54 protein-coding genes (1 of these 54 running past the window's edge) are annotated in these 57,671 nt (G+C 56.8%); 1 reads left to right on the top strand and 53 read right to left on the bottom strand.

The genetic code is table 11. From position 1 onward, the window contains the following. From flhF to KDX37_RS05035, 53 genes are all read right to left on the bottom strand, one after another. Nucleotides 1-64, bottom strand: partial view of a flagellar biosynthesis protein FlhF gene (gene flhF, locus KDX37_RS05295; protein WP_231651636.1) — the 5' portion only. Its footprint begins 1,265 nt before the window's first position; only the first 64 of its 1,329 coding nucleotides appear in the window; the start codon lies at nt 62-64; its stop codon lies beyond the left edge, outside the window. 11 nt (nt 65-75) lie between these two features. Beyond that, nucleotides 76-2,205: a flagellar biosynthesis protein FlhA gene (flhA, locus tag KDX37_RS05290; RefSeq protein ID WP_231651635.1), complete on the bottom strand. Its 2,130-nt coding sequence runs from the start codon at nt 2,203-2,205 to the stop codon at nt 76-78. A gap of 183 nt (nt 2,206-2,388) precedes the next feature. After that, the gene (gene flhB / locus KDX37_RS05285; RefSeq protein ID WP_231651634.1) at nt 2,389-3,525 is read right to left on the bottom strand and encodes a flagellar biosynthesis protein FlhB; all 1,137 of its coding nucleotides are present in this window, start codon (nt 3,523-3,525) and stop codon (nt 2,389-2,391) included. A 1-nt stretch (nt 3,526) separates the two neighbouring features. Continuing rightward, nucleotides 3,527-4,312 (bottom strand): flagellar biosynthetic protein FliR, encoded by a 786-nt coding sequence (gene fliR, locus KDX37_RS05280; protein WP_231651633.1) that lies wholly within the window; start codon nt 4,310-4,312, stop codon nt 3,527-3,529. Between the two features lie 6 nt (nt 4,313-4,318). Then, nucleotides 4,319-4,588 (bottom strand): flagellar biosynthesis protein FliQ, encoded by a 270-nt coding sequence (gene fliQ, locus KDX37_RS05275; RefSeq protein ID WP_231651632.1) that lies wholly within the window; start codon nt 4,586-4,588, stop codon nt 4,319-4,321. A gap of 25 nt (nt 4,589-4,613) precedes the next feature. Beyond that, nucleotides 4,614-5,366: a flagellar type III secretion system pore protein FliP gene (gene fliP / locus KDX37_RS05270; RefSeq protein WP_231651631.1), complete on the bottom strand. Its 753-nt coding sequence runs from the start codon at nt 5,364-5,366 to the stop codon at nt 4,614-4,616. After that, nucleotides 5,366-5,815 (bottom strand): flagellar biosynthetic protein FliO, encoded by a 450-nt coding sequence (gene fliO / locus KDX37_RS05265; RefSeq protein ID WP_231651630.1) that lies wholly within the window; start codon nt 5,813-5,815, stop codon nt 5,366-5,368. The genes fliP and fliO overlap by 1 nt, the downstream gene beginning before the upstream one ends. Beyond that, nucleotides 5,816-6,277 carry a flagellar motor switch protein FliN gene (fliN, locus tag KDX37_RS05260; protein WP_231651629.1) on the bottom strand — a complete coding sequence of 154 codons (462 nt, stop codon included), beginning with the start codon at nt 6,275-6,277 and terminating at the stop codon, nt 5,816-5,818. It lies immediately after the preceding gene. A gap of 61 nt (nt 6,278-6,338) precedes the next feature. Then, nucleotides 6,339-7,307, bottom strand: coding sequence for a flagellar motor switch protein FliM (gene fliM / locus KDX37_RS05255; protein WP_231651628.1), 969 nt, complete (start codon nt 7,305-7,307; stop codon nt 6,339-6,341). A gap of 9 nt (nt 7,308-7,316) precedes the next feature. Continuing rightward, the gene (gene fliL / locus KDX37_RS05250) at nt 7,317-7,817 is read right to left on the bottom strand and encodes a flagellar basal body-associated protein FliL (RefSeq protein ID WP_231651627.1); all 501 of its coding nucleotides are present in this window, start codon (nt 7,815-7,817) and stop codon (nt 7,317-7,319) included. Nucleotides 7,818-8,063: 246 nt separating this feature from the next. After that, nucleotides 8,064-9,536, bottom strand: a complete 1,473-nt coding sequence (locus tag KDX37_RS05245) for a flagellar hook-length control protein FliK (RefSeq protein ID WP_231651626.1) — start codon at nt 9,534-9,536, stop codon at nt 8,064-8,066. 90 nt (nt 9,537-9,626) lie between these two features. Continuing rightward, the gene (locus KDX37_RS05240; protein ID WP_231651625.1) at nt 9,627-9,983 is read right to left on the bottom strand and encodes an Hpt domain-containing protein; all 357 of its coding nucleotides are present in this window, start codon (nt 9,981-9,983) and stop codon (nt 9,627-9,629) included. 42 nt (nt 9,984-10,025) lie between these two features. Then, entirely contained in the window at nt 10,026-11,723 is a 1,698-nt protein-coding gene (locus KDX37_RS05235) for a SpoIIE family protein phosphatase (protein ID WP_231651624.1), read from the bottom strand. Between the two features lie 3 nt (nt 11,724-11,726). Continuing rightward, on the bottom strand, nt 11,727-12,029 hold the full coding sequence (locus KDX37_RS05230) for an STAS domain-containing protein (RefSeq protein WP_231651623.1): 303 nt from the start codon (nt 12,027-12,029) through the stop codon (nt 11,727-11,729). Nucleotides 12,030-12,099: 70 nt separating this feature from the next. Further along, complete coding sequence (gene fliJ, locus KDX37_RS05225; protein ID WP_231651622.1) at nt 12,100-12,549, bottom strand: flagellar export protein FliJ; 450 nt, start codon at nt 12,547-12,549, stop codon at nt 12,100-12,102. A gap of 6 nt (nt 12,550-12,555) precedes the next feature. Continuing rightward, nucleotides 12,556-13,914 carry a flagellar protein export ATPase FliI gene (gene fliI / locus KDX37_RS05220; protein WP_231651621.1) on the bottom strand — a complete coding sequence of 453 codons (1,359 nt, stop codon included), beginning with the start codon at nt 13,912-13,914 and terminating at the stop codon, nt 12,556-12,558. Further along, nucleotides 13,904-14,716, bottom strand: coding sequence for a flagellar assembly protein FliH (gene fliH, locus KDX37_RS05215; RefSeq protein WP_231651620.1), 813 nt, complete (start codon nt 14,714-14,716; stop codon nt 13,904-13,906). The genes fliI and fliH overlap by 11 nt, the downstream gene beginning before the upstream one ends. Before the next feature lie 15 nt (nt 14,717-14,731). Then, the gene (fliG, locus tag KDX37_RS05210; RefSeq protein WP_024689516.1) at nt 14,732-15,748 is read right to left on the bottom strand and encodes a flagellar motor switch protein FliG; all 1,017 of its coding nucleotides are present in this window, start codon (nt 15,746-15,748) and stop codon (nt 14,732-14,734) included. Then, nucleotides 15,741-17,519 (bottom strand): flagellar basal-body MS-ring/collar protein FliF, encoded by a 1,779-nt coding sequence (gene fliF, locus KDX37_RS05205; protein ID WP_231651619.1) that lies wholly within the window; start codon nt 17,517-17,519, stop codon nt 15,741-15,743. Before fliF ends, fliG begins: the two co-directional genes overlap by 8 nt. A gap of 15 nt (nt 17,520-17,534) precedes the next feature. Continuing rightward, nucleotides 17,535-17,864 carry a flagellar hook-basal body complex protein FliE gene (gene fliE, locus KDX37_RS05200; RefSeq protein ID WP_231651618.1) on the bottom strand — a complete coding sequence of 110 codons (330 nt, stop codon included), beginning with the start codon at nt 17,862-17,864 and terminating at the stop codon, nt 17,535-17,537. A gap of 237 nt (nt 17,865-18,101) precedes the next feature. Then, nucleotides 18,102-19,514 (bottom strand): sigma-54-dependent transcriptional regulator, encoded by a 1,413-nt coding sequence (locus tag KDX37_RS05195; protein WP_231651617.1) that lies wholly within the window; start codon nt 19,512-19,514, stop codon nt 18,102-18,104. Beyond that, the gene (locus KDX37_RS05190; RefSeq protein ID WP_406641293.1) at nt 19,514-20,728 is read right to left on the bottom strand and encodes a sensor histidine kinase; all 1,215 of its coding nucleotides are present in this window, start codon (nt 20,726-20,728) and stop codon (nt 19,514-19,516) included. Before KDX37_RS05190 ends, KDX37_RS05195 begins: the two co-directional genes overlap by 1 nt. 122 nt (nt 20,729-20,850) lie before the next feature. Next, entirely contained in the window at nt 20,851-22,326 is a 1,476-nt protein-coding gene (fleQ, locus tag KDX37_RS05185) for a transcriptional regulator FleQ (RefSeq protein ID WP_231651616.1), read from the bottom strand. A gap of 179 nt (nt 22,327-22,505) precedes the next feature. Then, a complete protein-coding gene (locus KDX37_RS05180) occupies nt 22,506-22,802 on the bottom strand; it encodes a flagellar protein FliT (protein ID WP_231651615.1) in 297 nt (98 codons plus the stop codon). A 26-nt stretch (nt 22,803-22,828) separates the two neighbouring features. Beyond that, nucleotides 22,829-23,248, bottom strand: coding sequence for a flagellar export chaperone FliS (gene fliS / locus KDX37_RS05175; protein WP_231651614.1), 420 nt, complete (start codon nt 23,246-23,248; stop codon nt 22,829-22,831). Between the two features lie 130 nt (nt 23,249-23,378). Then, nucleotides 23,379-24,791, bottom strand: a complete 1,413-nt coding sequence (gene fliD, locus KDX37_RS05170; protein ID WP_231651613.1) for a flagellar filament capping protein FliD — start codon at nt 24,789-24,791, stop codon at nt 23,379-23,381. A gap of 74 nt (nt 24,792-24,865) precedes the next feature. After that, nucleotides 24,866-25,261 (bottom strand): flagellar protein FlaG, encoded by a 396-nt coding sequence (locus tag KDX37_RS05165; RefSeq protein ID WP_231651612.1) that lies wholly within the window; start codon nt 25,259-25,261, stop codon nt 24,866-24,868. Nucleotides 25,262-25,335: 74 nt separating this feature from the next. After that, on the bottom strand, nt 25,336-26,187 hold the full coding sequence (locus KDX37_RS05160; protein WP_231651611.1) for a flagellin domain-containing protein: 852 nt from the start codon (nt 26,185-26,187) through the stop codon (nt 25,336-25,338). A 250-nt stretch (nt 26,188-26,437) separates the two neighbouring features. Beyond that, complete coding sequence (locus KDX37_RS05155) at nt 26,438-26,698, bottom strand: hypothetical protein (protein WP_231651610.1); 261 nt, start codon at nt 26,696-26,698, stop codon at nt 26,438-26,440. After that, complete coding sequence (locus KDX37_RS05150; protein WP_231651609.1) at nt 26,695-27,987, bottom strand: motility associated factor glycosyltransferase family protein; 1,293 nt, start codon at nt 27,985-27,987, stop codon at nt 26,695-26,697. Before KDX37_RS05150 ends, KDX37_RS05155 begins: the two co-directional genes overlap by 4 nt. Before the next feature lie 75 nt (nt 27,988-28,062). Then, the gene (locus KDX37_RS05145; RefSeq protein ID WP_231651608.1) at nt 28,063-28,989 is read right to left on the bottom strand and encodes a ketoacyl-ACP synthase III; all 927 of its coding nucleotides are present in this window, start codon (nt 28,987-28,989) and stop codon (nt 28,063-28,065) included. A gap of 330 nt (nt 28,990-29,319) precedes the next feature. Then, a complete protein-coding gene (gene pseI / locus KDX37_RS05140) occupies nt 29,320-30,372 on the bottom strand; it encodes a pseudaminic acid synthase (RefSeq protein ID WP_231651807.1) in 1,053 nt (350 codons plus the stop codon). Then, the gene (gene pseG / locus KDX37_RS05135) at nt 30,365-31,861 is read right to left on the bottom strand and encodes a UDP-2,4-diacetamido-2,4,6-trideoxy-beta-L-altropyranose hydrolase (RefSeq protein WP_231651607.1); all 1,497 of its coding nucleotides are present in this window, start codon (nt 31,859-31,861) and stop codon (nt 30,365-30,367) included. Before pseG ends, pseI begins: the two co-directional genes overlap by 8 nt. Next, nucleotides 31,861-32,568, bottom strand: coding sequence for a pseudaminic acid cytidylyltransferase (gene pseF / locus KDX37_RS05130; RefSeq protein ID WP_231651606.1), 708 nt, complete (start codon nt 32,566-32,568; stop codon nt 31,861-31,863). Before pseF ends, pseG begins: the two co-directional genes overlap by 1 nt. Next, on the bottom strand, nt 32,565-33,185 hold the full coding sequence (locus KDX37_RS05125; protein WP_231651605.1) for a pseudaminic acid biosynthesis-associated methylase: 621 nt from the start codon (nt 33,183-33,185) through the stop codon (nt 32,565-32,567). The genes pseF and KDX37_RS05125 overlap by 4 nt, the downstream gene beginning before the upstream one ends. A gap of 36 nt (nt 33,186-33,221) precedes the next feature. Beyond that, entirely contained in the window at nt 33,222-34,391 is a 1,170-nt protein-coding gene (gene pseC, locus KDX37_RS05120; RefSeq protein ID WP_231651604.1) for a UDP-4-amino-4,6-dideoxy-N-acetyl-beta-L-altrosamine transaminase, read from the bottom strand. After that, nucleotides 34,388-35,389: a UDP-N-acetylglucosamine 4,6-dehydratase (inverting) gene (pseB, locus tag KDX37_RS05115; RefSeq protein ID WP_231651603.1), complete on the bottom strand. Its 1,002-nt coding sequence runs from the start codon at nt 35,387-35,389 to the stop codon at nt 34,388-34,390. The genes pseC and pseB overlap by 4 nt, the downstream gene beginning before the upstream one ends. 19 nt (nt 35,390-35,408) lie before the next feature. Continuing rightward, nucleotides 35,409-38,333: a TIGR00180 family glycosyltransferase gene (locus KDX37_RS05110; RefSeq protein ID WP_231651602.1), complete on the bottom strand. Its 2,925-nt coding sequence runs from the start codon at nt 38,331-38,333 to the stop codon at nt 35,409-35,411. Nucleotides 38,334-38,392: 59 nt separating this feature from the next. After that, nucleotides 38,393-39,121: a cephalosporin hydroxylase family protein gene (locus KDX37_RS05105; protein WP_231651601.1), complete on the bottom strand. Its 729-nt coding sequence runs from the start codon at nt 39,119-39,121 to the stop codon at nt 38,393-38,395. Then, complete coding sequence (locus KDX37_RS05100; RefSeq protein WP_231651600.1) at nt 39,118-39,816, bottom strand: acetyltransferase; 699 nt, start codon at nt 39,814-39,816, stop codon at nt 39,118-39,120. Before KDX37_RS05100 ends, KDX37_RS05105 begins: the two co-directional genes overlap by 4 nt. Further along, complete coding sequence (locus tag KDX37_RS05095; protein ID WP_231651599.1) at nt 39,813-40,949, bottom strand: DegT/DnrJ/EryC1/StrS family aminotransferase; 1,137 nt, start codon at nt 40,947-40,949, stop codon at nt 39,813-39,815. Before KDX37_RS05095 ends, KDX37_RS05100 begins: the two co-directional genes overlap by 4 nt. Then, nucleotides 40,946-42,172, bottom strand: a complete 1,227-nt coding sequence (locus tag KDX37_RS05090) for a class I SAM-dependent methyltransferase (protein ID WP_231651598.1) — start codon at nt 42,170-42,172, stop codon at nt 40,946-40,948. The genes KDX37_RS05095 and KDX37_RS05090 overlap by 4 nt, the downstream gene beginning before the upstream one ends. Further along, entirely contained in the window at nt 42,169-42,729 is a 561-nt protein-coding gene (locus KDX37_RS05085) for a dTDP-4-dehydrorhamnose 3,5-epimerase family protein (protein WP_231651597.1), read from the bottom strand. The genes KDX37_RS05090 and KDX37_RS05085 overlap by 4 nt, the downstream gene beginning before the upstream one ends. Then, a complete protein-coding gene (gene rfbG, locus KDX37_RS05080; RefSeq protein ID WP_231651596.1) occupies nt 42,726-43,808 on the bottom strand; it encodes a CDP-glucose 4,6-dehydratase in 1,083 nt (360 codons plus the stop codon). Before rfbG ends, KDX37_RS05085 begins: the two co-directional genes overlap by 4 nt. Further along, on the bottom strand, nt 43,790-44,563 hold the full coding sequence (gene rfbF, locus KDX37_RS05075; protein ID WP_231651595.1) for a glucose-1-phosphate cytidylyltransferase: 774 nt from the start codon (nt 44,561-44,563) through the stop codon (nt 43,790-43,792). The genes rfbG and rfbF overlap by 19 nt, the downstream gene beginning before the upstream one ends. A gap of 200 nt (nt 44,564-44,763) precedes the next feature. Further along, nucleotides 44,764-48,360, bottom strand: a complete 3,597-nt coding sequence (locus tag KDX37_RS05070) for a glycosyltransferase (RefSeq protein WP_231651594.1) — start codon at nt 48,358-48,360, stop codon at nt 44,764-44,766. Nucleotides 48,361-48,469: 109 nt separating this feature from the next. Beyond that, a complete protein-coding gene (locus KDX37_RS05065; RefSeq protein WP_231651593.1) occupies nt 48,470-50,098 on the bottom strand; it encodes a flagellar hook-associated protein 3 in 1,629 nt (542 codons plus the stop codon). Nucleotides 50,099-50,111: 13 nt separating this feature from the next. Next, nucleotides 50,112-52,148, bottom strand: coding sequence for a flagellar hook-associated protein FlgK (gene flgK / locus KDX37_RS05060; protein ID WP_231651592.1), 2,037 nt, complete (start codon nt 52,146-52,148; stop codon nt 50,112-50,114). A gap of 10 nt (nt 52,149-52,158) precedes the next feature. Beyond that, the gene (gene flgJ, locus KDX37_RS05055; RefSeq protein WP_231651591.1) at nt 52,159-53,388 is read right to left on the bottom strand and encodes a flagellar assembly peptidoglycan hydrolase FlgJ; all 1,230 of its coding nucleotides are present in this window, start codon (nt 53,386-53,388) and stop codon (nt 52,159-52,161) included. A 10-nt stretch (nt 53,389-53,398) separates the two neighbouring features. Beyond that, nucleotides 53,399-54,508: a flagellar basal body P-ring protein FlgI gene (locus KDX37_RS05050; RefSeq protein ID WP_231651590.1), complete on the bottom strand. Its 1,110-nt coding sequence runs from the start codon at nt 54,506-54,508 to the stop codon at nt 53,399-53,401. Nucleotides 54,509-54,521: 13 nt separating this feature from the next. After that, on the bottom strand, nt 54,522-55,238 hold the full coding sequence (gene flgH, locus KDX37_RS05045; RefSeq protein WP_231651589.1) for a flagellar basal body L-ring protein FlgH: 717 nt from the start codon (nt 55,236-55,238) through the stop codon (nt 54,522-54,524). An 84-nt stretch (nt 55,239-55,322) separates the two neighbouring features. Further along, the gene (gene flgG / locus KDX37_RS05040; RefSeq protein WP_231651588.1) at nt 55,323-56,111 is read right to left on the bottom strand and encodes a flagellar basal-body rod protein FlgG; all 789 of its coding nucleotides are present in this window, start codon (nt 56,109-56,111) and stop codon (nt 55,323-55,325) included. Nucleotides 56,112-56,158: 47 nt separating this feature from the next. Further along, nucleotides 56,159-56,899 (bottom strand): flagellar basal body rod protein FlgF, encoded by a 741-nt coding sequence (locus tag KDX37_RS05035; protein ID WP_231651587.1) that lies wholly within the window; start codon nt 56,897-56,899, stop codon nt 56,159-56,161. 281 nt (nt 56,900-57,180) lie between these two features. On the opposite strand from KDX37_RS05035, the gene KDX37_RS05030 reads away from it, so the two are divergent. Further along, on the top strand, nt 57,181-57,372 hold the full coding sequence (locus KDX37_RS05030) for a hypothetical protein (protein ID WP_231651586.1): 192 nt from the start codon (nt 57,181-57,183) through the stop codon (nt 57,370-57,372). Nucleotides 57,373-57,671 lie beyond the last annotated feature (299 nt).

The following is a 57,671-nucleotide window of genomic DNA, read 5'->3' as shown; positions in this document are numbered from 1 at the left end:
GCTCATCGCGAACCAGCTTCATGGCTTGACGCATATCGGCGGCGAAAAATCGCTTAACTTGCATGACTCACTACCTCAGCCGTTCGGCCCGACAGTCGCTACGATGGTTACTTGCTTGTTGTCAGGAATTTCCTGATACGCCAGCACATGCATGTTCGGTACAGCCAATCGTCCAAATCGTGACAGCATCGCCCGAATCGGACCGGCCACCAGCAGTATCACCGGCGACCCTTGCATTTCCTGACGCTGAGCTGCCTCGATCAACGAACGCTGAAGCTTCTCAGCCATGCTTGGCTCGAGAAGAACGCCTTCTTCCTGACCCTGACCAGCCTTCTGCAAACTATTGAGCAATATCTGTTCCAACCTTGGTTCCAGAGTGATGACAGGCAGCTCCGGCTCAATGCCTACAATGCTTTGCACGATTGCGCGGCTCAAACCAACGCGAACCGCCGCTACCAAAGCGGCGGTATCTTGACTCTTGCTGGCATTGTTGGCGATGGCTTCTGCAATGCTGCGGATGTCACGCACCGGTACATGTTCGGCAAGCAGGGCTTGCAGCACGTTGAGCAACGCCGACAGCGAAAGAACACCCGGCACCAGCTCTTCAGCCAGCTTGGGCGAGCTCTTGGCCAACAATTGCATCAATTGCTGGACCTCCTCGTGGCCGATCAGTTCATGCGAGTGCTTGTAAAGAATCTGGTTGAGGTGAGTGGCCACTACCGTACTGGCGTCTACCACGGTGTAGCCAAGCGACTGCGCCTGGCTGCGCTGACTGATCTCGATCCAGACCGCCTCAAGGCCAAATGCCGGATCTCTGGCGGTAATACCATTGAGCGTACCGAACACCTGTCCAGGGTTGATAGCCAGCTCGCGGTCAGGGTAGATCTCTGCTTCCGCGAGAATCACGCCCATCAGCGTCAACCGATAGGCGCTGGGCGCCAGGTCAAGGTTGTCGCGGATGTGCACGGTCGGCATCAGGAAACCCAGTTCCTGGGACAGCTTCTTGCGCACGCCCTTGATACGCGCCAGCAACTGCCCACCCTGGTTGCGGTCTACCAGCGGAATCAGGCGGTAGCCCACCTCAAGGCCGATGATGTCGATCGGCGTAACGTCATCCCAGCCGAGCTCTTTGGAGTCCAGCACGCGGGTTGGCGATGGCAGCAGATCCTGCTGACGCTGAACTTCGGCCAGCGCCTCGACCTTTACCTGATGCTCTTTCTTCCACAGCAGGTATGCGGCACCGGCAGCCACCAGACCCAGGCTGATGAACGAGAAGTGCGGCATGCCCGGCACCAGCCCCATCACAATCATGATTGCAGCGGAAACTGCCAGTGCCTTGTGAGAGGTAAACATCTGACGGTTGATCAGCTTGCCCATTTCTTCCGAACCGGAAGCACGGGTCACCATGATCGCAGCAGCCGTGGACAGCAGCAGTGATGGCAATTGCGCCACCAAACCGTCACCGATGGTCAGCAGGGTGTAAACACGGCCTGCGTCGGCAAAGGTCATGTTGTGCTGCATGATACCGACGAGCATGCCGCCGATGAGGTTGATGAACAGAATCAGCAGGCCCGCGATGGCGTCGCCGCGCACAAATTTGCTGGCACCGTCCATGGAGCCGTAGAACTCAGCCTCTTGAGCCACTTCGGAACGGCGGCGCTTGGCTTCAGGCTGATCGATAAGGCCGGCGTTGAGGTCGGCATCGATTGCCATCTGCTTGCCGGGCATCGCATCAAGGGTAAAACGCGCACTCACTTCAGAGATACGGCCGGCACCCTTGGTGATTACAACGAAGTTGATGATCATCAGAATCGCGAACACTACGATACCGACTACATAGTTGCCGCCGATCACAACCTCACCGAAGGCCTGGATCACCTTGCCCGCAGCGGCGTGGCCGTCCTGACCGTGAAGCATGACCACGCGCGTCGATGCGACGTTCAGCGCCAGACGCAACAGCGTTGCCACCAGCAGAATGGTCGGGAACACCGAGAAATCCAGTGGCCGCAGCGCATAGACGCAGACCAGCAGAACGACGATAGACAGCGCAATGTTGAACGTGAAGAACACGTCCAGCAGGAAGGGCGGCATGGGCAACATCATCATTGCCAGCATGACCAGCAACAATACCGGTACACCCAACTGGCCACGGCCAAGGCCTGCCAGATTGCTGCGTGCGCTATTGAGTATCTGAGAGCGATCCACTGATTCTTTTACCTGCGCACTAGATCAAAACTTTGACGCCGTAGGCGACCTGTAATGACTTATTGCAAAAAGCTGTCCAACTTTTCAAAAGCCCGCAATTGCAGGCCTGAAACGCCGGTGCGCCAGGAAAATAACGATCAAGACCTCGCCTGAGTCTAAGGACAGTAGAACGTCGATGGGGCGTCAGGAATCGCGCTGCAAATCCGTCGGGATCGGCACGTCACCCAGCGGATCGGGACGCTTGCCGTGCCCCGAGTGAAACTGACGGATCTGGTAGACATAAGCCAGCACTTGCGCAACCGCCAGATAAAGCCCGGCCGGTATCTCCTGCTCAATCTCGGTGCTGTAGTAGATGGAGCGGGCCAGCGCGGCAGACTCCAGAATAAGGATCTGGTTGTGCGCGCCGATCTCGCGAATCTTCAACGCCATCAGATCAGTACCCTTGGCCAGCAACATTGGCGCCCCGCCCTGCTCGGGATCGTACTTCAAGGCCACGGCAAAGTGGGTCGGGTTGGTGATAATGACATCCGCCTCGGGAATGGACGCCATCATGCGACGCTGGGACATTTCGCGCTGCAACTGGCGAATCCGCTGCTTGACCTCGGGGCTGCCCTCGCTGTTCTTGTGCTCATCGCGCACTTCCTGCTTGGTCATCAGCAGTTTCTTATGGGCTTCCCACAGCACGAACGGAACATCGGCTGCAGCGATGAATATCAGCCCGCACGCCATCCAGAAGCTGCTCCAACCCACCACTTGCAGACTGTGAATAATCGCCTGTTCCAGGGGCTCATGAGCGATGGCAACCAGATCGTTGCGCTCCTTGCTGAGCACCACCAGTGCAACCGCAAGAATGATCAGAAACTTGGCGAACGACTTGAGCAACTCAATCAACGAATTGGGCGAAACCATCCGCTTGAGGCCCGCCGCAGGGTTCATTCGACTGAACTTGGGCGCCAGCGATTTGGTGGCGAACAACCAGCCGCCCAGCATGATAGGTCCTACCAGTGCTGCTACCAGCATGGCGACCAGAAAAGGCAGTACTACGACCAGCGCATGCCGACCCGAGCTGAGCAGCGCCTTGCCCATGTAGTCCTGGTCCATCAGCGTTTCACGGCTGATGGTAAAATTGTCGCGCATCAATTCGGACATCATCTGCGCGATGCCCCCGCCGAACCACAACAGCCCGCCAGCGCCCATCAGCATCACCACCAGCGTGGTCAGCTCCTTGGAGCGCGCGATCTGACCTTCGGCGCGTGAGTCCTTGACCTTTTTATCCGTGGGGTCTTCTGTCTTGTCCTGGCCATTCTCGTTTTCTGCCATCTCAACGAGCCCTCACCATGTCGCGCAACCCCTGCAAAGCTTCTACGGCCAAGGGTTGATACTGATTGAGGATATCGGCCATGGTCATCCACAGAATGACCATCCCGAGCACGAGCGTGAGCGGGAAACCGATGGAAAAGATATTGAGCTGCGGCGCGGCGCGCGTCATGACGCCAAACGCGATGTTGATGATCAGCAATGCGGTGATAGCAGGCAATACCAGTCGCAGGCCAGAACTCATCACCCAGCCGAGCCCGGTCGCCAGCCCCCAGAAATTGTTGATCAGCAGACCATTGCCTACCGGCATCGTTGTGAAGCTTTCGACAACCACTTCCAGCACCACCAGATGCCCATTCATGGCCAGGAACAGCAGCGTGACCAGCATTGTGAAAAACTGACCGATCGTGGCCGAAGAAACGCCATTGGTGGGGTCGACCATGGATGCGAAGCCCATACCCATCTGGGTCGAGATGATCTGGCCGGCGATAACAAATATCTGGAAGAACAGCTGCAGTGCCAGCCCCATACCAGCACCGATGATGATCTGCTCGCCGATCAGCAGCAGCGCACTCAGATCAAGCGCCTGAACGGAGGGCATGGCGGGCAGCACTGGCGCAACCACCACCGTGATCGCGACGGCAAAATACAGGCGAATACGCCGGGGAACCAGCGTCGTACCGATGATAGGCATGGTCATCAGGACAGCGACGATGCGAAACAACGGCAGCATGAAGCTGGCAACCCAGGTACTGATCTGGGCATCGGTCAACGCAAGCATCGGCTGCATGCAGCGCTAGCCGATCAGCGTCGGAATACTGCTGTACAACGACAGCATGTATTCCATGAAAATCTTCAACAGCCAAGGGCCTATCACGATCAAGGTGATCAGCATCACGATCAGACGCGGCAGAAAGCTCAGCGTTTGTTCGTTGATCTGGGTTGCCGCCTGGAACATGGCCACCAACAGACCACAGATCAGACTCGGCACCACAAGAATCGCAACCAGCACCGTGGTCAGCCATAACGCCTCACGAAACAGATCGACCGCGACTTCCGGCGTCATTGCACAGACTCCTCAGCAAAACGACTCATACGCCACCAAAACTGCCAGCCAGCGTCCCGACGATCAACGCCCAGCCATCCACCAGCACGAACAGCATGATCTTGAACGGCAAGGAAATGATCAGAGGCGACAGCATCATCATACCCATCGCCATCAAAACGCTGGCCACCACCAGGTCGATGATAAGAAATGGAATGAAGATCATGAAGCCGATCTGAAACGCCGTCTTGAGTTCAGAGATCACGAAAGCCGGTACCAGAATCGTCAACGGCGCGGCGTCCGGCGTTGCGATATCGGTACGCTTGGACAAACGCATGAACAACTCAAGGTCGCTGGTACGTGTCTGCGCCAGCATGAAATCCTTGATCGGCACCTGAGCCTTGGCCACCGCATCCTGGGCCGTCAACTGTTCGGCCAGATAGGGCTGCAATGCATCCTGATTCACCCTATCGAACACCGGCGCCATGATGAACATGGTCAGAAACAGCGCCATGCCAGTGAGGATCTGATTGGACGGCGTCTGCTGCAGACCCAACGCCTGGCGAAGGATGGAAAACACGATGATGATGCGGGTGAAGCTCGTCATCAGCATGACGAACGCCGGGATAAAGCTCAGCGCCGTCATGATCAGCAGGATCTGCAGGCTGACCGAGTACTCCTGCTGACCATCCGCGCCGTTGGACAGCGTGATCGCGGGGATTGAAAGTGGATCGGCTGCCAGCGCCAACGGCGCCGCCATCACTAACAGCAGCAGAATCAGGAAACGCGAGGCGCCCATTACTTCTTGTCCTTATCCTTGCCCATCAGCTCCAGCAGACGCTGAGCGAATTCAGGGGTCGTCTGCTCGCGCACCGGCACTTGCACAGGCTCCTTGAGCACATGCAAAGGCGTGATGCTGCCCGGTGAGATACCCAGTAGAACCTGCTCATTGCCAACCTGAACCAGCACCAGTCGATCACGCGGACCGATGGCCCGCGAACTCACCAGTTCGATCACCTGACTATTGTTCGGCCCGGCACGCTGTACCCGACGCATGACCCACGCCAGGACGAAGATCAGACCGACTACCAGCAACAGACCGAACAGCAGCTGCGCCACTTGCCCGCCCATACCGCTGGAGACACTGCCGGCTACTTGCGCAGGGGCTGTCGGTGCGGCCTGCGCAGTGGGCTCAGCAGCCCATACCAAGGCAGGCAGCATCAGCAGAACGCTCAGCAAGCGCCTCACTTAGCGCAACTTCTTGATGCGTTCACTTGGGCTGATCACGTCAGTCAGACGGATACCGAACTTCTCGTTGACCACAACCACTTCGCCATGGGCAATCAGTGTGCCGTTGACCAACACGTCCAGCGGCTCACCGGCAAGACGATCCAGCTCGATCACCGAACCCTGGTTGAGCTGCAGCAGGTTGCGGATGTTGATGTCCGTGCTGCCCACCTCCATCGAGATCGACACCGGGATGTCCAGAATCACATCCAGGTTCGGACCATCCAGCGTCACCGGCGCGGTGTTTTTCGGCACGCTGCCAAATTCTTCCATCGCCATGCGATTGGTCGAATTGCCTGCGTCAGCGGCCAGCAGCGCGTCGATGTCATCCTGACCACCTTCACCGGCCTCACCCAATGCAGCAGCCCACTCATCGGCCAGTGCCTGGTCTTCAGCAGACGTCATATCGTTTTCATCAGCCATCGGTTGTCCTCTGCGAACAGTGATTCAATTACGCAACAATTTCCGACGTAGACCTCGAGGGTCAGCGTCGCGCTATGGGTTCGATTACTTGCAGGGCCATCTTGCCCTTGTGCGAGCCGAGCTTGACCTTGAACGAAGGCACACCGTTGGCCCGCATGACCAGCGAGTCGGCCAGTTCGATCGGAATCACGTCGCCAGGCCGCATGTGCAAAATATCGCGCAAAGGCAACTGGCGCTGGGCAATGGTAGTGCTCAGCGGCACATTGACGTCCAGCACGTCTTCCTTGAGCGCGTTGACCCAGCGCTCATCCTGATCATCAAGATCCGACTGGAAGCCGGCGTCGAGCATTTCGCGGATCGGCTCGATCATCGAATACGGCATGGTCACGTGCAGATCGCCACCACCGCCATCGAGTTCGATATGGAACGTTGAAATCACCACCGCCTCGCTCGGGCCGACGATGTTGGCCATGGCCGGGTTCACTTCCGAATTGATGTACTCGAAGTTCACTTCCATGATCGCCTGCCAGGCTTCCTTCAGGTCGATGAAGGCCTGATCCAGCACCATGCGGACCACGCGCAACTCGGTTGGCGTGAATTCACGGCCTTCGATCTTGGCGTGACGGCCATCACCGCCAAAGAAGTTGTCCACCAGCTTGAACACCAGCTTGGCGTCAAGAATGAATAACGCTGTGCCTCGCAGCGGCTTGATCTTGGCCAGATTGAGGCTGGTAGGCACGTACAGCGAGTGCACGTACTCACCGAACTTCATGACTTGCACGCCACCGACCGCCACGTCCGCCGAACGGCGCAGCAGGTTGAACATGCTGATACGCGTGTAGCGGGCAAATCGCTCGTTGATCATTTCCAGGGTCGGCATGCGACCCCGGACGATTCGGTCCTGGCTGGTCAGGTCATAGCTTTTGACGCTGCCCGGCTCGCCAGCGGCTTCAGTCTGGACCATACCATCGTCCACGCCATGCAGCAGCGCGTCGATTTCATCCTGGGACAGCAGGTCTTGCACGGCCATGTGAGAGTCCTACTGCAATACGAAATTAGTGAACAGCAGCTGTTCGATCACAGTCTTGCCGAGTTCTTTCTGTGCCACTTCCTGAATGCTCGCTGTCGCTTTCTGACGCAGCATTTCCTGACCGACCGGCGAGGCCAGCGAATCAAAAGGAATGGCAGCAAACAGCATGACCAGGTTATTGCGAATCACCGGCATATGCACCTTCAAGGCCTCCATGTCGGCAGCGTTACGCCCCAGCATGGTGATGCTGACCTGCATGTAGCGCTGGCGACCGCCGGCATTGAAGTTAACGACGAAAGCAGGCGTCAGTGGCTCGAACACCGCCACCGGCTTGACGTTGGCTGCAGCTGCGGCAGCTGCCGGATCAGGCTTGCTTTCACCCTTGTGCATCAGAAACCAGGTTGCTCCCACTGAAAGGCCGACGGCGAGAAGCAACGCCACAACCGCAATGATGATGAGCTTGAGCTTGCCTTTGGATGCGGGGTCTTTAACTTCGTCGCTCTTCGCCATGCCAATAATCCGTCACTATTCAAGAGGTTCTTCAATATGTGACAGGGGCTGAGCAAGTGTTATGCCAGAGTTGAAAGAAGCCGCAACTCAACGGACACAAATAGATACCACTCGGCGCTGGCACGCAGGTCAGGCGAGCATTCCAGGCGGGAATCTTCAGCGCGACAACCGGGAGGTTTCGCGATCCCACCTGCCCCAGAGCGACACACGTCAGCAGTGGAGCAAGTCGGTGCGTGTTGGCGAGCGTCAGGCGTAGTAATCGATCTCGCTGGTACCCAGCACGCGTGCCGCTGGCTGACTGACCGGGATCGCCGCATCGACCGTCGCACTGTCATCCAGCGCATCGCCAGACCCCATGCCACTGCCGCGTCCGCCGCGCTGAGCACGATTGGCCTGCTCCTGAGCCTGCTGCTGGGCCTGTTGCTGTGACTGGTCCGACACGTTGACGTCCACTTGGCCAAGCCCTTGCTGGACGAACGACTCACGCAGTCGCGACACCTGGCTTTCGAGCGCGTCACGTACGCCCAAGTGTGCGCTCATGAACGTCACCTGAGTCTGCTGGTCCGGCGCCATGTTGACGCGAATATCCAGACGACCCAGCTCGGCTGGTTCAAGCTTGATATCCGCCGACTTCAGATTCTGACTCGACAAGTACATCACTCGATCAACGATCCCCTCAGTCCAACCACTCTGGTGCATGGCCAGTGGCTGGCTCATCAACGGAGCACTGGAAGGCGTTGCGGCAACCCGGGCAGGCTGGGCGGCCTGACTCAAGGCGGCAAGGCGGTCGGCAAAGTTATCGACGCGCGTATCGCCGGCAGCACTCTTGACGTCTTTCAGGCCCTCACCAATCAGACCACTGAAAGACTTGTCACTGCTTTCTGTACTGCCATCTTCCGAGGGCTTCTGTTCGGTCAACGCCGCCAGGTTATTGGCGACATTCTGCGCGGGATCTGCTTCAGAGCTGGACGGTGTCGCCTTAATGGCGGCCTGAGTGCTCTGTCCGGCTACCTGGGTCTTGGCAGATGCGTTTTCCAGCGCCAGTTGCACCGCGTCCAGGCCATCCAGTGGATCGGCGTCGGGGTTGAACGCTTCTTCCACCACAGCAGGTGCGGCAATAGCGCCAGAGACCAAAGGCGAAGCCTTCGGATCAATGCCTGCAGAAGCCTTCGTGCCGACGAGGGGTAACGTTTTCACCTCGGTGACAGGATTGGTGGCCACGGGAATCACGGTCAAAGCCGGGCCCTGCGCTGCCATGGCTTGAAGTGCCGGGTCTTGAGCCGGATCGACAACGACCTGAGCATTCAAGTTCGCCAGGTCGGCTAACGCCTGGGCATCAGCTGCTGCTTGAGCATCGATCAACGCGGCGTCAGCGTCTGCTTTGCCGTCATCGGTATCAGCCGTGGCGACCACCCCAGGCAAGTCGTTGCCGCTATCGGCAACCGTCGACTGGTCAGCGGCAGCAGTCTTGTCGTCATCGGGCTTGCCCTTGCCGCTCGCTACCTTGTCCTTGTCGGGCACGACCTTGTCGCGACCCGCCTTGGTTTGCACGTCATCGCGGGCAGGAACTGCGTCCTTGGCCTGCTTGGCATAGACGTTGGAAAAGCTGGAAGCCCCGTCCTTGCTGCTGTCAGTCGGCTTGAGCGCATTGTTGGCGGTACTCGACCGGGAGGCCGCGGTCGTGTTGGCCTGAAGAAGTGCGTTGGTAGCGAGGGGCATTTTGGTCTCCGCATGAGCTGCTTGTTACCGTGGTAAAAGCAAGATACGGGCCAATGCACAAATGACGATTGATATGCAGCACTGAGCAGGTCAATTGATAAAGAACTGGCGCTCAGCGTTGAAGAGCCGTCGAACCGTCAGATACTCGGTATCGATCTTGCCGACCAACTCCGCCACCCCCGAGCTTTTCTGCTGGCGGGCCTGTTCTTCAAGCTGACGACAGAGCTCGCAGAGGCGCAACGCGCCCATGTTGCTGCTGCTGCCCTTGAAGCTATGGGCCGTCAGGCTCAAGGCCTGCAAGTCCGGATTACGATCTTCAGCCGCGGATCGCAACTGCGCGAGTCTAAGCTCGGAATCCTTGAGAAACACGTCTACGAGCGTCGGATACTCATCCTCCATGACGTCCTGCAAGGCACTTAACACGCTGTAATCCAGATGAATCGACACTTGCTCACTCCTTGATCAAGACTCCGGGGCCGATTATGCCACTCACTCCCAGAAAAATTCCACGCTGGCCGTCCTGCCATCCGTAGACCATCGAGCCTGACGGCTCAGTTCACGCACCAATCGCATTCCCCGACCGTACAGCTCGTCTTCAGCCGGTTCAAGGTTCAGGACATAAGGCGCATCGAATCCGTCACCACTGTCTTCGACACTGATGGTCAGACGACCACCCTGCCCCATGGGTTCAATCTGCACAGTTACTCGGACAAAGCCGTCCTGAAGCTCGTCAAGACGCTTGGCCCGCTGTTCATAATAGCGGGCAAAACCAGAGGCATCATGTTTGAGCGACGAATCAAGCCCCAGCACACCGTGCTCCAGCGCGTTGCTGTAGAGCTCGCCCATCACCGCATGCAGCGCTCCGCCCTGACTGCGAAGACCGTGCACCTCCAGCAGCAGTTGCAATACATAGGGCAAAGGGTTGAAACGTCTGAGGGTGGAGGCCCTGAACTCGAAACTGGCCGACCAGTCCAGCGGGCTAGATGCTCCGCTATCGGAATAGGTCAGCGTCGGCAACGAATCAGACACTTCATCTGTGGCCGTGATCTCCAGCAGGCTGACGTCGTCACGCGCCTTGCCGCCAAAATCATTCAATGCCTGAAGAATCTCTTCGATCAACAAGTCTGGCTGAAGGTTGGCCGCCAGTACGTCGCGCAAGCGCTGTACGCCAAACAACTGATCTTGACTGTCGCTGGTGTCGAGCACGCCATCGGACAGCAGGAATATACGGTCACCCGGAGCCAACGGATGAACCTCGGTACGAGGATCGAAACCATTGACACTGAGCACACCGAGGGGCAGATGACGCGAGGCCAGCGGGACTCGCTCGCTCCGGTCAGCCCGCAGCAGATAGCCATCGGGCAGACCGCCATTCCAGACCTCGACCTGACGCCGCTCGAGATTGACGCACAGCAGCGTAGCGCAGCAAAACATGTCGACCGGCAGGATGCGCTTGAGCTTGGCGTTCATCTCTCTGAGTATTTCCACAAGGCCGTAGCCCTTGGCGGTCATGCCGTAGAACACCTCAGCAAGCGGCATGGCACCTACGGCAGCCGGCAGGCCATGCCCTGTGAAGTCACCGAGCAGTACATGCATATGCCCGGCGGGCGTGTAGGCCGCCAGCATCAGGTCGCCGTTGAACAACGCGTAAGGAGACTGCAGATAACGGATATTGGCCGCGCCCAGGCACCCCGAGTGCGCGATCTGATCAAATACCGCCTTGGCGACACGCTGTTCATTGAGCAGGTATTCGTGGTGCGTCGCAATCAGGTCGCGCTGTTGAAGAACCGTCTCCTGCAGCAGCCTGAGACGGTTCATCGCGTTGATTTTGGCGGCAAGCACCAACGGGTTATAAGGTTTGGAGATGAAGTCATCGCCACCAGCATCCAGACAACGCGCCAGCGCCTCACCCTGGGTGAGTGACGTCAGGAATATGATCGGCACCAGCGCTTCACCGGCCATGGCCTTGATCCGTCGCGCCGCCTCGAAGCCGTCCATCAACGGCATCATTGCGTCCATCAGAATCAGATGTGGGCGTTCGGAACTGAATAACGCCACGGCCTCCAGCCCATTGGCAGCACTCAACACCCAATGCCCCTGCCGCGCCACGATTGTGGCGAGCAGCAACCGGTCGCTGGCGCTGTCGTCAGCGATCAGAATGCGCAAGCCTTTCGGTACCGGGAGCAAGCGTCAGCTCAACTGGAACAGCTTGGAGAAATTCGAGATGGCCAGGATCTTGAAGACATCAGACGTGCAATTGATGAGTCGGACCTGAGCCCTTTCGCCGCCAGCGTGATCGCGCAACAGCAACAGCATCCCCAATGCCGAGCTGTCCAGATAATGCGTATCGCGAAGGTCGACCACATAGTTCAGGTCGTAAGGATAACTTTCATACGCGCTTCGAAACGCTTGATGCATCGCAAAATCGAAACGACCTTCAACCAGCAGCGTCAGCTGCCGCTTGTCGGGAGAAAGCTCGGATATCACTGTCATGGGATCCCTCAAGTGTTTCATCGCCGAGACGATGTGAGCTTAGACCAGCCTGAGCAATTGCCCATCACAGTCAGAACTGTTCGTGGCGGGGCAACCGCTGGGACAATTCGTCCAACAGCTTTTGCTCCCGCTTGTCTTCCAGCTTGCGTGCCTCATCCATGTAGCGCTGCACCAGCTTGCGCAAGCCTTCGACCCTCGCATAACACGCCTGCCAGGCACCACGGGCCTTTTCCAGATTGACCTTGTGCCACTCAAGGCTTTTGTACTGCTGTGCGACGGCGGTATCGAGCTGGCTGAGAAACCGTTGATAACCCAGCAGCCATTGACCGGAGACGCCGGCACTGCCTCGCTCGAGCCATTGCTGCTGATAGTCCTGGCGGAACTGGTCCAGTTCCTGAAGCTTGTTGTTGGCGAGATTGACCTGCCCCTGAAAATGCCCGAGACGCTGGGCCGCCGCACGCTCGGCGGCCTCCGCCATCTCGACGACTGGCGCCAGACGCGCCGCTCGACTCTGAGCCATGGTCTATCAGCCGCCAGGAGCCGGGCCGAACACCGAAGCCAACGCTTCGCCGCTGGCCTGCATGCTTTCGTTGTCGTGCAAACCCTGACGCTGGTAGCGCACCAGCACAGGCTGAAGTGCGATGGCCATGTCGGTCTCCCGATCACCGCCAGCCACATAGGCACCCACGCTGATCAGGTCACGAGCCTGCTGATAGCGCGACCACAGCTGCTTGAAATGCTGGGCACGGGCCATGTGCTCCGGGCTGACCACGGCGGGCATGACCCTACTGATAGATGCCTCGATGTCGATAGCGGGGTAATGCCCTTCTTCAGCCAGTCGGCGTGACAGCACGATGTGGCCGTCAAGCACGCCACGCGCAGAGTCGGCAATCGGGTCCTGCTGATCATCGCCTTCGGACAACACGGTATAAAACGCAGTGATCGAGCCACCCCCTGCTTCGGCATTACCGGCACGTTCGACCAGCTTGGGCAGACGGGCAAACACTGACGGTGGATAACCCTTGGTGGCGGGCGGCTCGCCAATGGCCAGGGCGATTTCCCGCTGGGCCTGGGCAAAGCGGGTCAGCGAATCCATCAGCAACATAACATTCTTGCCCTGATCGCGAAAATATTCGGCAATGCGCGTGCAGTACATGGCAGCGCGCAGCCGCATCAACGGCGCATCATCCGCCGGCGAGGCTACGACAACCGAACGCTTCAGGCCTTCCTCACCGAGGATGTGCTCGATGAATTCCTTGACCTCGCGGCCGCGCTCACCAATCAGACCCACAACGATGATGTCCGCCTCGGTAAAGCGGGTCATCATGCCCAACAACACACTCTTGCCCACGCCGGTACCGGCAAACAGGCCGAGGCGCTGACCGCGCCCCACCGTCAATAAACCGTTTATGCAACGGATACCGACATCGAGCGGCTGGCTGATGGGGTCGCGCTTGAGTGGGTTGATTGTCGGACCGTCCATTGGCACCCAGTCCTCAGCCTTGATAGGCGGACGACCATCCAACGGGCGACCCGCGCCATCCAGTACGCGGCCCAGCATGCTCATGCCCATGGGCAAGCGGCCGGTATCGGCCAGCGGCACCACTCGGGCACCGGGCGCAATACCAGCGACACTGCCGACTGGCATCAGGAACACCTTGCCACCCGAAAAACCCATTACCTCAGCTTCGACTTCCACCGGGTGATGGCTGTCATCGTTGATCACTACGCAGCGGCTGCCCATTGCAGCACGCAAGCCTTCCGCTTCAAGCGTCAGACCTACCATACGCAGCAAACGCCCTTCCACCACCGGCTGCGCAGGCAGGCCGATAGCGTCAGCGTAACTCCCCAGCCGCTTGCCGAAACTGGTGCGATCAAGGCGCATCGTAGGGTTCCAAATCAGGATCGATCAGAGGCAAGGCAGGCGCAACGTCCAGTTCGAGGTGCGTATCAGCCGGTGCCGGATGGGTCGCCTGTTCATGCAATTGATCGTGCATTTTAGTGAATGCCAAAGCGATTCGCGTCTCGACGCTGGCATCAAGGCGACTGTGCTCGGTTTCAATCCGGCAGCCGCCAGCCAGCAGCTCATCATCTTCGACGATTTTCCAGCTTTCTTCATGGCGCTCACGCATGGCCTTGACCAGCGCGAAGTCCTGAGGATTGATGAAGATGCGCACATTCTGCGCGCCCATCGGTAACAATTTCAGGGCATCGCGCAGCACTACGGCGATCTGGCTCGAGTCGGTCGCAAGCTCACGACGGATGACCTCGCGAGCGATATGCTCGACCAGATGCACCATGGCCTTTTCGATCTGTTTGTCTTGCTCCGCGACAGGCTCAAGCAGGTGAGTCATCAGTTGCTCAAGGCTGGCGACTTTGCCTGCCAGCGCAACTTCCGCCTCTTGCCTGACTTTCAGCTGGGTGCTGTGAAAGCCTTCTTTTTCGCCCGTGGCGAAGCCTTCGTTCCAGGCCTCCTGGCGGATGCTTTCCAGCTCCTCCAGGGTAATGGGCTGTACCTCTTCCAGAGGCACCTCTTGCATCTCGATCGGCTCGTCGACCAGTTCCGGCTCGGGCTCGGGTTCTGGCTCTACGTGCGGATCGAAGCTGGGCAAGGCCCAGAGGTCAAGGCCACTGACGTCCTTGGCGCGAATGAGGTCGCTGGCCGATTCTTTATTGGAGCTGGACATGAGTCGGCTGAATCCTTAGATCATTTCCTCGCCACCCTTGCCACCGAGCACGATCTCGCCGGCCTCGGCCATACGACGCGCAATGGTAAGGATTTCTTTCTGGGCGGTTTCCACATCGCTGACACGCACCGGCCCCTTGGCTTCGAGGTCGTCGCGCAGCAGTTCGGCGGCACGCTTGGACATGTTCTTGAAGATTTTTTCCTTGATCGCCTCGTCCGAACCCTTGAGCGCCAGCACCAGAACGTCCGAAGACACCTCGCGCAGCAGCGCCTGGATACCGCGATCGTCCACGTCGGACAGGTTGTTGAAGACGAACATGAGGTCTTCGATCTGCACCGAAAGGTCTTCGTCGACCTCGCGGATCGAATCCATGAGCGCGCCTTCGATGGAGCTGTCGAGGAAGTTCATGATGTCGGCAGCACGCTTGATACCACCCAACGTGGTACGCGACGTGTTGGCGTTACCCGAGAACTGCTTCTCGAGAATCTGGTTCAATTCTTTAAGGGCCGCAGGCTGAACGGTATTGAGTGACGAGACGCGCAGGATGATATCCAGACGTACCTTGTGGTCGAAATGGCCCAGCACTTCACCGGCCTGATCGGCATCCAGATACGCCACTACGATGGCTTGAATCTGCGGGTGCTCGAAACGGATAACATCGGCCACTGCGCGAGGTTCCATCCACTTCAGGCTGTCCAGGCCGCTGGTGTTGCCGCCCAGCAGGATCCGGTCGATGAGGCCGTTGGCCTTGTCTTCGCCCAATGCCTGGGTGAGCATCTTGCGAATGTAACCATCGGAGCCGACGCCCAGGCTGGTCTGATCGCCGACGATGTCGACGAACTCACTCATGACCTCTTCCACCTGCTCACGGTGAACATTGCGCATCTGCGCCATGGCCACGCCGACTTTCTGGACTTCCTTGGGACCCATGTGACGCAGCACCTGAGCCGCGTCGGTCTCTCCAAGAGAAAGCAGCAGTACGGCGGCCTTTTCGACCTTACTGAGTTTGGCTACCACGGCTCGATCATTCATCAGTGTTAATCCACTCTTTCACGACCTGGGCGACACGACCCGGGTCTTCGGCCACCAAGCTCTTGATTGCATTCAACTGTGCGTCGTAACCCTCAGTCGGGCTAGGCAGCAGGATACTTTGCGGGCCACCGAGGCTGACACGGTCGTTGGACAGCTCGCCATCCAGACCACCCATGCCGCCCAGCTCTGCGTCACCGCCAAAACCAGAGAGCTCCTTGCTCTTGCCGGTGGTGATGTTGTTCAACACCGGGCGCAGCACACCGAACACCAGAATCAGAATGAAGATCACACCCACAGCCTGCTTGACGATGTCCCAGAACCACGGTTGCGAGTAGAACGAAGCTTCCGGCAGCGTTTCAGCACGTTCACTGGAGAACGGTACGTTGATAACGCTCACGCTGTCGCCACGGCTGGCATCGAAGCCGACCGCATCCTGAACCAGACGCGTGAAGCGCGCCAGATCTGCGGCACTCCAGGGCGCACGGGTCACCTCACCATTGGCGGCGTTGGTCTTGACCATATCATCGACCACTACCGCGACCGAGAGACGCGTCAGGCGGCCTTGCTGCTGTTTGGTGTGACTGATCGAACGGTCCAGCTCGAAGTTCTTGGTCGACTGCACGCGCTTGTCAGCGGGGTACGGCGCCAGAGCAGGCTGCCCCGTCGCCGGGTCCATGATCTGCTGACCGTTCGCATCGAGCAGTGGCTGCCCCGGTGCGATGGCTGCTGCCGCACCGCCTGCTGCACCGCCGGTGTTCTGTGGCGCAGTGGCCGGGCCTGGTGGCTGGTTGCTCAAGGCACCTGGCACACCCTGCGGACCCGAGCTGCTGGAGCGCTGCTCATTGACCGACTGCTCGCTGCGCAACGCTGGCTGGTCAGGGTTGAAGCTTTCAGCCGTCGACTCGACCGCGCTGAAATCGACCACTGCCGAGACTTCGGCCTTGTAGCGATCAGTGCCCAGGATCGGCTGAAGAATATTCTGCACACGCTGAGTCAGCATGCCTTCCATGCGGCGGCTGTAATCGAACTGCTTGCCGGCCATGGTGAGTTCGGTATTTTCGGCCTGATCCGAGAGCAGAGTGCCCTTCTGGTCCACAACGGTAATCTGTGACTTGCTCAGCTCAGGAACGCTGGTGGCCACCAGATTGATGATCGCCAGCACCTGACTCGGCTCCAGTGAACGACCGGCATACAGCTCGACCAGTACCGAGGCACTGGGTTTGCGATCATCACGCACGAACACCGAGCTTTTCGGAATCGCCAGGTGCACGCGGGCACCCTTGACATTGTTCAAGGCCGAGATCGTACGCGCCAGCTCACCTTCAAGACCCCGACGATAGCGGGTGGCTTCCATGAACTGACTGGTCCCAAGCCCCTGATCCTTGTCGAGGATCTCGAAGCCGATGTTGGCGTCGTTCTGCACAACGCCTGCCTGGGCCAGCTGGATGCGAGCACGCTGCACGTCATCTGCCTTTACCAACAGCGCGCCTGAGTTGGGCTCCACGGTGTAGTTGATGTTCGCAGCGGTGAGAGTCTCCATGATCTGCTTGCTGTCCATGCCCGCAAGGCTGCCATACAGCGGACGATAGTCAGGCTGCTGGGACCAGAGCACCACGGCAAAGCCGATGGCCACGCTCGCGGCCAGACCGACCATAAGGCCGATCTGACGCAGCATGGTCATTTCGGAAAGGTTTTCCAGAAAAGAAAGCCCGAACAGGGGCTTCTTGTCGCCCGCTCTTGCAGGAACGGGATCGGCTGTTGCTTCGGCCATGACTCAGTACGTCCCTTAAACCGGCATCTGCATGATGTCTTGATAGGCCTGAACCAGCTTGTTGCGAACCTGGGTCAACGCCTGAAATGACACACTGGCTTTCTGCGAAGAAATCATGACGTCTGTCAGATCAACGCCGCTCTTGCCGATCTCGAAGGCATTGGCCAACTGGCTGGAAGCCTGCTGGGTAGATGCAACCTTGTTGACCGCTTGGCCAAGCATGTCGGCAAAACTGCTGGCGCCCACTTCCTGGGGACCGGACACGGACTTGGGGGCAGCCATGGCATCCATCTGCATGGCCCGCATATCCAACATCAAGCGATTAAATTCAACACCTTGGCTCATGGACATTTTCTCTCGTAAGGCCCGCAAATTTTTGACACTGATTCAGCGGATAGTGAAGACATAGCAACAAGGGTGCCAAATAAGTAGCGGCAAAGTGCCACATACCCCACATTCCATGTTGCTCGACATATATTGCTAAAGGACTTCGCCAGGCTGTGATGCTTGCTCCACCTGCCCTACGCCACTTATACGGCCGTCATGTCGCACAGGATCACGGTCGCAAACACCGTTCATCACTCAAGTGGCAAACAGATAACCTTCTACATCCATACCGGCATCACGCATCTGGGCCAGCTTGTACCTCAAGGTCCGCGGACTGATACCCAAACGCTCGGCGGCCTCCTTGCGACGGCCACGCTCGGTGCGCAGCGTATCGATGATCATCTGAAACTCGCGACGCCTGAGATCGTCCTCCAATGCGCCAACTGTTTCTGCGGGCACGGCCATAGCTGCGCTCTCGCCCGCCAGACTCACAGGCGACGCCACTGCCGCAGGCGCCACCGCTATCGCAGCCAACGCGACGGGCCCCGCAAGACAGAAGTCCTCTGCCTGGATAACTCCACCCTGCTGCAGGATCAATGCGCGCTGCACGGCGTTATCCAGCTCGCGAACATTACCCGGCCATGCATAACTGACCAGACAGTCCTGAGCCTGCGCAGAGAGTCGAACCGGTGGATGTTTCATTTTATTGACGTGTTTGGTCAGCAGTCGCTCGGCCAGCGGCAGAATATCGGCAGTCCTTTGACGCAGCGCCTGCCACGCCAATGGAAATACCGAAAGACGATAAAACAGATCCTCACGGAACCTGCCAGCCGCTACCTCACCGGCCAGATCACGGTTGGTAGTAGCGAGTACACGGATATCCAGGGTGATCGGTTTACGCGCACCGACGCGTTCGACCTCTCGCTCCTGAAGCACACGCAACAGCTTGGCCTGCAGCCCCATCGGCATTTCAGAAATCTCGTCGAGCAGGATAGTGCCGCCATCTGCCTGTTCGAACTTGCCCGCCTGCGCCGCAATCGCGCCCGTAAATGAACCCTTTTCGTGCCCGAACAGCGTTGCCTCCAGCATGTTGTCTGGAATGGCGGCACAGTTGATGGCGATAAACGGCTTATCGGCACGCGGTGAATTTTGATGAATGAAACGCGCCAATACTTCCTTGCCAGTTCCTGACTCGCCGGAAATCAGTACGGTGGAGTCGCTTTTTGCAACGCGGCTGGCCAGGTTGAGCAACTGAATACTGGCGGGCTCGACCGCGATCGGCCCGTCCCCATCGGCAGGCCCGAGACGCCCCAGCGCATGCCGCGCCACAAGCGCCAGCAATGCCTTGGGCTCGAAGGGCTTGACCAGATAATCAGCGGCACCCTGACGCATGGCATCAACGGCGCGTTCGACAGCACCGTGCGCGGTCATCAAAAGCACCGGCAATTGCGGGTGCCGATTGCGCAAGGACGCCAGTAACTGGTGACCGTCCATGCCCGGCATGTTCACGTCGCTGACAACCAGACTGAAGGACTCTGCCTCAACTGCAATCAATGCCTCTTCCGCAGACCCGACCGCGTGATAGCCGTAGCCCCCCAATTCAAGGGTTTCACCCAGCGCTTCGCGCAACGCACGGTCATCTTCGACCAGTAACACTTTGATCGACATCAGCTGGCACTCACTGTGCTGGGAGCAGGAATCAACGGAAGGCTGACGATGGCGCATGTGCCGCGGCCTAACCGGGAACGATAGTGAAGGCTGCCCTGGTGTGCCCGCGAAACTGCGGTTACCACCCCAAGCCCAAGGCCGGTGCCAGTGGCCTTGGTCGTAAAGAACGGTTCACCAATGCGCGCCAATGCGGCCTGGTCCATGCCACTGCCGTTGTCACTGAAACACAGTCGCAGCGTATTGCCACGGCTGTAGGCATGGACCTTCAGGCGAGTATTCCCGGCGCTGGCCTGTACCGCGTTCTCGACCAGATTGAGCAGCGCGCCGACCAGCGTATCGCGGTTGCACAGCAATTCGCCGTCAACCCGATCACACTGCCAACGAACCGTCACACCCTCTACATGTGTGGACGCCGCATTTTGCAACGCCTGAAACAGATGACTCGGCGTCAAGCGGTCCGTCAGCGGCAGCTCGCCACGTGCGAACACCAACATGTCGCGCACCTGATGCTCAAGCTCGTGCAGACGCTCCTTGAGGCGACCGGCAAAACGCTGCTGGGTTTCGACAGGCAACGCCTGCTCCGTCAGATGACTGGCGTAAATCATGGCGGCAGACAGCGGCGTACGAATCTGATGCGCCAGCGAAGCGACCATACGGCCCAGCGAGGACAAGCGCTCGTGACGCGCCAACTGCTCCTGAAGACGGCGAGTTTCAGTCAAGTCATTAAGCAACACCAACTGCCCCGGCTCGGCATCCAGCGAACGCGTGGCGATGGAAAGACGGCGCCCGTCCTTCAAAGACACTTCATGACCATCGTCATCGCGGGGCGCGAAACACCGGCTGATCACATGGCGCCACAGCATGCCGATCAAGGGCTGACCCAACAGATCGATCGCCGCCGGGTTGGCCTCGCGAACCACGCCCATGCCATCGATGACAATAACGCCGCCGGGCAACAGATCCAGCAGGTTTTGCAGGCGGTTGGCCAAGCGCTCCTTTTCCGCCAGCTCCTGAAGGCGCTCCTCACCGGCCTGGGCCAGCTCGCCCTTGAGCTCGGTGACACGCGCTTCCAGCAATCCGTAGGAGTCCGACAGCTGCGCTGACATCTGACTGAACAGCGAGAACGCCTGCTCAAGCCCGTGACGACTTTCCAGCTCCGGCAGGGGTGGCATAGGAGGATTCAGGTCGGAGGTCATCTGGGCGGCGTTGGACATTGATCATCTCTCGCGTGGCGGACCGTCATTAAACGGTGTGTTGAGAGAGACATAGCAATCCTCGTGCCGAAAAAAAACCTCTGAAAATTCAGAGGTTTGATTTCTGGCCAATATGACAAGCGTCAATCATCCGCCTGTTCATCACCTTCACGGCGGCTCATACCGTATTTGCGCATCTTCTCGACCAGTGTCGTACGACGGATTCGCAAGCGTTCCGCAGCTCGAGCCACAATGCCATTTGCATCGTCCAGCGCCTGCTGAATCAGACCCTGCTCCAGACCACCCAGGTAGTCCTTCAAATCAAGGCCTTCAGGCGGCAACAAGGCACCGGAAGAAAAGCTTGGCGTGTGACTATTGATCGCTACGCGTTCTTCAATGTCGCTGCGCAAGCTGTCGACCATCTGTTCGTCTTCGTCGTCGACATAGCGAAACTTCTTGGGCAACTCTGCAACACCAATCACACCATACGGATGCATGATCGCCATTCGCTCGACCAGATTGGCCAGCTCACGCACATTACCCGGAAACGCATGGCGACACAGCGACATGATCGCTGCCGAGTTGAAACGAATAGAACCGCGCTTTTCATGTTCCATGCGCGAGATCAGTTCATTCATCAACAGCGGAATATCTTCAACCCGCTCGCGCAAGGGCGCCATTTCGATCGGGAACACATTCAGCCGGTAATAAAGATCTTCACGGAAGCTGCCAAGCTCGATCATATTTTCGAGATTTTTGTGGGTGGCCGCGATGATGCGCACATCAATGCTTTGGGTCTTGTTACTGCCAACGCGCTCGAACGTGCGCTCTTGCAGCACGCGCAGCAGCTTGACCTGCATCGGCAACGGCATATCGCCGATCTCGTCCAGGAACAGCGTACCGCCGTTGGCCAGCTCAAAACGGCCAGCGCGACTGGTAATTGCGCCCGTGAAGGCACCCTTCTCGTGACCGAACAGCTCGCTTTCCAGCAACTCTGCCGGGATAGCGCCACAGTTCACAGGCACAAAAGGCGCGTCACGGCGCTTGGAATGGTAATGCAGGTTACGCGCGACCACTTCCTTGCCAGTTCCCGACTCACCCAGGATCAAGACGCTGGCGTCGGTATCGGCAACCTGCTGCATCATCTGACGCACGTGCTGAATGGCGCGGCTGGTGCCTACCAGGCTGCGGAACAGGTTGGGTTCGCGGTGGCGACCACGCTCGCGGGCCTGATCGTACATTTCACGATAGACCTGGGCACGGTGCAGGGAATCCAGCAGCTTGCTGTAGCTGGGCGGCATTTCCAGCGCAGACAACACACGCCTGCGCAGGTCTTCAGGCAGATCGACCGAAGAATTTTCGCCCATCAGCAAAACAGGAAGGAACTCATCCCATGCTGCGACTGTCTTAAGAAGCCCTTGCAAGGTCCCAGGAGCGCTGACGCTGCCAACGAGCACGCACAGTACTTCACGGGTGGATGTCAGGGATCCGACGACTTGTTGCCAGTCCTGACTGGAGCAGGAAAGATTTTCTTCGCCCAGAAAATTCAGGATGACCGCCAGATCCCGGCGGCGCTGGCTATCGTCATCGATTAGCAGAATCTTGATTTCACGCCACATGCAATAGCAACTTCCCTAGTCAACTCAATGCCCATGATTGGGGGGGCAGCTTGGCATCTCAGCCGTTACAGATGATGAGACGTCAGAAAATAGTAAACATCACTAGTTAAGTCAAAAATTCGGACACAGTCAAATTTATGGCGAACTTCTTGTCGAATAAAAAAAACGACAATTAATAGCTAGCCGAACAGATGGTATACCTTCGTTGCGTTTTTGGCATTCTGGATTTGTGCCATTTCATCGACGATTGCTTGACGCTCGTCAGTTGCAACGTCAATCAACTGCCTGTAGACCCCTAAAAGCTCTTCCAGATTGCTGCGCAGTGCAGGCTCGTCCGCGGGCGCTTCGCTGACAACAGCGTCCATGCACTCCCTGCATGCCAGATCAAGCTTGACGATTGCCGCCCAATCACGCTCGGCCAAGGCCCCTACCAAAGCTTCGCGGGTTTCTTCGATACGCTTGAGTGCAGCACTCATGTGAACCTCCTTAACGCAGTGACTTCTTAACGGCCCAGGGCAACTGGATTATCGCTGGCTTGCCCAATATGAGCGATCGCGTCCCAGCCTTCCTTGACGGTGCAGAGAAGACCGCTCACTTCGTCGAGAATCTTCGAGTCGCTTTTGATGTTCGCCTCAGCGAGACGCTGCATCATATAGACGTAGAGACTGTCTACGCGAGATACCGTGTCAGACGAGTTCTCCATATCAAGGCCTTCACGAAGCCCGCCAATGATGTCGACAGCCTTGCCGATAAAGACACCCTTGCCAGGAATGTCCTTGCGCCCAATGGCCCCTTTGGCCTGAGCAATTCGATCCAGGCCGGCCTCCATCAGCATCTGCACCAAACGATGCGGATTAGCCTCGGATGCCTGAGCATGGACGTTCACTTTCTGATACTGCCGCAGGGCTAACATCGGGTTCATGGTGTACCTCGTCAAATCTTGAAGAGCTTGTCTATCCAGCTTATCGACGGTTTGCCAGATAACTTTAGACCGGAAGACAAAAACCCGGCACGCGGTTAAGCGCTGCCGGGTTTTTTTGTCCGAATCAATATCAGGATTTGGACTGTTGTGCGCTCAACGTATCGAAAAATGAAACGATACTCGTTTGCGTGGCCTTCATCTTGCCCACGAGTAGATCCATCGCATTGTATTTTTTGCTCAAGCTCGCAGTCAGGTTTTCAATACGTATATCAAGGGCTTCCTGCTGATCAAGCAGTTCGTTCTTGGTTTTGTTCAACTGCGTGCTTCGCAGGTCGAGAAGACCGCCGGTTTTAATGTAGGGGTCCAGCGACTTGCTCATGCGACTCAACAGGCCGTTATTGCTGTCGGTGCCTGAGAAAAGCTGCTGTATGTCACCGCCCAGCCCCTTGTCCTGCATCGCCGCTGTGAACTTGGTCTGATCAAACGCAAGCGTGCCGTCGGTTTGCGCGGTCTGGATACCCAATTGAGCAAGTGTGGACAATTTGCCGCCCGGCCCAGGCGTGGTCAGAACCGAACGCATCGATGCCAGCAGATCTCTTGGCAAAGAGTCCCCAGTCATAGGCGCCGAGACCGTCAGATCACCGTTGGAGTCCGCAGTAGCCTTGGACAACGAGGTGATGGTCTTCACCACGGTGTTGTAAGCATCCACGAACGCCTGCAGCGAGCTTTTCAACCCATCCGAATTGCTGGCCACAGATACCGTCGAGGAGCCCTTTGCAACCGCCGTAAAGCTCAAGCCGGACACGGCAGTATCGTACGTATTGGTAGCGCTTTTGATCGAAAGGCCAGAAACAGTTATCTCGCCATCAACCGGCGCATCCCCGATTCTCCCGGCGCTTGCGGGCGACGTCGGGTCCAATGTACCCGTACCAATCGTCAACCCCGAGATGCTGCTGGTGGTCTTGATGTCTGAACCTGCACCCGTTTTATTGGACGTGAATATCAGACGAGATCCATTACTGTCAGTCACGATGTTGGCGCTGACACCACTTTGCGTCGTCTTGGTATTGATCAGGTCTCGAACCGATTGCAGCGTGGAGTTGGCAGGGATATCAAATGACGTATCAGTGGTATTTTGAGTGATGGTCAGGGTACCACTCGGAATAGCACTGGCAGCCGTCGCATCAAAAGAGGCTGACGCTACGGTTGAACTGCTGGCCAGGGTTTTCACCTCGACACCGTAATTACCCGCAACGGCAGTGTTGCTGGACTTCACGCTCAGGAAGTTGGGGGCGGATGAGGTTGCCGAATAGCCATTGAAAGCAGGCGTATCGCTCTTGCCAAGGTTGGTCAGCGCAGTCTGGAATGCATCCAGCGCAGAGTTCAGAGTACTGACACCCGACAACTTGGTGGTGGTCAACTTTGTCTGAGTGTCGATCTGGGTTTGCTTGGCAGCTTTGTCAGATTTGACCAACACTGTAACAATGTCGGTAATTTTAAGGCCCGAGCCAAGGCCTGTAGATGTGGTAATTGGGCTTGCCATGACGTGTCTCCTTCAGTTTCATCCGACCCTGTGGAACAGATCAAGACGAGAAAAAACCGGTTGCAGCACCAGTATCAGACCCGCGTATCAAACAACAGGCTATGAGCATTATGAAGACTGTCCGCAATTTTCAGCGCTTCAGCTGAGGGTAATTGCCTTACGACCTCACCGGTATCGCCTGCTATCACTTTGACGACAATCTCACCAGACGCTTCATCGATGGAAAATTCAAGATTGCGCTTGACGGACTGCACAAAACTTTCAATTTCCTTGACCGCCGCTTTCAGCCTTTCGGATTTCTCCGCCTCGGAAACCTTGATAGCTTCCTTGTTCTCAGACGAACCTGAAACAATAACGGATGTGGATTTTGTCACTGCCGAAACCTGAGAAACCTCTGTAGGCTTGTCTGTCACAGGTGTCATCGGCTTGATGGCCGGGTAAGACAGGTTCAATTTAACAGTCATGTCCATGTCAAACACCTACTCTAAGTAAAAAAACGGGAGAGCGTGACAAGCACACCCCCCCGTCAAAACTTATTCAGCTATTACTGAAGCAGTTTCAGTACAGCGGAAGGCAGCTGGTTGGCCTGAGCCAGAACAGCCTGGGAAGCCTGCTGCAGAGTTTGTTGCTTGGTCAGGTTAGCTGTTTCTTCAGCGAAGTCAGTATCCTGTACGCGACCCAGTGCAGCGGTGGCGTTTTCGTTGATGTTCTGCAGGTTGGAGATGGTGCTGGTCAGACGGTTTTGCGAAGCACCAAGGTTTGCACGAGTTTCGTTGATGGACTGAAGAGCCGCATCGATTGCGCTGATTGCCTTGTCGATTGCCGAAGCAGCCGCGTCAGAGCTGGCGCCTGTCAGAGCCAAAGTACCGCTGTCCACAGACATCGAAACTGCACCGAACTTGGCGCTCAACGACAATGTAATGTGGTTGGCGTCGCCAGTGTTGGAACCCACTTGCAGGGTCATGACGCCAGCGCTGCCGTCGAGCAGTTTCTTGCCGTTCAGGTTGGTGCTGTCAGCGATACGAGTCAGTTCGTCGGACAACTGAGCAAATTCGGCGTTGGTCGCTTTCTGCTCGGAGCTACCGTTGGAACCGTTACGTGCCTGGATGGCCAGTTCACGCATACGCTGCAGGAGGTTGGTGGATTCCTGAAGTGCGCCTTCAGCGGTTTGCGCCATCGAGATGCCGTCGTTGGCGTTCTTGATTGCTACGTTCTGGCCACGAACCTGGCTGGTGATACGAGTAGCGATCTGCAGGCCAGCCGCGTCATCTTTGGCGCTGTTGATTTTCAGGCCAGAAGACAGGCGGGTCATCGAAGTAGAGAGAGCGTCAGATGCGCGACCCAGGTTCTTCTGAACGGCAAGGGAGGCAACGTTGGTGTTTACGCTTAAAGCCATGATGAATTCCTCATTGGTTGGGTGCTGCGGCTTCCGGCCCTGGCGACAGCCGGGTTGGCACAGAGAACCTTCGTAATAGTTATCGTCGACATCCCTGTTTGCTTTAGCCCTATTTGGAAAAAAAGTGCCTTCAATCTGCCACTCTTTTCAAAACAATAGCTTAGGGCCATCAAACGGCAACGATTCACACCACCCTCCAACCTCACAAGACGAAGTCAAATGTGTGACAACGCTTCTGTCTATAGGCAAATCATTCAGCGTTCAACAACTCCACCAATTCGTGATCCATGTAATCGGCCAGGCCCAGCCAGTCCTGAGCCTGCTGACAATCGTGCATCCTGGACAACACAGCGACCCACTGGTGTCTGATTATCGCTGGACGGGAATCGAGAAGAACGCTGGCCTGCTCGCAGACATCAAGCATATCAAGACCAGCCTCTATGCTGCGCCCAAGACGGAGCAGCGTTGCGCACTCGATGCAGGCACTCACACATTGCTCGCGCTCATTCATGAGACAAACTCATCATTGAAGACCGTCCCGGCTATCATCGCCCCCGAGCGGCTGCTATTGAGGAACTGCACTTCAGGATGAGCCTCAATGTAGCGCTCCAACTCACCCAAGTAGCGGCGGAAGTTCAACTGCGTCTTGATGCGTTGCCCATGGCCGTCCAGCACCCATTGCCTGGACTGGTCGGCTGGGGCTCCTAACATGCCATCATCCCACCCGGCATGCGTCCTGTTCATTGGATAAGCGAAGTCGGCACCGAGCAGCGTTATTTCTCGCGCTCCCATCTGCACCGCAAGATCCACTGCCGGATGAATAACGCTCCCTCCACCAGACAATTCGCCTCTCGCGAACTGCTTTCGCAGCGGCGCATGGAGCGGGCCGGTCGAGTAGGCAACATAGCGCTCACCCTCCCAGGCGCTGATCACTGCAGGATCGCTCAACGGCTTATAGACAAGAATCACATCTGCCGAACCCGCTGGCGGCAGGTGCAGCGCGCTGATATTTCGATCGATGGTGACGACGATATCCGGCAGGATGCCTTTGGCCAACAAAGGCCTGTAGGCAGTATCCACACATATAAACAAAGGCCGCAGCGCTCGGGATCGAATGCCCAGAAGCCTGTCGAAATGTTGCTCAAGGGTAGGCCCGGTACCAATTACATAAATATCCCTGCCAGGCTGAGTGCCAAACAGCTGCGCTACATCATTGTCGGACCCGACCAGCTCAAGGTTGGCTTGCAAGCGCTCCAGGATATGGGGCGAGGCGGGATCAAACTCACGGTTATTGAAATGCAGATGCACCTCGCTGACCAGACGATCTCTAACCCGCGCATTGCGCTCGTCCGCCAGCTCCAGCTCCGCAGGCAGTGCGAAGAATGGCAACTGTATGTCACGATGATCGCAGGCGTACGTCAGCTCGACACGAGGGTCCGATAGCCAGGACGTCTGATCGGTGAGCTTGAGCACCAGAAGAAACAGTGCACCATTAAGGATATGCACGTGCAGCTGACAGAGCCCAGAGCGCAGCAACAGGACTTGCTGCAAATCGCCCAGACCCGTGCCGTAGACATGAATCACCGCATTCGAAGTCGGCAAGCTTGCCGCCTGCAGACGCGCCTCGCCCATCCGGTCGTGGCGGCTGGTGAGCTGAACGCCGTCGATTCCCAGGGTCGACTCCTGACCTTCAACCAGCTCGACCGGCAACGCTTCATGGCTTTCGTCCAGCAACCTTGCCAGCACATTCGGCCAACGAATGCCGAGTACGTCAGCGTTCAGCTGAAAAATGTCATTCATAAAGCATCACTCGGACTGGGTCAAAAATAACGCTCACGACTGACTCACCGTGAACACTATTAATGACCCGCTTGATCAGGGTCTGTAAATGATAGCCGAGCCCCATGACAGGCCCACGCCGAAACCGCTCAGTGCGACACGTTTCCATTTGGCGTTCAGCACATGCTTTTCCAGCAATAACGGAATACTGGATGAGATGGTATTACCTGTTTCAAGCATATCTTTAACGAACTTGTCAGGGTCGCCTTCGAACCTTCGGGCGACGGCATCAACAATCGCCGCGCTGCCCTGATGAATGCAGAACGCATCGATGTCATCCTGGGTCAGCCCGGATTCGCTCAGCAATTCATGCAGGTGCGCAGGGACCTTTAGCAATGCAAAATTGAACACCTGACGGCCGTTCATGTAAAAAACGCCATTGCTGACTTTCAAGTGGGGCGCGCCGGAGCCATCCGTACCAAACTTTGCCTTGCCCAACATCCAGGGAGCGTCTTCACCCATCCACGTCGCAGTGGCGGCATCACCGAACAGCATCGTTGTATTCCGGTCCTGCGGGTCAACAATTTTGGAATACGGGTCAGCGGTTACCAACAGTCCGTTTTTCAAACCCGTCGCTTCCATGAACCCCTTGAGCGCGTAAATCCCGTAAACGTAGCCGGAGCAACCCAGAGAAATATCGAACGCAGCAACATGTGTAGGCAAGCCCAGCTTGTCCTGAACAATGGCGGCCGTATGAGGCAGACCTTCTTCATCACCGTTTTGCGTGACAACAATCAACGCATCAATCGATTCACGCTTGAGATGCGGATTATTGGCGAACAACACGTTGACGGCCTCGACACACAAGTCAGAGGTCTCTTGCGTATCGTCCTTGCGCGGCAGAAAAGCAGAGCCGATCTTGCCGAGAATGAACTCATCATCCTTGCCGAATGCTGCGCCTTGCGCGTAATTGTCAACGCCAGCTGCAGGCACATAACTCGCTATGCTTTTTATGCCAATCATCATGGCTTCCCAATGTAAATAGCTGAATGTCACCGCTCGCCCAGCGGCGCGGCATTGAAAACCAGACAGCTTTCTGGCTTTTAAAAGGCTGCGCAGATGCTCCACCCATCACGGACTACTCTAAAATCAGCCCGTGTCGCTGTCACCCGCACACACGATATAGTGAAGATGCACTCGATGACTGATAGGTCACTAAGTTTTATACGCTTTTAGCGCTTGGCATGACACCGTGCAGAGCCGCAATACGGCTCGAAGGCGTGAAGAATCATTCTCACGCGCATGACGGCTGTAGCGCTGCAGCTGTACTGCGTGAGAGTGACAACCCATTCACTAGATGACCATTTCCCAGGCCAACGCCGTGCCTCTGGACAAGGCATGTCGGGCTTTGCGCCCGAAGACAGCCTCTATGTATTTGGGAGGCAGGCCCCAGCCAGGGCGAATAGCTCTTACATTATCTTTGCTGAATGCCTCACCGGCGACCATGTCGCGTACGACATACAATGACCGACGGTACTGCAACGAGCTGAGCTCAGCCTGTGTAGGCCCATACTTGACCTGACCAAGCCCTTGCCAGGCACGCTCAGTTTCGATAACCAGACTGGCCATTTCGTGTGGTTCCAGCGAGAAGCTCGCATCGACGCCGCCAGCACTTCGGTCAAGCGTAAAGTGTTTCTCGATCACGCAGGCACCCATGGCTACTGCCGCGATTGAAACGCCTACTCCCATGGTGTGATCAGACAAACCGACTTCACAGCCGAACAGTTGTTTCAAGTGCGGGATGGTTCGCACGTTACTGTTCTGCGCAGTAGCCGGGTAGGTACTTGTGCACTTGAGCAATACCAGGTCCTTGCAGCCTGCGGCCCGTGCAGCGCGTACCGTTTCGTCAAGTTCCGCAATGCTTGCCATACCGGTAGATATGATCATGGGTTTGCCGGTAGCCGCCACGCGCCGAATGAGCGGGAGATCGGTATTTTCGAAACTGGCGATCTTGTAGGCAGGCACCTGGAGGCTTTCCAGAAACTCTACTGCGCTTTCATCGAATGGAGTGGAAAACACCTCCATTCCCAACGCTCTGGCACGCTCGAAGATGGGCTCATGCCATGCCCACGGCGTGTGCGCCTTTTCATACAGATCGTGCAAGGACGAGCCCACCCAAAGGCTTTTCGGGTCTTTGATAAGGAACTCACCTTCAGAGAGATCCAGCGTCATGGTGTCTGCAGTGTACGTCTGCAACTTCAGCGCATGAGCGCCCGCTCTGGCAGCGGCATCCACGATAAGCAGCGCCTGCTCCAGCGACTGGTTATGATTGCCACTCATCTCTGCAATTACGAAGGGAGGCGCATCAGTGCCAATTCTACGGCAGCCAATCTGGAAACTAGTCATCATTGAGCACTCGTTGAAAATGGCAATCCGCCTGGGAGTATCCGGATTTTTGAAATAGGGCAAGTGACGCTGCATTATCAGCCAGAACACGAGCATGGATCAGCCGGACGTCTGGCCAGTGTCTCCTGAGGAATTGCTCACCGCATCGCAACAACGCCTTTCCATAGCCAAGACCGACCCGCCCCTCAAAAAGATAGATCGAGAGTTCAACACCTTCACCCTCACGGTCATAGCGCACGACGCCGACCGGACCATCAAACGCCTCGCCAATCAGTAATAAGGACTCAGTGTCCAGCAGGCGTTTGGTCAACCAACGTTGATGGCTCTCACGATTGACGGGGGAACGATCAAACGAAAAGCGACGAACACTTTCAGCGTTGCGTCCCGCCAGCAGCAACTCACTGTCTTCGATAGTTGCCGAACGCAACGTCATTACCGTGTCCGATAGAGCGATACAAACCCGTTGCACGCCGAACCCGTCAACCAATTGTCGAGAGCGGTAGGCAAAACTTTTTTGCAATCCCGCATTGCCTGCCAGCAGGCCGATGGCGTTTTGCAGCGTTTCGAGCGTCAGATCCTGACTGGGTCCCAAGTAAAGGTGGCAACCCGACTCGGCCAGCAGTTGGGCACTTGACTGCTGGTTGGCGGCGACGGCAACGCAAATTGTGGGCAATCCAAATGCAGCACGCTCCCATGCAGTGCCACCGCCAGCACCAATGAAAAGATCTGCGCCAGCCATCAGCGCAGCAAAATCAGCAGAGCGTTCGTGCAAGTGCCAATCAGGATATTCGACGACCAATGCCTGCATCGCATCCCACGCTGGATTTGCGCTACCTGCGACAAAATCGACGGCCAACCCTGGAAACATCTTCAGGGCTTTCATGGCTTGATACGTCTGTGACGCAGCGTCAAAACCGCCGAAATTGACAAGCACACGCCGGACATCGCCGCGAGCACGTACCGGCGGCCCCTGGAATGCTTCGCGCAATAATGCAAAGCGTGGTCCGAACAGACACTTGCAGGGCGAGTGGAGCCATGGGGCATAAGCCTCTGGCGACGCGGAAATATTTTGATCCAGCAACAGGTCGACCCTGTGGCTCCGATTGGCAAGATCATCAATCGCCATAATCTTCGGAGCGAATGCTCGCGCAGCATTCTCCCACTCTCCGTCCAGCCCATAATGGTCGACAATCAGCCAGTCCAGCGCATGTTGCGCCATCAACGCCTTGCTCATGGCCTGGATATCGGCTTTCCAGGGCAGCAACGTCTCGGTGCCCGCCTCACTCCCCTCCCCTGAGTAGTGGCCAGGCAAGCCAAGTGTTGTAAAGCCGGCCTGACGGAGAAAATCGATCAAGTTGCCCGGTAAGCGTCGACAGACGAATACAACCTCATTACCTTGCTTGCGAAGCGCTTCAGCGAGCGTAAGGCAGCGCATGACATGCCCGGTGCCGATTGTCAGCGAGGCGTCCGCCCTTATAACCACTCTCACTATGCCAACTCTCCGCCCGCCTTCAAGGCGGCGTACATGTATTCGGCACGCAGCCAGTCCTGCTCGGTATCAATGTCCTGCACGAGGTACCGAGGCAAAATCACCGGCAAGCTCACGTCCGAAAAAATAACGTCACTGCGCAGCCATGCATTACAGCGGCCCCAGTAGAACTGGCCCGCGTCCTGATAAGCGATCATCAAGTCCTGAGAGCGGCTGTCACGATATTGCGGGTACATCGCCTGTAACGCTCCGACCTCGTCAATGTACAACGCCCGCTGCACTGGAAAACCGTAATCACAAACTGAAAAGGCATACGATTTATCGGCGGCAGCTCGCAGCAGTTCAAGGCCCTGCTGCAGATAACGTATCTGCAGCAGCGGAGCAGTTGCGTAGATGCAGCAGGCAAAATCAGCCCTCTCTCCTGCATCATGCAGAGCACTTACAGCATGCTTGATGACAGCAGCGGTACCCGTATAGGCATCCGCGAGTTCGACAGGACGCATGAAAGGGACTTCAGCACCATGAGCCCTTGCGACGTCGGCAATCTGCTCACTATCAGTACTGACAACGACCCTTTCGAAAACACCACTCGCCAGTGCAGCGCGTATCGACCACACGATCATAGGCTCGCCGTTGAACAGCTTCAGGTTCTTGCCCGGAATACGCTGGCTACCGCCACGGGCCGGTATGATCGCAACGGCACTCATGCACGCTTTTCCAAAAGAAACCAGGTGATGTCATCTGCCGGAAATTGCGGGTCACGATGATAGACGAAGCCATAGTCCACCAACTGTAGATCAGCGTAACGATCCAGCAACTCACCGGCAAAATCACGTTTGAACAGCTTTTCGCTGTTACCCCGATATGAAACCTCCACCGGTGAGGGGTTGTAATATTCTGCGATCAGAATGTAACGGCCACTCAAGTCATACAACTGTGCATAAGCTGTCGGCAGCAGCTCAGGCGCAAGATGGATGAGTACACCCTTCACCAAGGTCAGATCGAACGTGCGCTGCGGAGCATAATCAAACAGCGAGCCCTTCCAGATCGTCGCAATATCCAATGCCTGGGCCTGCGCGTGAGCTTTGTCATTGATCTCTACGCCATAAAGCGAACAGGCAGGCAACAAGTCATGCAGTGCTGCCAGGTTGTTGCCTATATTGGTGCCCAGCTCAAGCACACTGCCGAGCCGTCGGGTACGGCACAGCGCCTTGGTGAACAAGGCCTTGCTGCTGGCTACCAATGCAGCCCCCTGACAACGATCAACATAATCGTTACCAAAATCACCACACCAGAACTGCTCCTGCTCCGTCAGATCACGCATATCAATTCTCTTTATTGGTTCTCTGGAAATACAGCATCAACGAACAGGATGATCGAGAAGGCGCCGCATCTGCTTGATAACGTGATCCTGCTGCATGTCGCTCATGGCTGGAAAAACCGGCAGACTGATTGCCTGACGATAGTAGTGCTCGGCTTCGGGAAAGTCGCCGGGCTGGAAACCCAGCGCCCGGTAATACGGCTGCAAGTGCACGGGAATGTAATGCAGATTTACGCCAATGCCTGCTTCGCGCAACGCTTCGAAAATCTCGCGATGACTCGATTTCAGGTGCTCTGTCTGCAATCGAACCACATACAGATGCCAGGCCGATCGAGCATCCGGCTGGGCACGAGGCAACGTCAGTGGCAGTCCGGCCAAAGCCTGCTGATAACGGGCGACTATGGCACGGCGGCGCTCAAGGAAAACGTCCAGCTTGCTCAGCTGTGACAAGCCCAGCGCGGCCTGAATATCAGTCATGCGATAGTTGAAGCCCAACTCGATCTGCTGGTAATACCAAGGGCCGTGGCTGCTTTCATCCATATACTGAGGATCACGCGTCATTCCATGACTGCGCAGGCGACGAAGGCGCTCGGCCAGCTCAGGTCGGTTGGTCATGACCATACCGCCTTCGCCGCTGGTGATTATCTTGACCGGGTGAAAGCTGAACACCGTCATGGCGCAAAATTCGCCACAACCTACAGGGCGTTCTGCATACGAAGCGCCGACTGCATGTGAAGCGTCTTCGATAACCGTAAAACCAAAACGCTCGGCAAGCACAGCAATGGCTCGCATATCACAGCTTTGACCGGAGAATGCGACAGCAACAAGCACTTTGGGCAGCGTCCCGTCACGCTCGGCCGCCTCCAGTTTGCGCGCCAACGCCCGCGCATCAAGATTCCAGGTCAATGGGTCAATGTCGACGAAGTCGACTTGTGCACCACAGTAACGCCCACAGTTGGCGGACGCCAAAAAGGTAATGGGCGTGGTCCAGAGCCGGTCACCAGGACCCAGACCAGCAGCCAGGCAGGCTACGTGCAACGCTGCAGTGGCATTACAGACCGCCACGCCGAATTCCGCCTGGCAACGCTCAGCCATCGCGACTTCAAAATGCTCCAGGACCGGCCCTTGGGTCAGCCAGTCTGAACCGAGGACCTGAATGACCGCCTCGATATCAGCCTGGTCGAGGCTCTGGCGACCGTAAGGGATCATTGCTTCATATCGGCGTGCAACTGGATGATCTCCCCTGGCGTCAGGAAGTGCGGGTTGATATCCGAACGATACTCGAACGTGTCATCGACCTGTCTGCCCTGCTCACCGCAGCTGTCCAGGCTGAAATCCGCATCGACATTATTGAAGCGGATCGAAGGCACGATGGTGTAGTGGTCGGTAAACTCCAACGTCATGCGCGCATCATCCAGTGGCACCATCAACTCATGCAGTTTTTCGCCCGGGCGTATCCCTACCAGCTTGTGAGGCAGGTCGGCCGCCATGGCCTTGGCCAGATCGACGATACGGATAGACGGAATCTTGGGCACGAATACTTCTCCACCGTGCATGCGAGCAAAGCTCTGGATCACGAAATCGACCCCTTGATCCAGCGTGATCCAGAACCGGGTCATGCGCGGATCGGTGATCGGCAGCTCGCTGGCGCCGCCAGCAATAAGCTTTTTGAAGAACGGCACTATAGAGCCACGTGAGCCTGCAACGTTGCCATACCGCACAACAGCGAACCGGGTCGCCTGATCGCCAGCAATGTTGTTTGCCGCGACGAACAACTTGTCCGAAAGCAGTTTGGTTGCCCCGTACAGATTGATCGGACTGGCCGCCTTGTCAGTGGACAAGGCGATGACACGCTGCACACCATTCGCAATCGCGGCTGCAATGATATTTTCGGCGCCATGGACGTTGGTACGGATGAACTCCGTCGGATTGTACTCAGCCGCCGGAACATGCTTGAGGGCCGCGGCATGCACGACATAGTCTATGCCGCGCATGCCTTGCAGCAGGCGATCGGCATCGCGTACGTCGCCCAGAAAGAAACGCATGCACGGTGCCGTGAACTCTTGCTGCATTTCATACTGCTTGAGCTCGTCGCGTGAGAACACCACTACTCGTCTTGGCTGATATCGCTCAAGCAAGGTACGAATGAACTGGCGGCCAAAAGAGCCGGTGCCACCGGAAATGAAAATGGATTTACCGTTGAACATAGCCAAAATCCTTGAGGGCTTAGTGGAGCAACTGTGCCCAGTTGACGCTGGACGTCTCTCCCAGCTTGAAGCCATCCCCAGTCAGCGACAGGTTCCTGTTGTAGGCCTGATCGTGCTCGAACTGCCCCGCCCACTTTTCCTGCAAAGCCGCCAGCGCATCCGCATCATCCGAGAGAACTCCGCAATGCTGAATCTGCGCCTGTGGTGTCCACACAGTCATGAAACCGCTCTGGCCGATTTTCAAACACAGATCGATATCGCTGAATGCGTGCGCAAGGCGCCCTTCATCAAATCCGTCGACAGACTCGAACAGTTCTTTGCGTACCATCAGACAGCTTGCAGAAACAGCCGAATAATTTTGCGCGATCTGCAGCCGGTACATGTAACCCGGGAGTTCTGAAGGGACACCCACGAACGCCGAACCCACTCTACCGTTCAAACCAAGGATCAAGCCTGCCTGGGTGATGACATTTTCCGAATCCGTGAGTCTCGCCCCGACCACACCAACCTCGGGACGCAACGCCTGATTAAGCAAGCTGCTTATCCAGTTGGGTGTGACCACTTTACTGTCTGTGGCAAGCCACAGCAGATATTCACCCTGGGCCTGGGCAGCCATTGCGTTGCGTGCCGCTGAAGGGGTCAGTCCTTCTGCAATTGCCACTACCCGTACCCGCCCACCTGACTGCTCTTGCTGGCCGATCCAGCCCAGCATTTGCGAAGTCATGCCCTGATGGGCAGCAATGAGCACCTCGAAGCGTAGATAACGGGTACGCTGAAGCACGCTGGCCAGACAGTCCTGCAAATGCTCAAGACCGGTGTCGCCATGCAGCATTACGCTGACCATCGGCCGTTCTGCATGCCGGTAATCAATCTGGTAGGTGCCCGCTGGTTCCGAGGCGATCTGCGCTTTGTAACCCAGACTGGCCAAATGTCGGCTCAACGCAAGACGCTCGTGGGTATTTCCAGCAGTCGGCGTGTCGCAAATCAGCAAAGGCTCGTCGAGATGCGCCAACCAGCCTGTGCCTCCCTGTTGAATGATCCGCAGCAGGAGATCGAATTCAAGCGCGTCGGTAAAGTCCGATGCATAGCCTCCAGCGTCGACCAGAACATCGCGTCGAATCAACCAATGTCGAGCCATTAAGGCCGGAACGCTTTGCAGCATGTCCAGATTGAAACCCGGACGGAAGATTTCGACCAGAGATCCACTTTCAAGACGATGAATCTCATCCGCATAAACAGCCCGACATTGCGGAGCGGCCATCAACTCAAGGCCGGCCTGCAACAACCCGGCAGGCGTAAACTCATCACCGACCTCTGCCAGCATCACCCAATCACTCGATAGCTGCCGGGTGATCTGGTTCAGCTTGTCGACATAGTTGTTCTTGCTGACTTTGACAAAATGCAGGGTATTTTCCAGCAAGGTTGCGGCTGGCGGCTCGCCGGTGGTGAAAACCACGATCTTGAAGCCTTTGTAGAGCCCTTCCACAAGGCTGTCGAGAGTGATCTGCACCTTACTGAAGCTGTCTTCAAGATCCAGCAGCAACAGACCAAATTGAGGCGCCTCCTCTTTTTCAAGGCGTTTGGCGATCAACTGCTGCTCATCGACAGTCGGGGTGCGGGCTGCCAGCCACTTCAGCACCGCGCCTGATCGCATGGTTCCGAGCGTCTGCAGGCTGTCATATTCGAAACAGGATTCCAGCCGGTGCGCCCAGGCTTTCATGTTCTGAGCATCCACCTCCTCTCCTGCGATCTGAAGCTGCTCAGCCAGTGCCTTGACTACCCGGCGGTTAAAGGCATTCAGTTGCATCGCATCCCACAGACGAGTGCTGAGCGTCTCGACATTGTCGTTGACGTGCGCAGCCATCAGTTGCTCCTGGCGGACCCAGACGCCCTCCAGCGCCATGAGTTGCATGCGCCCCGCAGGCATGGCATGGAGAAAAAATTCAATCTCGGTCAGCCGGTCAAAAAACGCCTGGTTGTAATAAGGCATTTCCATGTATTGCACAGGACCAAAGCGGCGCTCCGGCCCGTCTTCAGGAATGGTCCACGTGGAATCAAAGATCAACTCGGTAGCCAGCGACCGTCCATGAAGGAGACAGTCACCCATGGCGGTAAATCCCTTGATCACCACCTGACGTCGCTGCTCGACGCTGAGGTCTTGCATGCCCAGCGGCATGGCAGCGAGCACGTCGGCAAAAGCTTCACGCTCCTCAACCGATTTTTTATCCGTGAACAGTAGAGAGTGAGCGACTTCGGTCTTATGCTCGGAAGAGCCGACGTTGACCTCGCGGATGACATAGGGAATGGGCAGAACTCGCAGCTTGGCGGAGGCGGCCATGTAATAGGCATGGCCAATTTCCTGCCACTGGAACGACGTGTTCTCAGGCATCGCCTCGTACCAGTTCAATAGCAACGAAGTACGAGTCACCGCATAAAAGGGTGGCAGAAACTGACCCATGAATTCGACGACACGCTCTTCGGGGCTATCAGAGCTGTAGTCTTCCTGAACCTTCTTGTCCCGTCGGAAGTATTGCACCTTCTTGCCCATCGTCAGGTACATCAGACAATAACCGTGGCACATACCGTAGTCAGGGTTGGCGTCCAAAAATCCGACAGAGTCGAACAAAGCGTCATGCAGCAAAAAATCATCGTCCGCCGCAAACACCATATAAGGCGTGGTGACTTGTCGAACGCCGTAACGCAATTTCTCCTGGATACCCCAATAGCCATACTGAGGAAGGTGCTGATATTCCTGAAACGGCGATACACCTTCCAGGCCATCGGTGGCTTCACTGGAAGAATCCAGCACCAGTATTTTGCAAGGCAGCTGGCTGTAGAACCGTACCGCTCGGCGCAAAAATGCTGGCTTATTGTGACTGATCAGCACCACTGTCAGCAGTTCGTTCAGTGGTAGAACATTTTCGGAACCGTGCTTGCCTTGCATAACTACTTCCCCACACAACCTGTGAATTACAAAAAGCCTAACCGCCCATCTGGAGGGGCTCAGCCGATACGGCGCAGATAGCCGTCGGGTGCAACGGTGATCAATAGCTTGCTGTGTATGGCGCTATCAATTTCAAAATCCTGCGTCTCTTTCAGGTAGGCCCAGACTGCGGTTTTCGGGTTGTCGCCCTTGCCCCAGGGACGATCCGGGAACGCATCCTCAGGCATATCCTCGACGACAGTGTCCATGACCACGCAGTAGCTGCCGATGCTGGTCAGCGGAGCGTAAGCACGAAGTTCCTGCAGGACGTGCTCATGCGTGTGATTGGAGTCGAGCACCACCAGAACCTTCTTGCCAGCCACTCGCTCGGTGACCTGCGAAACGATGGTCGGGTCAATACTTGATCCCTGAATCATCTCGATGCGATGACTCATCGGATGAGCCTCGATGGCTTCGCGGTTGTGCTGGCGAATATCAATATCGATACCCAGTACCGTACCGTGACCAATCAACTGCAGTATCGAGGCGTAAAAAACCAATGAGCCGCCGTGCGCGATCCCTGTTTCGATGATCACATCAGGCCGTAATGCCCAGATGATCTCCTGCATGGCGACCATGTCTTGCGGAAACTGAATGATGGGGCGCCCCATCCAGCTGAAGTTATACGTATATTTGTGTTTTGCCGTCTCGCCCACCCAATCCAGCGACGCGGTCTGAAGCGGTTTGTCCTGTTCCAACGCTTCGATGTTCTGTTTTACTTCTTCACGAAACTGTTCATGAGGATTCATTGAAAACTCTCCGAAAAAGGCTGCGGCAATGACTTGAGAACCCGGCCATCCTGGTGGGGGACCGCATTCGACTTAATGATTCTGGCGGGATTTCCCACTACCACTGCGTAGTCAGGCACATCTCTGGTGACGACAGCACCAGCGCCGATAGTTACCCACTTGCCAATGCGCAGACGGGGCAGAACTGTCGCGTTGGCGCCGATGAACGCACCGTCGCCGACCTCCACGCAGCCGGCCAGACAAACTCCCGGCGCCATGAACACCGAGTGACCAATACGAGCCTCGTGGCCAATGATGCTGGCAGCGCTGATACTGCTGTTGTCCCCCAGCCAGACATCGGCTTGCAGAATCACGCCTTCCTGGAGATAGCAGCCTGTCCCCATGCGCGTCATGCTCAGGTCGATACCCGGGTGAATGAAATTGCCCAGAGTCGCTCCTGCGTGCAGCAACTCGCAAGTGGTCTGGCAACGCAGAGGCGTCGAGCCCGTGATGAGGTTGACAAACCGCGCATTCGGACCTTTAAGGTCCGCGACCCGTTCAGTCCCTCCCAGAACAGGAATGCCAAAAAAAAGCGTTGCCTGTTTGGCAGGGTCGTTGTCCAGAAACGCGAATTTCAGGTCGGGATCCGACCGACCCACCGAACCGATCATCCGGACCGCTTCCGGATTGGCCGCTCCTAAAAGGTAGATATTCACAGCAACCCTTTGCGTGCGCAAAGTTCACGAAGCACTGTAATTACCCGCCGTTGATCCTCGTCACTCATGTCGTGATAGCTGGGTAGATTGACCGCGCGCTCTGAAAGTGAAGCAGCCACCGGCGTCACAATTACATTGGGTTCGTCAGGGGTCGGCGCAAACATGGGGAGCGTCGACAGGGGCCAGAAAAACACCCTCGCATCTATATCGACGGCCTTGAATGCCTCAATCAATTGGTCCCGGGTAATCCCTGTGTGTTCGGCGAACACGACAGTCGGCATCCAATATCCGTTACGGGCATGATCGGGCTGCGGGTTCATTGATACGCCTGCGATATCCAGCAGACCTTTAGCATAGTTATCGAAAATAGTGCGCTTGCGCTCGATCAGGTCATTGATCCGTTCGACCTGAGCGCAGCCAATGGCGGCTTGCAAGTTACTCATCTTGTATTTGAAGCCAATGAAGTCTGGCCAGAACTGTCGACTGCTGCCTGCAACCCGACCATGATTGGACAAAGTCAGAACGCGTTCATAAAGCGCCCGGTCAGAGGTGACGAACATGCCGCCTTCACCGGTTGTCATGGTCTTGGTGCCGTGAAAGGAAAATGCGCCAAACGCACCCAGCGAACCTGCTGCATGCCCACGCCATTGCGAGCCGATCGCTTCGGCAGCATCTTCGATGACCGCAATGTTGTATTCCCGACCGATTGCCAGCAACTCATCCATATTGCAGAGATTGCCGTAAAGATGAACAGCAAGAATGGCTTTGGTTCGTGGGGTGATCGCTTTACGTACAGCGTCCGGATCAAGGCACCAGTCTTCTGGAGACACGTCGACAAAGACAGGCTTGCCCCCCAGATAGGTGATGGGCGCCGCTGACGCGATCCAGTTGCTGTTGCCCAGAATGACTTCGTCATTGGCCCCTATACCAAGCGCTGCCATGCCCAGGTGCAGGGCCCCTGTACAACTTGACGTCGCGACAGCCCAGCGCGCCCCTATATGCCCGGCGAAGGTTTTCTCAAAACGATTGAGGTAGTCGTAACAACGCTCGCCCCAACCATTCTGCACCGCGTCCAGCACATAAGAGGCTTCGAGTTCGCCGACACTGGGCTTGGTGTAATGAATTCTGCTCATTGATAACTCAACTCCGGAATCGCAACGACAAAGCGACCGCCCCAGCCATGCACACAGGCAAACTGCTGGGTAATTTCATCTATCAGGTTCCACGGCAGTACCAAAACAAAATCCGGCTTTTCCAGTTCGATTCGCTCTGGTGAAACGATAGGAATACGGCTGCCTGGCAAGAACTTGCCCTGTTTGTGAGGGTTGGCATCGGCGACCCAGGCCAGCAGATCAAGCTTGACCCCGGCGTAGTTCAACAAGGTATTGCCTTTGGCCGCAGCACCGTAACCCACCACGCGCTTGCCATCTGCCTTGCATTGCAAGAGGAATCGCAGCAGATCGTGCTTGATGCGTTCGGCAGCGGGCGCAAGACTCGCGTAGTACTCAGGCGTCTTGATGCCCGCCAGTGCTTCGGCATGCAGAGCCTGTTGCACGGATGGCAGTTGCGCGTGTTGTCCACCGTCGGCCCGCTGTACAAAAACCCTTAACGAACCGCCATGGGTGGGCAAGTGGTGGACATCGAAAATGAACAGGCCATTACGCTCGCAAAGCGCCTGAACAGCGGTCAGTGAAAGATAGGAATAGTGCTCATGATAAAGGGTGTCGAATTGGGCACCCGCCATCAGCGTGAGTAAATGGGGAAACTCGAATGTCGCGACTCCCTCACGCTTGAGCAATGTCGCAAAACCGCCGAGAAAATCATTGATATCAGGAACATGCGCCAGCACATTGTTCGCGACCATAAGGTCAGCGGCCCATCCTTCCTCAAGCAATAGCGATGCTGTCTCACGACCGAAAAACAACTCCCGTATATCGAGACCTTTTTCTCGTGCAGCCTGAGCAGTACTGCGCGTCGGTTCTACCCCAAGGCAGGCAATGCCTCGCTTGGCAACGTACTGCAGCAGGTAGCCGTCATTGGAAGCCACTTCGACGACACGACTTTTCTCACCTAGCCCGAAGCGCTCTGCCATCGTCGCGACGTAAAGAGCGGCATGTTCCAGCCACGTACTCGAAAACGAACTGAAGTAGGCGTAGTCAGCATCGAACAGGCTCTCGGCCTGAGTGAAATCCTCTGTCTGCACCAACCAGCAGGACTGGCATACCTGAACCTTCAAGGGTATCCACTGCTCGGCGCTTTCCAGTTGATCAGGCCGGAGATAGGCATTGGAAGGCGGTGAAGTTCCTAAATCAATCAAAGGCAAATGCAATGCTGCGCCACAACCTCGGCAGTTCATACACAAACTCCAGAAAACCGGGCATCCAGCAAAGCATGCGAAATGTCCCGCTCTGACAAATTTTTGACGGGAAGAGGCCAAGTGATCCCCAGTCGTGGGTCACTTACCGACAACCCTGCCTCGTGGCCTGGACTGTAATCGGCGCTGTGCAGATAAAGTAATTCAACATCGTCAGTCAGCGCCTGAAACCCATGGGCGAAACCTGCCGGCAGCAGCAGGCTGCGCCCGTCTCCGGCACGCAAATGCTCGGCATGCCAATGCAGAAAAGTGGCCGAACCTGTGCGCAGATCCACCGCCACGTCCCATACTTCGCCCTTCAAACAACTGATCAGTTTGGCCTCAGGCCTCTCTGCGCTCTGATAGTGCAGACCTCGGACCGTGCCCTTCTCCCGGGTGCAGGAGTGGTTGATCTGCCGAATGTGGAAGGGCTGACCAGACTGACTCAGGCTGCCTTCGCAGAAGATCCTGGAAAAATGCCCACGCTCATCGGCGTGACGCATGTGCTGGACGCTGAACAAACCGGCGAGAGGCAACGCATGCAATATGAATTCGGTCACGCCTGTCCCCTGTACACATTCAGCTGCTCAAGTGTGACATCACGCATATCCTCACCGGCTTTCCAGGCAAGGTGCCAGTTCAAGGTGTGTTCCAGACACTGGTTCAAAGCCCAGCGTGGTTTCCAGCCCAGCACATGCCGGGCGCGGCTGCTGTCCAGCCTGAGCAGACCGGCCTCGTGCAAATCACTCGGTTCGATTCGCAAGCCTGGAGCCTGTGGCCAACGGCTGGCCAACTGCTCGACGACCTCCCCCACCCGACACATATCCGCCTCGCCGGGGCCGAAATTCCAGGCCCCGCCATAAGTCGGGCCATGCTCATACAGGGCGGCCGCCAGCAACAAATAGCCGGCGAGCGGCTCCAGTGCGTGCTGCCATGGCCGAACTGCCTGAGGGTATCGCAGGGTAACCGGCTCATGAGCCGACCAGGCCTTGAACACGTCGGGGATCAACCGGTCTGCAGCGAAGTCGCCGCCGCCCAATACGTTGCCCGCTCTCGCAGTAGCTACAGCAAGGCCATGCTCAGCGTATCGCTGGGCGGGGAAGAACGAAGCGGTATAAGACTGAGCCAGCAATTCACAGCAAGCCTTACTGCTGCTGTAAGGATCGTGTCCGCCCAGCGCCTCGTCCTCCCGGTACGGCCAAAGCCATTCCTGATTGGCGTAAACCTTGTCAGTGGTCACCAGCACACAGGCACGCACACAGCCGGCCTGACGAATCGCTTCAAGCAGATTCAATGTCCCCATGACATTGGTCGAATAGGTCCCGGCAGGATCGCGATACCCTTCGCGCACCAACGGTTGGGCAGCCAAATGCAGAACGATTTCCGGACGAGCGCGGACGATAGCCTCCAGCAAGGCGCTGGCATCGCTCACGTCACCACGCTCGTCATCAATACCTTCGGCAACGCGCGCCAACTGGAAAAGACTGGGCTCGGTCGGAGGCTGCAGTGCAAAACCGGTAACGCGCGCGCCCATGCTCTGCAGCCAAAGGGCCAGCCAACTCCCCTTGAAGCCAGTGTGGCCGGTCACCAATACCCTTTTTCCCTGCCAGAATTGCGGGCTCACTCCCATTGCTTCCAAGGTGCCTCCCCGCTCTGCCACAGCTGTTCAAGATGGTTCTTGTCGCGCAGGGTATCCATCGGGTGCCAGAAACCATCGTGCTGGAACGCGGCCAATTCGCCTCGCTCAGCCAGGCCTGTCAGAGGCTCGGCCTCCCAGACAGTGTCATCGCCTTTTATCAATGGCAGGACCTTGGGCGACAGCACAAAAAATCCGCCATTGATCCAGCCGCCATCGCCCCGAGGCTTTTCTGTAAACCCTCGTACCAAATGCCCGTCGCGCTCCAGGGCACCATAACGTCCAGGCGGCTGCACTGCCGTTACTGTTGCCAACTGTTCATGGGAGAGGTGGAAATCCACAAGCGCGCTTATATCGAGATCGGAAACACCGTCTCCATAGGTGAAACAGAAGGCTTCTTCGTCTTTCACATAGCTACTGGCACGACGCAAGCGCCCACCTGTCATGGTTTCTTCGCCGGTATCAATCAAGGTGACTCGCCACGGCTCACTATAATTCTGGTGCACTTCCATGCGGTTGTTGCACATATCGAACGTGACATCAGAGGTATGCAGAAAATAGTTGGCGAAGAAATCCTTGATCGCATACCCCTTGTAGCCCAGGCAAATAATGAAGTCGTTTATCCCGTGTGCCGAGTACTGCTTCATGATGTGCCAGAGAATTGGCTTGCCACCGATTTCGATCATTGGCTTGGGCTTGAGGTGCGACTCCTCGCTGATCCTAGTCCCTAGGCCGCCGGCCAGAATTACTGCCTTCATCTCGCTCCCCCTCCTACTACACAGGGCTACGGCAAGCTAACGGCAGCCTTGCAAGCCATCTGCAACGATCCTTTGACGCGCCGCTCAGACTTTTAAGCAAAAGCCTGAAATGCACGTTTTATGGCGATACAAAGGGCAATATGCAGGAAGCGCGCCAGCTTGCGTTGCGCGAGCTGGCTTCAACTGTTTCGACACTCGGATCAGTCAGCGAGCCAGCCGTTGATCCAGTTTTCCAGATTATCGCCACGCAGAATGAAATCGCGCAGCACGATTTCTCGTAATTGATCGCCCATGCGGTAGCTGGCGTCCGGGTCTGCCAGATGCATGCGTATGGCCTCCAACCACTCCTGGGTGCTATTGGTCACCACCCGGGTACACGGCAGGTAACCGCGATAGGCACGCGTATCACTACATACCACCGGGTATCCACAAGCGCCGTATTCCAACAATCGCAAATTGCTTTTGCAGTCGTTGAAAATATGGAATTCCAGCGGTGCCAGCGCAAGATCAAGGTTCAGGCTGGCCAGTTTTGCCGGGTAGACTTCCATATCGATGATGCCGTGGAACTCATGAATGTAGGGACGCAGCTCTTCGGGACACATACCGAAGAAAACCCACTCGACTTCATTGGCAAGCTCTCGGACGACATCGGCAATGATTTCCAGATCACCACTGTGGCTGGTGCCACCACCCCAGCCAACCCGAGGTTTCGCAGAGACCCTGCGTCGACTGTGCAAATCACTCCACAAATGCGTAGCCAGCATATTGGGCACCACACGAATATCATCGTGCATGCTCGCTAGCGTTTCTGCCAACGCGTGAGTTGAAGCAACCACGCGATCACACAGACCAACGGCCTTTCGAAGCAAACGTTCCGTTTCCTCTGGGCCAGCCTTGTTACGGGTATGCAGGTTCTTTTTGGTCGCCTCGATCACGTAGTCGTCGATCTCGAAAACCCGACGCGCCTTCAGGTAATTTTTAATCGACTCCATCTCATTGATCTGTCCCTGACTGTAGCGCAACTGCAGGATGATCACGTCAGGGTTCAAGCGCTCGAATTCGATGATCGAAGGCGTCGAATAATAGGTCCCTCCCGTCACCCTGCCCGCTGCCTGCAGCTCAGCCAGCGGTTGGTTCACGCGATAGTGTCCCACCGCAGAAGCGTTGATGGGCAAGGCGGCAATAACCGGCAGTTGCTTGAGCAAAAATGGACGCCAGCCAGTCTTCAGCCCAGGATCAAGACAATAACTGCCCCCACCAATGGCATTCAGGGTCAGGTTAACGTTATAGGCTGGGTCACGCGCGACCACGGGCAGCCAACGCTGATAAAAGTTCTTTTGCTCAAGTGCCTGCTGTGTCTGCGCGACAGAGTCGATGACCTGCGGCTGTCGATTACCCAACGCCAGCCGGGCGTGAGGCGTCCAGACCACCAGATATCCTTGCTGGCCAATGCGCAGGCATAGATCCACTTCGCCAAGCGTCTGCTCGTAACTCTGTTCATCCAGGCCACCAAGCTCATCAAACACAGCCTTGCGGATCAGCATGCACTCGGCTCCGACCGCACTGAGATTCTGGACGATTTGAAGACGAGACATGTAGCCTGCCGACTGCCCGGGAGCTCCGATGAACGCAGCGCCTGCAGGCCCTTGAAGACCAAGGATCAGGCCCGCGCTGGCCAGGTTTCCGCTTGGGTCGAATAATTTCGCACCCACCACAGCGACTTCCGGTCGCTGCCCATGGTTGAGCAGCTCATCGAGCCAGTCTGGCGTGGTTACGACTGCCATAGGGCTGAGGAACAAAAGGTAATCACCACGTGCCTGCAGCGCAGCAAAATTGCGCAGCGCCGCGATATTCCCCTGAGAGGGATAACGCAACACACGCAACCTGTCACTGCCCAATTGCGCCATGCCGTCCAGCCAGGCAAGGATATCCGGCTGCTCGCTGCCGTTGTCGACCAGCAGCAATTCGTATTCACTGTAGGCGGTTTTCTCCAACAGACTTTCTGCACAACGCTGCAAGGCGGCCATCTGATCCTTGCAGGCGATGATAATCGACACCAGCGGACGTTGAGCATGCAGGTAATCAACGCGATTTATCAACTGAGCAGGGTCTTGGCGCAGCTCATGAGCCACCCCCAAACGCTGAAGATGTGCCACCAGCACCGCCCTGTTTTGCTCGACGACCTGCGGCAGAGCCAGCCATTTGATCAAGCCCTGGGACGACTCAACCAGAATCTCGCTGACGTGCTCGACAACCTGCGTACCATGCTCCTCGACCAGACGCCAAAGCGCATCGTGAGGGGACAGCTCTCCGAAAGACGAGTCGAAACCGCCCACCGCCAGTAACCGCTCACGATCAAACGCCAGGTTGCGCCCCACATAAACATAGCTGCGCATCATGTCCAGGTTGAAGTCAGGCTTGAATACTGGCTCGACTGATTCGCCGTCACGCAGACCACCCTCATCGCTGTAAATGCACATCGCGTCAGGATGCGCCACAACCCGCTCAGCCACTATCAGCATCGCTGTGTCGGACAAGCGATCGCCTGCCCGCAGCAAGTGCAGCCAGTCGGCACCGTCCAACTGGCCAATAATTTCATTAAGCTGCGCTGACCAATCCTCCTGAAGGGGCATTCGCAACGTATTTTGATCCAGGGCTGTCTCTGTACAGCGCGCAGAAAGCACCACCACGAGATGCGGCGGATAAACTTGCTGATCAAGGCTATCGAGCGTGAGCATCAGACCAGCACCGCTCGGCTGATCATCAATGACCACCGGGACAATCTTCGGACGCCATGACCAGCCATCAAGCGTGTCCGGTAAAAGCGTGTGAGCTGATTCAGAAAGCTTGCGGCAAGAGAGCCACTCGGCATAAAGCTCGGAAAAGTTTTGCGCATTGACCCCGACATTCCAGGGCAGTGTGCTCTGCTGCGTGCCCATGGACCTGCTCAACGGCAGCTCTTCCCAGATCCTTGGTTCCTTGCCCGCACGATTCAGCGGTAGATAACGAACCCAACCGAATGCAGGGGCCGACTCACCCGCGCGGCCTTTGATCATCTGTCGAAGCCACTTGCGCTCTTCCAACAGCGAGTCCTTCATGGACTGACGACCGCTCAGACGATTGGGATGCAGACGTTCCACGCCTAGAACGTCATTGGAAAGCACCAGATTGCCGCGACGCAGCAGACAGACCTGAAGAGCGAGATCCAGACTTGCCACAAAGCAGTGGCCGGGCTGAGTCAAAGCAGGCATCAGCTCTTGAATGTCGGCGCCTCGAAACAGAACGCTGCTGAATCCACCCAGAAAATTGACTGGAAAACCTTCCAGAATCGCCAGAAGATCATCGCCCTTGAAAATCGAGCTGCCAGGAGCGAGTGGGCTGTTTTCGAGCCGCTTCGGCAAATGCAGATCGTCTGCATCCCAAAGCATGCGCTGCGCCGACACCAGACTGGCGTCCGGATAGTCAACGAGGGCAGCGGCCTGCACGGCGATACAGGCGGGGAACAAAAGGTCGTCATCACAGAGAAACTTTATGAACTCGCCTTTAGCCTCGTTCAGGCAGGCATGCAGGTTGCCAACCATGCCAAGGTGTTCGGCATTACGCACGTAGCGGATGCTGATGTCCGTTGCTTGCTGGCAAGCATCAACAATGGTTTTTATCTCACTACCGCGACTGTCGTCGCAGACAATGACCTCAAGATTCGAATAGGTCTGGCTGAGTGCGCTGGACAGAGCAGCGTGAAAAAAGCGTGGGGTGTACGCGGGGATGGCGATGCTGACAAGAGGAGCTGAATTCACTGGACATACTCACGAGCGGCGGGCCTGCTGCCTTTCTCAACAAGCCCTTTAACCGCTGAAAAAATACGGTTGATGCTCGGCACTGCAATACATACCTGCGGCGTTACGCTTACAGCCTGCTGAACAGATTCAATTGCGATGTCTTGGTGAACACCAGCTGGGAAGCCGTCAGCATGGTTTGCTGCATGGTCAGGCGACCAATCGCATCGACGGGATCAGCATCGACAATAGCGCCCTGTTCGAGCTTGTTGTTGCTTTGCAGAAGGCTGTTGGTCGTGCCTTGCGCGGTCGCACTGGCCTGTCGCGCACCACCTGCAGAAATAGCACCGGAAACCTGCTCGGTGCCGCTCTGAATGTTGCCCAGGGCGCCATCCAGTATGGCTTGAAGTTTCTGAGTAGCAAGCGGACTGCCGTCCGCAGGCGTTTTAAGCGCAGAGATCACCGACGACAAGGTGTTAAGCACATTCTGGGTTTGCTGGGTGCCGCCCTTGACCACGAATTGGTCATTGGAATCAGGAGTGCCCGTAATCGAGAACTGGATTCCGGAAACGCTCAGCGTTGTGCTCGGCGGAGTGAACGTACCACTGGATACCGGCTGGCTGGAACTGGTCAGCGGCGACGCGTACAACGAGTAGTCTGTCGCAGTGGTGAACTTGAGAATCGCACCCCCGGCCGGGAATGTGTTGTTGTAGTTATTTATATCAGTTGCAGAACTGCCCACCGTAGCGCCCACAATAACGGCAGTGCCCGTGTTGCCGGTACTCGACGTGGTGCTGATATTGTCAGTCGTGGACGTCAACGCATAACTGCGGTTTTTAAGTGCATTATCGGCAGTGGTTGTTGAAGCACGTTCGGCGGCCGAGAGATTGACGTTAAGCGTCAGATTCACACCGCGAAAGTTGATCGTCTGACCGCTGGCGTCGGCAGACGAAAAAGCGCCCGTGCTCCCCGTATCAATGGTGACGTCTGCGTTGTTCTTGTCGGTAATCGTGTACGCGGTGCTGCTCAGAAAATTGATCTTGTAAGGCTGCCCGTCCAGAAACTCAGTGCTGTATTTGGCGTTGGAACTGACAATACCGCCAGACAGATTGATCTTGCCGTCATCAGGAGTGGCTATGGGAGCGGCAGGTGCAGGCGGCGTGAACGGCGTCGGAGCAACAGACGTACGCGCGGTGTTGACCGCGGTTTCGAAGGCGTCCCAACCGGTGGTGTTACTGGCGATACTGAGACCGTCACCCACCGCCAGATTGATCGAGGTCTGATCCCCGTTGTATGCATAGGTCCCGTCAGGGTTCTGCGTGTAAGGCGCAACCTTGGTCTTCGATCCGGAAAACAGGTACTCGCCATTGGCATCCTGAGTATTCATAAGCCCCAGGATCTGAGACTGCAATGCTTCCAGTTCCTGAGCGGTCGATTTACGATCGTTGTCGGTATACGTGCCGTTACCGGCCTTGAGCACCAACTCCGAGACCGTCTGCAATGCATTCTTGATGCTGTCCAGTGCCGTCTCGGCCTTGGTGGCGCTGGTATCAATCACGTTTATGTTGCTCGAGTACTGGGTCAGCATGGAGTTCTGCTGAGCCAGCTGCAGTACGCGCGCAGCCCCCACCGGATCATCGGCAGCCGTGTTGAGTTTGACCTGACTGGATACTTCTTCACCCGTCTTGACGACGTTGGCATACGTACGCTGATAGTTCGCAGTACTGGTTTCGTAAAACTGAGCAGTTGAGATACGCATGGGTTACGACTCCTTAAAGACTGTTGATCAGCGTGCTGAAAATGGTTTGCGCCGCCTTGATGATTTGCGAAGACGCCGTGTAATACTGCTGATACTTGATCAGGTTGGCGGCCTCTTCATCCAGGGAGACGCCAGACACCGCGTCGCGAGCGTTCTTGGACTGCGTCAACAATGCGCTGGTCGCTGTTGTATCGGTAATGCCCTGCGCGGCGAAAGAACCGACAGTAGACACCAGTGACCCATAAGCGCCAGACATGCTCTGCCCAGCCGATCCGTTCACACCGACCGTCTGCTTCGTCTGCAGACTCAGCGCAGCAATGGCATTGCGATTGTCCGACGAGCCCGCGCCCGTCAGATCAATGTTATAGGCGTCCTTGTTGCTGGGCGCCCCGGAGATCGTCATCTGTACGGTATACGCTTGACCACTGCCGTAGCCTACCTCAAGGTTCAACTGGTTACTCTGGCCCGGCACGATGGAACCGGTCACGGGAGTCACCCCGTCTGCCTTCATCACGGCATTGCCCTTGGCATCAAGCAACTGATAACTCTGCGACCCGCCACTCACCGCTCCAAACGATAACTTCAGCGGCGTGGAGTCCTTGATTGCGCCCTGCAGCGCCTGGGTCGATGCGGTATCGTAAATGTTGGCCTGAGTAATAATCTCGGGCTGAGTGAACTTGCCGGTGCCGGTGTTGCTTGCACTGGCAGATGCCGTCAGAGGAGCCGCTGCAGCGACGCTGCGCGGGTCCGTGATCACGGTAGAAAGGGCCGCAGCCGCATTACGGGTCGGCGTCAATTTAAAGCTGTCACCCGCACCAGCGGTACCAGTAGGACTGATCTTGAAACCCAGATCAGCAAAGGTCAGCGAGGACGCAACCGTAAAATCGCCTGAACCCACTTCGCGCCCCTCAGGCAGACTACGAAGCTTGAAAAGATTGGGGTTGGTCTTGTCGACAGCCACTTCATAGTCACTGGCAGTCAGCTTGCTTGAGTCGGTGATCGTGACATTGAAGTTGCCGGACCCTGTGTTGCTTGCGTTACCAATACTGCGCTGACTGATCTGACCTGGGTCATTGATGCTGCTGAACAGGTTGGTGCCGAATGCGCCATTGGCATCGATACCCTGATTCATCTGAGCGTTTACCTGATCGGACAGAACCATCGCAACCCGACCGATCTCATTGATCGATGGCGTCAGTACTTCTTTGCGATAATTCAACAGGCCACCGATGCTGCCACCCGACAGAGCAGAGCTGACATCGGTAGTGGTGAGCGCGTATTCGAGCTTCACATTGTATTGCAGCGGATCCTCACTGCTTGGCGAAGCACTGAGAGAGTAAGCCCTGCTGCCGCTGACCAATGATTGGCCGGTGCCGATGTAGACATCAAAGTTGCCGTTGCTCTCAACAACTTTGGCCCCCACCAACTCGTTCAGCTGACGCACTGCCTCACTGCGCGAATCAAGCAACGTATTGGGCGTTGCCCCGGTCGCTGTTGACGACGTGATCTGCTGGTTGAGCGAAGCAATGGATGACGACAGCTTGTTGACCTGAGAGGTCATGGTCATCAACTGACTGTTAACTGACGAATTCTGAGAGGTCAGCTGCGAAGAAACCGAGTTGAACCGTGAGGTCAACGCCGACGCCTGGCTGAGAAACAACTGACGAGCATTGGAGTTGGTGGCCGCCGTCGAGACACCCTGCATAAGGGTGAAGAACTGGGCCAGTGCCGCAGAAACGCCAGTGGAAGAGTCAGACAGCAACTTATCGGTCTTCGACGCCTGCCCCGAATACGATGCGGCCTCCGAACTGAGTGACGTGCTGGTTTGCAGCTGGCTGTCCAGGAAGCTGTTGTAAATACGACGCACGTCGGACAGCGTCGTGCCTGTTCCGACGTAGCCGCCGCCCAGGTTCTGCTGCGCTGAAGCTGTGGTCAACACTTGCTGACGCGAGTAGCCAGCGGTGTCCACGTTCGCCGTGTTATTACCGATGGTGCTGATGGCAGCACTACTTGCGTTCAGCCCTGAGAGCCCAATTGAAATCAGCGACATGATCAAAACCTTATAAAGTCGTGGAAGAGCCCGTTGCGGCGGCGTAGGTCTGGTAACTCTTCATCTGCTTCGCTATCTGCGAAATCTTGCTGGCATAGTCCGGGTCTGTTGCGTAGCCGGCCTTCTGCAACTCTTTTACAAACTGTTCCGGGTTATCGGCCGAATTGACCACTTCTTTATAACGATTGTTGTTCTGCAACAGGCTGACAAGGTCATGGAAACTGTCGGCGTAGGACGTGTAGGAACGGAAATCTGCCGTTTCCTTGACCATCTTGCCGTCGCGGAACTCGCTGGTGATCGCACGGGCCTCTGGCCCTTTCCAACTGCCCGCAGCCTTGATGCCGAACAGGTTGTGGCTACTGCTGCCATCCTGCTGACGCATGATGGATTTGCCCCAGCCGGTTTCCAGTGCTGCCTGCGCCACCAGCATGACCGGGTCGACGCCAATGCGTGACGCGGCTTCCTTGGCCAGCGGCAACATGGTCTCGACAAATTGGTCAGCATTGCTGAACGCACGCTTGGCCGGCGCCAGAGGCGGCTGAGCCATGGTGCGAACGTATTCCGGTGCAGGCGCCAGGTTCGGGTCGAGCGTCCAGTCGCCATTGCCGCCTTTGGCCGCCGATGCAACACGGCCAGGCGCAGGACTGTTGGCAACACCTGCCGTGGCGGACGGCACGATGCCCGCCAACAGCCGGTCGGTCAGTTTGGTCGGCAGCGACAGACGTCGTGAGTTAAGCAACGCCATGTCGTTGCGGCCTTCGCCGGATGCCGACGCAGCGGCGGCAGCCTGATCAGCTGCAGCCGAACGCGTCGCCCACAAAGGACGCTGATAGACACTGGTGGCCAGACCGGTTTTTGCCGGTGCACCATCCGTAGCAGCCGCATCAGGCGTTGCAGTGTGCTGCACGCCCTTGTCCTTGGAGAGCTGACGCATCAGCACGTCCTGCAAACCGATACCGTTGCCGCGGGTCGACAGGGTCACGGCCAGTTGCTGGTCATACATGTCCTGATACTGCCGCGTGGCGGCGGTATTCATCGGGTTGTCCTTGGCCAGCACTTCGTTGGCCGAACGCATGGCCTTGAGCATCTGGCTGACGAACAGCGATTCGAATTCCTGGGCAACTTTCTTCAAGTTGCCCTGGCTGTCCTTGTCGCCATGTTTCAACGCAGCCAGACGATTGACGTCGGTATAGGCACCCGAGTCGACCGTCGTGGAAATTCCGCTCTTGGGCATATCCATGCTCGAATCCTCAGATCACGATCAAGTCGGCTTGCAACGCGCCGGCCTGCTTCAAGGCTTCGAGAATGGCCATCAGGTCACCGGGCGCAGCGCCCACCTGATTGACCGCACGGACTATCTCATCCAGCGTGGTGCCAGGGCCAAACTTGAACATCGGGTGCAGCTCCTGTTGAGCGTTGACGCGCGAGCGCGGCACCACAGCGGTCTGGCCACCGGACAACGCGCCGGGCTGACTGACGATCGGGTCTTCGGTGATGGTCACCGTCAGGCTGCCGTGGGTAACAGCAGCGGGCGATACCTTGACGTTCTGGCCAATGACAATAGTGCCAGTACGCGAATTGATGATGACCTTGGCAGCGGTCTGGCCCGGGTCGACTTCCAGGTTTTCCAGGATCGACAGGTAGTCGACACGCTGGCCCGGATCAAGCGGCGCAGTCACACGCACCGATCCACCATCGATCGCCTGAGCAACGCCAGGGCCGAGCAGATCGTTGATCTTGTCCACCACGCGCTTGGCGGTGGTGAAGTCGGAACGGTTGAGGTTCAAGGTCAGTGTGTTGCCCTGATTGAAACCGCTCGGCACCGAACGCTCGACCGACGCACCGCCAGGAATACGACCCGAGGACGGCACGTTGACAGTGATCTTGGAACCGTCACGACCTTCGGCATCGAAACCGCCTACGACCAGGTTGCCCTGAGCGATGGCGTAGACGTTGCCATCGACACCTTTCATCGGTGTCATCAACAGCGCACCGCCGCGCAAGCTTTTGGAGTTACCGATCGACGAAACAGTGATATCGACGGTCTGACCAGGCTTGGCAAAGGCTGGCAGGTCAGCATACACCGCAACCGCCGCGACGTTTTTCAACTGCACAGTGCCCGACCCGGCAGGCACCTTGATGCCGAACTGCGAGAGCATGTTGTTGAACGTCTGCAGGGTGAACGGCGTCTGTGTGGTCTGGTCACCCGTACCATTGAGACCCACCACCAGACCGTAACCGATCAACTGGTTGGCCCGCACGCCGGAGATGCTGGCGATGTCCTTCAGGCGCTCGGCGTGAGCGCCGAATGCCGTGGACAACAACAAGGTCGCCGCTATCAGTTGCTTGAGCTTGATCATGTCTATCCCGCTATCAGAAAGGGAACAACGGGCTGAGGAAGAATCGGTCGAACCAGCCTGGCTGGCTGGAATCGGCAAACGATCCGGTCCCCGAATAAGTGATGCGTGCATCGGCGATACGTGTGGACGACACGGTGTTGTCTGTCGCGATGTCGTCGGCGCGGATCAGACCTGCTATGCGCACCAGCTCGTCACCGGTGTTGAGGGTCATCCACTTCTCGCCGCGCACCGACAGAATGCCGTTGGGCAACACATCCGCCACCGTCACCGTCACCGAACCGGTCAGGCTGTTGCTCTGCGCTGCCTTGCCATCACCATTGGTGGAACGGGCACCGTTGTAACCGGCATTCAGGCTCAGGTCATTGCTGCCAATAGGGTTGTTGGTGGTCAACCCGGATCCGAACAGAGAAGTCAGGCCGATGCTGTTGGTGCTGTTTTTGCTGACCGCCGAGGTCGCAGCCTTGCTGGCCGCCATACGCTCGGAAAGCGTGATGGTAATGATGTCGCCCACCCGGAACGCTTTGCGGTCGCCGTACAGGTTCTGCTCGAAACCCGCCTGATAGATCGCGCCATTGTTGGACGCGGCCGACATGGGAGTACGCGGCAACACCGGAGCATAGTAAGGGTCATTAGGCTTCGCGGCGGGCGCCACGCAGCCCGACAGCAAAGCGATCCCGCACAATGAAGCGATCAACACTGAACAACGCGGAACAACACTTGGATGTTTCATGACACTTGCAACCTCGCGGTGTAACAGACGCTTATCAGGCGCCGCATCGGATTGAGCTTGTACAGCAGCAAATACGTCAGGGTCTTACAGGTTCTGAGTCAGGTTCTGCAGCATCTGGTCGGCCGTCGAGATCACCTTGGAGTTCATCTCGTAAGCGCGCTGAGTGGTGATCATGTTGACCAGCTCTTCAACCGTGCTGACGTTGGAGTTTTCCAGGGTGTTCTGCAGGGTTGGGCCGAGACCGTTCAGGCCAGGCGTACCGATCTGCGGTGCACCGCTGGAACCGGTTTCCAGATAAAGGTTGCCGCCGATGGCCTGCAGGCCAGCCGGGTTGATGAAGTCGGCCGTCTGAATATTACCGATGATCTGCGGCGTCGCAGTTGCGCCCGCCAGCGTGACCGACACCGTACCATCCTGACCGACCGTGAAGGTCTGGGCGTTCTGAGGCACGACAATCGCAGGCTCCAGAGCGTAGCCGTTGGAAGTGACGATCTGGCCGTTGGCGTCCAGGTGGAAAGTACCGTCGCGGCTGTAGGCGATGGTGCCGTCCGGCTGGGTTACCTGAAAGAAACCGCGACCATTGACGGCAAGGTCAAGCGGGTTGTTAGTGGTTTGCAGGCTACCGGCGGTGAAGTTTTTCTGAGTGCCGACGATACGCACACCAGTACCCAACTGGAGACCCGAAGGCAGCTCGCTGTCCTGAGTGGACTGGGCACCCGGCTGACGTTTGATCTGGTAAAGCAAGTCCTGGAACTCGGCGCGATCGCTTTTGAAGCCAGTGGTCGACACGTTCGCCAGGTTGTTGGAAATGGTCGTCAGGTTGATGTCCTGAGCGGCAAGACCGGTTTTCGCGACGTATAGTGCAGGTAGCATAAGGTGTTCTCCTCAAGCGCCGGATTGTCGGCGCAAGCTGTCAATGGTTAGCCAAGTTGCAAGACGCGAGCCATCGACTGATCGTCTTCTTCGGCGGTCTTCATCATCTTGACGTGCAGCTCGAACTGGCGAGACAAAGCCAGCACCGACGTCATCTCTTCAACCGCATTGACGTTGCTCGCCTGCAGGAAGCCGGACTCGACCTGTACATTGGCATCCACCGGTGCAGGCTGGCCGCTCTTGGTGTGAATCAGGCCATCAGGGCCTTTTTCCAATGTTTTAAGATCAGGGTTGACCAGCTTGATCCGGTCGACCTGCGCCATCACCTGCGGGCTTTCACCCAGAGAACGAATACTGATGGTGCCGTCGGCACCGATCTCGATCTGCTGCTGAGGCGGCACGGCAATAGGACCGCCGTTGCCCATTACCGGCAATCCACTGCCGTCGCGCAGCACACCCAATGCGTCGATATTCATGCCGGAGCTGCGGGTATAAGCCTCTCCACCATCGGCGGTCTGCACAGCAATCCAGCCATTGCCCTTGATGGCAATGTCCAGTTCGCGGCCAGTCTCGACCATGGTGCCACCGGAAAAGTCAGTCCCCGGACGCTCACTCATGGCGTAGGCACGCGATGGCATGACCTCACCAAACACCGGCATCGAGCGGGCCTGTTCCAGGTCACGCATGAAACCGTTGGTAGAGACGTTCGCCAGGTTGTTGGCGTGAGCCTTTTGCGCAATTGCGTTTTCAGACGCCCCGCTCATTGCGACGTAAAGCAACTTGTCCACAGTCTTCCTCCTCCGACAGACGCTTGCCGCCTGTAGCTGTTCTGCAAGTGACAAAGCAATTTTTGAACCAACTTCTCTACAACTACTTAACTGCTTGATTAACCAGTAAAAACGGCGTCACCACAGCGACCTTCAGGCGAAGCATGAAGCGATAGCGGCGGCAGACTGCCGCCTGTGGCCAATTGCTTGGTCAGTACCGCCAAAAAAACTTCATTGCCACGTTTGGCCAATCGGTGCGCAGTGGTAATCTGGTGTTCACCCCTACCCCATCGGGAATCCACATGCCCGTTCGCAACTGCCTCTTCGGCATCGTCACCGTCAGCCTGACAGCCCTGACCCTGCTGGCAGAAGCTGCGCCCGCTCATTACTACAAGTGGCAGGGCGACAATCGCATCGTCTGCGCCCAGACCAGTCCAGGGCCGGGCTGGACACAATTGAAAGGTCACTTCGTCAAATCCGACTGTTCAATCTGATCAGGTCGACTGCATCAGCGCCTGCAGAAGTGCTATCGCTTTAAAAAGAGCTGAAGTCAGCCAGAGGGTAACCTGGAAGATCTGATCTACGGCTGATATTCAAAGGTTGGCGTGTAATCGACCTGGCTGCGCCTTTTGCCTGAGTCCATTGAATCCTCCTGAGGAAAGGTCAGAAGGTGTAAACCTTATTCAGGACGGGACATTTTTTAAAACATTGACGACAGCTTCGAAGAACTGAGCCTTCTGGTTACTCAGCGCCAGCTGCTCTTCAAGCTCTTTGATCCGCTGCTCAGGGGTCA

This window comes from Pseudomonas californiensis, assembly GCF_021147775.1.
GTDB classification, from domain to species: domain Bacteria; phylum Pseudomonadota; class Gammaproteobacteria; order Pseudomonadales; family Pseudomonadaceae; genus Aquipseudomonas; species Aquipseudomonas californiensis.
Note: the sequence above shows the minus strand (reverse complement) of the source record. Positions and strands in the feature narration are given on the sequence as shown.

Excerpts from the sequence above, each read along its gene's own strand:
- flhB (WP_231651634.1), bottom strand. The coding sequence starts at position 3,525 with ATGGCAGAAAACGAGAATGGCCAGGACAAGACAGAAGACCCCACGGAT.
- fliR (WP_231651633.1), bottom strand. The coding sequence starts at position 4,312 with ATGCAGCCGATGCTTGCGTTGACCGATGCCCAGATCAGTACCTGGGTT.
- fliQ (WP_231651632.1), bottom strand. The coding sequence starts at position 4,588 with ATGACGCCGGAAGTCGCGGTCGATCTGTTTCGTGAGGCGTTATGGCTG.
- fliP (WP_231651631.1), bottom strand. The coding sequence starts at position 5,366 with ATGGGCGCCTCGCGTTTCCTGATTCTGCTGCTGTTAGTGATGGCGGCG.
- fliN (WP_231651629.1), bottom strand. The coding sequence starts at position 6,277 with ATGGCTGATGAAAACGATATGACGTCTGCTGAAGACCAGGCACTGGCC.
- fliM (WP_231651628.1), bottom strand. The coding sequence starts at position 7,307 with ATGGCCGTGCAAGACCTGCTGTCCCAGGATGAAATCGACGCGCTGCTG.
- fliL (WP_231651627.1), bottom strand. The coding sequence starts at position 7,817 with ATGGCGAAGAGCGACGAAGTTAAAGACCCCGCATCCAAAGGCAAGCTC.
- KDX37_RS05245 (WP_231651626.1), bottom strand. The coding sequence starts at position 9,536 with ATGCCCCTCGCTACCAACGCACTTCTTCAGGCCAACACGACCGCGGCC.
- KDX37_RS05230 (WP_231651623.1), bottom strand. The coding sequence starts at position 12,029 with ATGACAGTGATATCCGAGCTTTCTCCCGACAAGCGGCAGCTGACGCTG.
- fliJ (WP_231651622.1), bottom strand. The coding sequence starts at position 12,549 with ATGGCTCAGAGTCGAGCGGCGCGTCTGGCGCCAGTCGTCGAGATGGCG.
- fliI (WP_231651621.1), bottom strand. The coding sequence starts at position 13,914 with ATGCGCCTTGATCGCACCAGTTTCGGCAAGCGGCTGGGGAGTTACGCT.
- fliH (WP_231651620.1), bottom strand. The coding sequence starts at position 14,716 with ATGTCCAGCTCCAATAAAGAATCGGCCAGCGACCTCATTCGCGCCAAG.
- fliG (WP_024689516.1), bottom strand. The coding sequence starts at position 15,748 with ATGAATGATCGAGCCGTGGTAGCCAAACTCAGTAAGGTCGAAAAGGCC.
- fliF (WP_231651619.1), bottom strand. The coding sequence starts at position 17,519 with ATGGCCGAAGCAACAGCCGATCCCGTTCCTGCAAGAGCGGGCGACAAG.
- fliE (WP_231651618.1), bottom strand. The coding sequence starts at position 17,864 with ATGAGCCAAGGTGTTGAATTTAATCGCTTGATGTTGGATATGCGGGCC.
- KDX37_RS05195 (WP_231651617.1), bottom strand. The coding sequence starts at position 19,514 with ATGTCGATCAAAGTGTTACTGGTCGAAGATGACCGTGCGTTGCGCGAA.
- KDX37_RS05190 (WP_406641293.1), bottom strand. The coding sequence starts at position 20,728 with ATGTCCAACGCCGCCCAGATGACCTCCGACCTGAATCCTCCTATGCCA.
- fleQ (WP_231651616.1), bottom strand. The coding sequence starts at position 22,326 with ATGTGGCGTGAAATCAAGATTCTGCTAATCGATGACGATAGCCAGCGC.
- KDX37_RS05180 (WP_231651615.1), bottom strand. The coding sequence starts at position 22,802 with ATGAGTGCTGCACTCAAGCGTATCGAAGAAACCCGCGAAGCTTTGGTA.
- fliS (WP_231651614.1), bottom strand. The coding sequence starts at position 23,248 with ATGAACCCGATGTTAGCCCTGCGGCAGTATCAGAAAGTGAACGTCCAT.
- fliD (WP_231651613.1), bottom strand. The coding sequence starts at position 24,791 with ATGGCAAGCCCAATTACCACATCTACAGGCCTTGGCTCGGGCCTTAAA.
- KDX37_RS05165 (WP_231651612.1), bottom strand. The coding sequence starts at position 25,261 with ATGGACATGACTGTTAAATTGAACCTGTCTTACCCGGCCATCAAGCCG.
- KDX37_RS05160 (WP_231651611.1), bottom strand. The coding sequence starts at position 26,187 with ATGGCTTTAAGCGTAAACACCAACGTTGCCTCCCTTGCCGTTCAGAAG.
- KDX37_RS05155 (WP_231651610.1), bottom strand. The coding sequence starts at position 26,698 with ATGAATGAGCGCGAGCAATGTGTGAGTGCCTGCATCGAGTGCGCAACG.
- KDX37_RS05150 (WP_231651609.1), bottom strand. The coding sequence starts at position 27,987 with ATGAATGACATTTTTCAGCTGAACGCTGACGTACTCGGCATTCGTTGG.
- KDX37_RS05145 (WP_231651608.1), bottom strand. The coding sequence starts at position 28,989 with ATGATTGGCATAAAAAGCATAGCGAGTTATGTGCCTGCAGCTGGCGTT.
- pseI (WP_231651807.1), bottom strand. The coding sequence starts at position 30,372 with ATGACTAGTTTCCAGATTGGCTGCCGTAGAATTGGCACTGATGCGCCT.
- pseF (WP_231651606.1), bottom strand. The coding sequence starts at position 32,568 with ATGAGTGCCGTTGCGATCATACCGGCCCGTGGCGGTAGCCAGCGTATT.
- KDX37_RS05125 (WP_231651605.1), bottom strand. The coding sequence starts at position 33,185 with ATGCGTGATCTGACGGAGCAGGAGCAGTTCTGGTGTGGTGATTTTGGT.
- pseC (WP_231651604.1), bottom strand. The coding sequence starts at position 34,391 with ATGATCCCTTACGGTCGCCAGAGCCTCGACCAGGCTGATATCGAGGCG.
- pseB (WP_231651603.1), bottom strand. The coding sequence starts at position 35,389 with ATGTTCAACGGTAAATCCATTTTCATTTCCGGTGGCACCGGCTCTTTT.
- KDX37_RS05110 (WP_231651602.1), bottom strand. The coding sequence starts at position 38,333 with ATGCAAGGCAAGCACGGTTCCGAAAATGTTCTACCACTGAACGAACTG.
- KDX37_RS05105 (WP_231651601.1), bottom strand. The coding sequence starts at position 39,121 with ATGAATCCTCATGAACAGTTTCGTGAAGAAGTAAAACAGAACATCGAA.
- KDX37_RS05095 (WP_231651599.1), bottom strand. The coding sequence starts at position 40,949 with ATGAGCAGAATTCATTACACCAAGCCCAGTGTCGGCGAACTCGAAGCC.
- KDX37_RS05090 (WP_231651598.1), bottom strand. The coding sequence starts at position 42,172 with ATGAACTGCCGAGGTTGTGGCGCAGCATTGCATTTGCCTTTGATTGAT.
- rfbF (WP_231651595.1), bottom strand. The coding sequence starts at position 44,563 with ATGAAGGCAGTAATTCTGGCCGGCGGCCTAGGGACTAGGATCAGCGAG.
- KDX37_RS05065 (WP_231651593.1), bottom strand. The coding sequence starts at position 50,098 with ATGCGTATCTCAACTGCTCAGTTTTACGAAACCAGTACTGCGAACTAT.
- flgK (WP_231651592.1), bottom strand. The coding sequence starts at position 52,148 with ATGTCGCTGATTTCAATTGGGCTCTCAGGGCTGAACGCAAGTAGTGCT.
- flgJ (WP_231651591.1), bottom strand. The coding sequence starts at position 53,388 with ATGGATATGCCCAAGAGCGGAATTTCCACGACGGTCGACTCGGGTGCC.
- KDX37_RS05050 (WP_231651590.1), bottom strand. The coding sequence starts at position 54,508 with ATGATCAAGCTCAAGCAACTGATAGCGGCGACCTTGTTGTTGTCCACG.
- flgH (WP_231651589.1), bottom strand. The coding sequence starts at position 55,238 with ATGAAACATCCAAGTGTTGTTCCGCGTTGTTCAGTGTTGATCGCTTCA.
- flgG (WP_231651588.1), bottom strand. The coding sequence starts at position 56,111 with ATGCTACCTGCACTATACGTCGCGAAAACCGGTCTTGCCGCTCAGGAC.
- KDX37_RS05030 (WP_231651586.1), top strand. The coding sequence starts at position 57,181 with ATGCCCGTTCGCAACTGCCTCTTCGGCATCGTCACCGTCAGCCTGACA.